50 protein-coding genes and 3 pseudogenes (1 of these 53 running past the window's edge) are annotated in these 56,379 nt (G+C 72.2%); 25 read left to right on the top strand and 28 right to left on the bottom strand.

What is annotated here, in order from left to right; all coding sequences use genetic code 11:
- Positions 1–394: 394 nt before the first annotated feature.
- Positions 395–1,846, bottom strand: a complete 1,452-nt coding sequence (locus tag ACWC94_RS28980; protein ID WP_450800129.1) for a purine-cytosine permease family protein — start codon at positions 1,844–1,846, stop codon at positions 395–397.
- Positions 1,847–2,055: 209 nt separating this feature from the next.
- Positions 2,056–2,841: an AraC family transcriptional regulator gene (locus ACWC94_RS28975; protein ID WP_450800128.1), complete on the bottom strand. Its 786-nt coding sequence runs from the start codon at positions 2,839–2,841 to the stop codon at positions 2,056–2,058.
- A gap of 84 nt (positions 2,842–2,925) precedes the next feature.
- On the opposite strand from ACWC94_RS28975, the gene ACWC94_RS28970 reads away from it, so the two are divergent.
- Positions 2,926–3,816, top strand: a complete 891-nt coding sequence (locus tag ACWC94_RS28970) for a TSUP family transporter (protein ID WP_450800127.1) — start codon at positions 2,926–2,928, stop codon at positions 3,814–3,816.
- 57 nt (positions 3,817–3,873) lie between these two features.
- On the opposite strand, the gene ACWC94_RS28965 is transcribed toward ACWC94_RS28970, so the two are convergent.
- The 4 genes from ACWC94_RS28965 to argG form a co-directional block, all read right to left on the bottom strand.
- Complete coding sequence (locus ACWC94_RS28965) at positions 3,874–4,950, bottom strand: fatty acid desaturase family protein (protein ID WP_450800126.1); 1,077 nt, start codon at positions 4,948–4,950, stop codon at positions 3,874–3,876.
- A 161-nt stretch (positions 4,951–5,111) separates the two neighbouring features.
- Positions 5,112–6,110 (bottom strand): type I glyceraldehyde-3-phosphate dehydrogenase, encoded by a 999-nt coding sequence (gene gap / locus ACWC94_RS28960; RefSeq protein WP_450800125.1) that lies wholly within the window; start codon positions 6,108–6,110, stop codon positions 5,112–5,114.
- Positions 6,111–6,269: 159 nt separating this feature from the next.
- Positions 6,270–7,226, bottom strand: a complete 957-nt coding sequence (locus tag ACWC94_RS28955; protein ID WP_450800124.1) for a GlxA family transcriptional regulator — start codon at positions 7,224–7,226, stop codon at positions 6,270–6,272.
- Positions 7,227–7,338: 112 nt separating this feature from the next.
- Entirely contained in the window at positions 7,339–8,787 is a 1,449-nt protein-coding gene (argG, locus tag ACWC94_RS28950; RefSeq protein WP_450800122.1) for an argininosuccinate synthase, read from the bottom strand.
- Positions 8,788–9,331: 544 nt separating this feature from the next.
- Between argG and ACWC94_RS28945 the strand changes: the two are divergent.
- A pseudogene (locus ACWC94_RS28945) lies at positions 9,332–9,451 on the top strand (YciI family protein); the annotation flags it as partial.
- Between the two features lie 19 nt (positions 9,452–9,470).
- On the opposite strand, the pseudogene ACWC94_RS28940 reads toward ACWC94_RS28945, so the two are convergent.
- Positions 9,471–9,635: pseudogene (locus tag ACWC94_RS28940) on the bottom strand (YciI family protein); the annotation flags it as partial.
- A gap of 122 nt (positions 9,636–9,757) precedes the next feature.
- Between ACWC94_RS28940 and ACWC94_RS28935 the strand changes: the two are divergent.
- Positions 9,758–10,426, top strand: a complete 669-nt coding sequence (locus tag ACWC94_RS28935; RefSeq protein WP_450800120.1) for an O-methyltransferase — start codon at positions 9,758–9,760, stop codon at positions 10,424–10,426.
- A 195-nt stretch (positions 10,427–10,621) separates the two neighbouring features.
- Here ACWC94_RS28935 and ACWC94_RS28930 read toward each other — a convergent pair whose 3' ends face one another.
- Together ACWC94_RS28930 and ACWC94_RS28925 are read right to left on the bottom strand one after the other, a co-directional pair.
- Entirely contained in the window at positions 10,622–12,280 is a 1,659-nt protein-coding gene (locus tag ACWC94_RS28930) for a penicillin-binding transpeptidase domain-containing protein (RefSeq protein ID WP_450800118.1), read from the bottom strand.
- A 113-nt stretch (positions 12,281–12,393) separates the two neighbouring features.
- The gene (locus ACWC94_RS28925) at positions 12,394–12,981 is read right to left on the bottom strand and encodes a TetR/AcrR family transcriptional regulator (RefSeq protein WP_450800117.1); all 588 of its coding nucleotides are present in this window, start codon (positions 12,979–12,981) and stop codon (positions 12,394–12,396) included.
- Positions 12,982–13,064: 83 nt separating this feature from the next.
- Here ACWC94_RS28925 and ACWC94_RS28920 point away from each other — a divergent pair, with 83 nt between their 5' ends.
- Positions 13,065–13,988, top strand: coding sequence for an SDR family oxidoreductase (locus tag ACWC94_RS28920; protein WP_450800159.1), 924 nt, complete (start codon positions 13,065–13,067; stop codon positions 13,986–13,988).
- Positions 13,989–14,532: 544 nt separating this feature from the next.
- Here the strand turns inward: ACWC94_RS28920 and ACWC94_RS28915 are convergent.
- Positions 14,533–15,255 carry a TioE family transcriptional regulator gene (locus ACWC94_RS28915; protein WP_450800116.1) on the bottom strand — a complete coding sequence of 241 codons (723 nt, stop codon included), beginning with the start codon at positions 15,253–15,255 and terminating at the stop codon, positions 14,533–14,535.
- A 102-nt stretch (positions 15,256–15,357) separates the two neighbouring features.
- Between ACWC94_RS28915 and ACWC94_RS28910 the strand changes: the two genes are divergently transcribed.
- Both ACWC94_RS28910 and ACWC94_RS28905 read left to right on the top strand, forming a co-directional pair.
- Positions 15,358–16,515: an erythromycin esterase family protein gene (locus ACWC94_RS28910; RefSeq protein WP_450800115.1), complete on the top strand. Its 1,158-nt coding sequence runs from the start codon at positions 15,358–15,360 to the stop codon at positions 16,513–16,515.
- Positions 16,516–16,814: 299 nt separating this feature from the next.
- Entirely contained in the window at positions 16,815–17,213 is a 399-nt protein-coding gene (locus tag ACWC94_RS28905) for an ACT domain-containing protein (RefSeq protein WP_450800114.1), read from the top strand.
- A 97-nt stretch (positions 17,214–17,310) separates the two neighbouring features.
- Here ACWC94_RS28905 and ACWC94_RS28900 read toward each other — a convergent pair whose 3' ends face one another.
- The gene (locus ACWC94_RS28900) at positions 17,311–17,844 is read right to left on the bottom strand and encodes an N-acetyltransferase family protein (protein ID WP_450800113.1); all 534 of its coding nucleotides are present in this window, start codon (positions 17,842–17,844) and stop codon (positions 17,311–17,313) included.
- An 823-nt stretch (positions 17,845–18,667) separates the two neighbouring features.
- Here ACWC94_RS28900 and ACWC94_RS28895 point away from each other — a divergent pair.
- A complete protein-coding gene (locus tag ACWC94_RS28895; RefSeq protein WP_450800112.1) occupies positions 18,668–19,354 on the top strand; it encodes a hypothetical protein in 687 nt (228 codons plus the stop codon).
- Between the two features lie 207 nt (positions 19,355–19,561).
- On the opposite strand, the gene ACWC94_RS28890 is transcribed toward ACWC94_RS28895, so the two are convergent.
- Positions 19,562–20,518, bottom strand: a complete 957-nt coding sequence (locus ACWC94_RS28890; RefSeq protein WP_450800111.1) for a hypothetical protein — start codon at positions 20,516–20,518, stop codon at positions 19,562–19,564.
- A 51-nt stretch (positions 20,519–20,569) separates the two neighbouring features.
- Positions 20,570–21,814 (bottom strand): MFS transporter, encoded by a 1,245-nt coding sequence (locus ACWC94_RS28885; protein ID WP_450800158.1) that lies wholly within the window; start codon positions 21,812–21,814, stop codon positions 20,570–20,572.
- A 56-nt stretch (positions 21,815–21,870) separates the two neighbouring features.
- Here ACWC94_RS28885 and ACWC94_RS28880 point away from each other — a divergent pair, with 56 nt between their 5' ends.
- Positions 21,871–22,467, top strand: coding sequence for a CGNR zinc finger domain-containing protein (locus tag ACWC94_RS28880; RefSeq protein ID WP_450800110.1), 597 nt, complete (start codon positions 21,871–21,873; stop codon positions 22,465–22,467).
- A 461-nt stretch (positions 22,468–22,928) separates the two neighbouring features.
- Complete coding sequence (locus ACWC94_RS28875; RefSeq protein ID WP_450800109.1) at positions 22,929–23,900, top strand: alpha/beta hydrolase; 972 nt, start codon at positions 22,929–22,931, stop codon at positions 23,898–23,900.
- A gap of 25 nt (positions 23,901–23,925) precedes the next feature.
- Here ACWC94_RS28875 and ACWC94_RS28870 read toward each other — a convergent pair whose 3' ends face one another.
- A complete protein-coding gene (locus tag ACWC94_RS28870; RefSeq protein WP_450800157.1) occupies positions 23,926–25,233 on the bottom strand; it encodes a hypothetical protein in 1,308 nt (435 codons plus the stop codon).
- A 194-nt stretch (positions 25,234–25,427) separates the two neighbouring features.
- On the opposite strand from ACWC94_RS28870, the gene ACWC94_RS28865 reads away from it, so the two are divergent.
- The gene (locus tag ACWC94_RS28865; RefSeq protein ID WP_450800108.1) at positions 25,428–26,177 is read left to right on the top strand and encodes an SDR family oxidoreductase; all 750 of its coding nucleotides are present in this window, start codon (positions 25,428–25,430) and stop codon (positions 26,175–26,177) included.
- Positions 26,178–26,208: 31 nt separating this feature from the next.
- Here ACWC94_RS28865 and ACWC94_RS28860 read toward each other — a convergent pair whose 3' ends face one another.
- Positions 26,209–27,270 (bottom strand): YihY/virulence factor BrkB family protein, encoded by a 1,062-nt coding sequence (locus ACWC94_RS28860; RefSeq protein WP_450800107.1) that lies wholly within the window; start codon positions 27,268–27,270, stop codon positions 26,209–26,211.
- A gap of 104 nt (positions 27,271–27,374) precedes the next feature.
- Between ACWC94_RS28860 and ACWC94_RS28855 the strand changes: the two genes are divergently transcribed.
- The 5 genes from ACWC94_RS28855 (at position 27,375) to ACWC94_RS28835 (ending at position 30,714) form a co-directional block, all read left to right on the top strand.
- Complete coding sequence (locus tag ACWC94_RS28855) at positions 27,375–27,983, top strand: YdeI/OmpD-associated family protein (protein WP_450800106.1); 609 nt, start codon at positions 27,375–27,377, stop codon at positions 27,981–27,983.
- Positions 27,984–28,560: 577 nt separating this feature from the next.
- A complete protein-coding gene (locus tag ACWC94_RS28850; protein ID WP_450800105.1) occupies positions 28,561–28,719 on the top strand; it encodes a hypothetical protein in 159 nt (52 codons plus the stop codon).
- A gap of 279 nt (positions 28,720–28,998) precedes the next feature.
- On the top strand, positions 28,999–29,190 hold the full coding sequence (locus ACWC94_RS28845) for a hypothetical protein (RefSeq protein ID WP_450800104.1): 192 nt from the start codon (positions 28,999–29,001) through the stop codon (positions 29,188–29,190).
- Between the two features lie 19 nt (positions 29,191–29,209).
- Positions 29,210–29,674: a MerR family transcriptional regulator gene (locus tag ACWC94_RS28840; RefSeq protein WP_450800103.1), complete on the top strand. Its 465-nt coding sequence runs from the start codon at positions 29,210–29,212 to the stop codon at positions 29,672–29,674.
- 8 nt (positions 29,675–29,682) lie between these two features.
- Positions 29,683–30,714 (top strand): aldo/keto reductase, encoded by a 1,032-nt coding sequence (locus ACWC94_RS28835; protein ID WP_450800101.1) that lies wholly within the window; start codon positions 29,683–29,685, stop codon positions 30,712–30,714.
- Between the two features lie 10 nt (positions 30,715–30,724).
- Here the strand turns inward: ACWC94_RS28835 and ACWC94_RS28830 are convergent, their stop codons facing one another.
- On the bottom strand, positions 30,725–30,802 hold the full coding sequence (locus ACWC94_RS28830; protein ID WP_373305753.1) for a 50S ribosomal protein bL37: 78 nt from the start codon (positions 30,800–30,802) through the stop codon (positions 30,725–30,727).
- Between the two features lie 153 nt (positions 30,803–30,955).
- Here ACWC94_RS28830 and ACWC94_RS28825 point away from each other — a divergent pair, with 153 nt between their 5' ends.
- On the top strand, positions 30,956–31,429 hold the full coding sequence (locus ACWC94_RS28825) for a GreA/GreB family elongation factor (protein ID WP_450800100.1): 474 nt from the start codon (positions 30,956–30,958) through the stop codon (positions 31,427–31,429).
- Here the strand turns inward: ACWC94_RS28825 and ACWC94_RS28820 are convergent.
- Positions 31,426–32,616, bottom strand: a pseudogene (locus ACWC94_RS28820) (AAA family ATPase); the annotation flags it as partial. The gene ACWC94_RS28825 and the pseudogene ACWC94_RS28820 overlap by 4 nt on opposite strands.
- 78 nt (positions 32,617–32,694) lie before the next feature.
- Here ACWC94_RS28820 and ACWC94_RS28815 point away from each other — a divergent pair.
- Positions 32,695–33,066: a thioesterase family protein gene (locus ACWC94_RS28815; RefSeq protein ID WP_450800099.1), complete on the top strand. Its 372-nt coding sequence runs from the start codon at positions 32,695–32,697 to the stop codon at positions 33,064–33,066.
- An 18-nt stretch (positions 33,067–33,084) separates the two neighbouring features.
- Here the strand turns inward: ACWC94_RS28815 and ACWC94_RS28810 are convergent, their stop codons facing one another.
- The 3 genes from ACWC94_RS28810 to ACWC94_RS28800 all read right to left on the bottom strand — a co-directional run bounded on the left by ACWC94_RS28810 (position 33,085) and on the right by ACWC94_RS28800 (position 36,105).
- Positions 33,085–33,462: an NUDIX domain-containing protein gene (locus ACWC94_RS28810; protein ID WP_450800098.1), complete on the bottom strand. Its 378-nt coding sequence runs from the start codon at positions 33,460–33,462 to the stop codon at positions 33,085–33,087.
- 102 nt (positions 33,463–33,564) lie between these two features.
- The gene (locus ACWC94_RS28805; RefSeq protein ID WP_450800097.1) at positions 33,565–34,446 is read right to left on the bottom strand and encodes a YegS/Rv2252/BmrU family lipid kinase; all 882 of its coding nucleotides are present in this window, start codon (positions 34,444–34,446) and stop codon (positions 33,565–33,567) included.
- A 66-nt stretch (positions 34,447–34,512) separates the two neighbouring features.
- Complete coding sequence (locus ACWC94_RS28800; protein ID WP_450800096.1) at positions 34,513–36,105, bottom strand: FAD-binding oxidoreductase; 1,593 nt, start codon at positions 36,103–36,105, stop codon at positions 34,513–34,515.
- 136 nt (positions 36,106–36,241) lie between these two features.
- Here ACWC94_RS28800 and ACWC94_RS28795 point away from each other — a divergent pair, with 136 nt between their 5' ends.
- Positions 36,242–36,841, top strand: a complete 600-nt coding sequence (locus ACWC94_RS28795; RefSeq protein WP_450800095.1) for a TetR/AcrR family transcriptional regulator — start codon at positions 36,242–36,244, stop codon at positions 36,839–36,841.
- Positions 36,838–38,421 (top strand): glycerol-3-phosphate dehydrogenase/oxidase, encoded by a 1,584-nt coding sequence (locus tag ACWC94_RS28790; RefSeq protein ID WP_450800094.1) that lies wholly within the window; start codon positions 36,838–36,840, stop codon positions 38,419–38,421. The genes ACWC94_RS28795 and ACWC94_RS28790 overlap by 4 nt, the downstream gene beginning before the upstream one ends.
- Positions 38,422–38,482: 61 nt before the next feature.
- Here ACWC94_RS28790 and ACWC94_RS28785 read toward each other — a convergent pair whose 3' ends face one another.
- Positions 38,483–39,934: a WGR domain-containing protein gene (locus tag ACWC94_RS28785; RefSeq protein WP_450800092.1), complete on the bottom strand. Its 1,452-nt coding sequence runs from the start codon at positions 39,932–39,934 to the stop codon at positions 38,483–38,485.
- A 133-nt stretch (positions 39,935–40,067) separates the two neighbouring features.
- Positions 40,068–40,718: a TetR/AcrR family transcriptional regulator gene (locus tag ACWC94_RS28780; RefSeq protein ID WP_450800090.1), complete on the bottom strand. Its 651-nt coding sequence runs from the start codon at positions 40,716–40,718 to the stop codon at positions 40,068–40,070.
- A gap of 161 nt (positions 40,719–40,879) precedes the next feature.
- Between ACWC94_RS28780 and ACWC94_RS28775 the strand changes: the two genes are divergently transcribed.
- On the top strand, positions 40,880–41,665 hold the full coding sequence (locus ACWC94_RS28775) for an SDR family NAD(P)-dependent oxidoreductase (protein WP_450800088.1): 786 nt from the start codon (positions 40,880–40,882) through the stop codon (positions 41,663–41,665).
- Positions 41,666–41,741: 76 nt separating this feature from the next.
- Here the strand turns inward: ACWC94_RS28775 and ACWC94_RS28770 are convergent, their stop codons facing one another.
- The 6 genes from ACWC94_RS28770 to ACWC94_RS28745 all read right to left on the bottom strand — a co-directional run bounded on the left by ACWC94_RS28770 (position 41,742) and on the right by ACWC94_RS28745 (position 49,914).
- Positions 41,742–43,346: an ABC-F family ATP-binding cassette domain-containing protein gene (locus tag ACWC94_RS28770; protein ID WP_450800087.1), complete on the bottom strand. Its 1,605-nt coding sequence runs from the start codon at positions 43,344–43,346 to the stop codon at positions 41,742–41,744.
- A 235-nt stretch (positions 43,347–43,581) separates the two neighbouring features.
- On the bottom strand, positions 43,582–45,171 hold the full coding sequence (locus tag ACWC94_RS28765) for a multicopper oxidase family protein (protein ID WP_450800086.1): 1,590 nt from the start codon (positions 45,169–45,171) through the stop codon (positions 43,582–43,584).
- A 428-nt stretch (positions 45,172–45,599) separates the two neighbouring features.
- Positions 45,600–46,571 (bottom strand): threo-3-hydroxy-L-aspartate ammonia-lyase, encoded by a 972-nt coding sequence (locus ACWC94_RS28760; RefSeq protein WP_450800085.1) that lies wholly within the window; start codon positions 46,569–46,571, stop codon positions 45,600–45,602.
- A 157-nt stretch (positions 46,572–46,728) separates the two neighbouring features.
- Positions 46,729–47,715 (bottom strand): aldo/keto reductase, encoded by a 987-nt coding sequence (locus tag ACWC94_RS28755; RefSeq protein WP_450800084.1) that lies wholly within the window; start codon positions 47,713–47,715, stop codon positions 46,729–46,731.
- Positions 47,716–48,238: 523 nt separating this feature from the next.
- Positions 48,239–48,979 carry a VOC family protein gene (locus ACWC94_RS28750; RefSeq protein WP_450800083.1) on the bottom strand — a complete coding sequence of 247 codons (741 nt, stop codon included), beginning with the start codon at positions 48,977–48,979 and terminating at the stop codon, positions 48,239–48,241.
- 230 nt (positions 48,980–49,209) lie between these two features.
- Positions 49,210–49,914 (bottom strand): SDR family oxidoreductase, encoded by a 705-nt coding sequence (locus tag ACWC94_RS28745; RefSeq protein ID WP_450800082.1) that lies wholly within the window; start codon positions 49,912–49,914, stop codon positions 49,210–49,212.
- A 165-nt stretch (positions 49,915–50,079) separates the two neighbouring features.
- Between ACWC94_RS28745 and ACWC94_RS28740 the strand changes: the two genes are divergently transcribed.
- The 5 genes from ACWC94_RS28740 to ACWC94_RS28720 all read left to right on the top strand — a co-directional run.
- Positions 50,080–51,261 (top strand): 4Fe-4S binding protein, encoded by a 1,182-nt coding sequence (locus ACWC94_RS28740; RefSeq protein WP_450800081.1) that lies wholly within the window; start codon positions 50,080–50,082, stop codon positions 51,259–51,261.
- A 611-nt stretch (positions 51,262–51,872) separates the two neighbouring features.
- Entirely contained in the window at positions 51,873–52,670 is a 798-nt protein-coding gene (locus ACWC94_RS28735) for an SAM-dependent methyltransferase (protein WP_450800080.1), read from the top strand.
- A 349-nt stretch (positions 52,671–53,019) separates the two neighbouring features.
- Positions 53,020–54,468 carry a uracil-xanthine permease family protein gene (locus tag ACWC94_RS28730; RefSeq protein ID WP_450800078.1) on the top strand — a complete coding sequence of 483 codons (1,449 nt, stop codon included), beginning with the start codon at positions 53,020–53,022 and terminating at the stop codon, positions 54,466–54,468.
- Complete coding sequence (locus tag ACWC94_RS28725; protein WP_450800077.1) at positions 54,465–55,991, top strand: amidohydrolase family protein; 1,527 nt, start codon at positions 54,465–54,467, stop codon at positions 55,989–55,991. Before ACWC94_RS28730 ends, ACWC94_RS28725 begins: the two co-directional genes overlap by 4 nt.
- Positions 55,988–56,379, top strand: the 5' portion of a protein-coding gene (locus ACWC94_RS28720; RefSeq protein WP_450800076.1) for a sulfite exporter TauE/SafE family protein. The gene runs 319 nt beyond the window's last position; 392 of the gene's 711 nt are visible here — the first part of the coding sequence; its start codon is at positions 55,988–55,990; its stop codon lies off the right edge, out of view. Before ACWC94_RS28725 ends, ACWC94_RS28720 begins: the two co-directional genes overlap by 4 nt.

The following is a 56,379-nucleotide window of genomic DNA, read 5'->3' as shown; positions in this document are numbered from 1 at the left end:
GCGTGGGCCATGGCGGTCTCGCCGGTGGCGACGCCGCCGGGCCCGCCCTGGGTGAGGCCGGCGGCGAGGACGCGGGCCACGGCCTCGGGCTCCACCGCCCGAGGGTGGCATGCCTCTCGACGATCCCCCCGTGATCCGCTCACGCCCCGCAAGGCGGTGCCGGCGATCGCCGCGACGGCCCGCGGAGGCACCCCCCGGGGGACGAAGACCCGCGCCTCGGCGGATGCGGGCGTCTGGGCGCACCGGCTACGGCAGCGCCGGAAGGGAGGAGGGGTCGTCGATCACGGGAAGAGGACCCGCCGGTCTCCTACGATCGGTCCGGCGAATGTTTCCGACGGCTGATCGCCGGAGCAGCCGACTGTTCGCCAGGTAGTCGACGGCGCGGAGCACGTGGTCAGGGCTCGCGGTGTTCGTGTGCCGCCTGTTCCAGCGCCTCCGCCTCGGCCTGGGCAATGCGCGTCTCGGCGGCCACGTCGATCGAGCGGGTCAGCCACCAGTACAGCAGCGCGGAGACCGGAAGGCCGATGAACAGCGAGATGTCGGCGCCGCCCAGCGCCTTGGCGGCCGGGCCGACGTAGAGGGTGCCGACGGAGAAGAAGGGGATCATGACGGCGAACCCGACCAGGTAGGAGATGATGCCGTGCCAGCCCCACCGGCCGTAGATGCCGTGCGGGTTGAAGATCTCGGCGATGGCGTAGTGCCCGCGGCGTACGACGTAGTAGTCCATCAGGTTCACGGCGGTCCACGGGATGAACAGGTAGAGCACCAGCAGCAGGAAGTTGTTGAAGTTCGCGAGGAAGTTGGCGGTCGCGGCCAGTGCTCCGACGAGGGAGAGCGCCGCGGTCAGGCCCAGGGTGAGCAGTCGTACGGCCAGCGTCGGCCGGACCCGTTTGAACGAGTCGATGCCGCTGATGAGGGTCAGCGAACCGCCGTACATGTTCAGCGCGGTGACGGACACCAGGCCCAGGGCGGAGAACAGCAGCACGATCGCGCCGAAGCCGTCGAACACCTTGTCGCCGGCCGCGTTGATCGAGGTGATGGTGTCGAAGTTCGCGCCCGCCCAGGCGGCCAGCAGCGACCCGAGGACCATCAGCCAGATGCCGCCGAGCGCGGAGCCGAAGTACGTCCAGTAGAAGGTCTTGCGGACCGTCACATCGGGCGGGAGATAGCGCGAGTAGTCGGAGACGTAGATGGCCCAGCTGATCTGGTAGCCGGCGACCACGCCGAACTGGGCGAGGAACGGGGTCCATTTGAAGGCGCCGAGGTCGAAGGAGCCCGCCGGATAGTGCAGGGTGACGAGGACCCCGACCGTGAAGATGCCGAAGATGACCAGGAAGGTGTACGTCAGGAACCGCTCGGCCTTGTGGATGACGTCGTAGCCGACCAGCGCGATGACGAGCGCGACCACGGTGACCACGACCACCCACAGTTTGACGCCGCCGTGCAGGGTGGTGTGCAGGGAGTCCGCGGCGAGGATGCTGTTGAAGACGTTGAACCCCGCGTACTGCACATAGGCGAAGAGCCACACCAGGAGGGCGCCGACGTAACCGAACTGGGGGCGCGACTGGATCATCTGCGGCAGGCCGAGCTGGGGTCCCTGTGCCGAGTGGAAGGCCATGAAGAAGGTGCCGATGACGGTGCCGGCGACGATGGCCAGCAGGGACCAGATCAGGTTGCCGCCCTCGGTGATGCTGATCAGCCCCACGGCCAGCGTCGCGATCTGGGCGTTGGACATGAACCACAGCGGGCCCAGGTGCCAGAGCTTGCCGTGCCGCTCGTCCAGGGGGACGTAGTCGATGGACCGGACCTCGAGGCCGGACACCCTTGGCTCAGCTGATGTGCTCATGACGCCTCCCGGCGGTCCGTCTGCCTCTGGGAGACATTGTTCTCCGCCGGGGACGGCGTGACGAGCGGTGCGTGCGGAGATATCGGGAGCGGAGGGGGGTGATGAGGTGCGGGCGGCGCGCCCCGACGCCGGACTGGTCACGCAGAGCGAGTGACACAACACGCTCCACTTACGCACCCGGGTGGTCGTGCGCGCCGAACGTTCTCCTGTCAGTGCCCGCCCCCCACGTCGACCGTGCTCGCGGTGAAACGGGACGGAGGCATGCCGAAAGCGCGGGTGAAGGCGGCGGTCAGCGCGGCGGGAGAGGCGTAGCCGAGGCGGCCGGAGACCTCGGTGACCGAGGCCGTACGCAGCAGCGGCACGGCGGCGAGCAGCCGTGCGCGGGTGCGCCAGACCGCCGGACTCTCGCCGGTCTCGGCGCGGAAACGCCGGGTGAAGGCACGTTCGCTCAGGGCGGTCCGCGCGGCCCATACCGTGTTGGTGACGCCGGCGTCCGGGGCGGCCAGATACTCCCGGCAGATCATTGCGAGGTCGGCGGCGGCGGGGATCGCCACGTGGAACGGGAGCGGGGTGCGCGCGGCGATCTCGTGCAGGAGGAGTGCCACGACGCAGCCTTCCCGGCCGGATAGATCGTAGTCGGCCTCGAACTCGAAGGCGGCCAGGAGGAGTTCGCGCAGCAGCGGCGGCACGTCCACGACCGTGCAGGTGGCCGGCCACCAGGGCACGGCGTCCGGCTCGATGTAGAGGCTGCGGGTGCTCACCTCCAGCATGCGGACCCGGTGCCGGGTGGTGGCCGGGATCAGCACCGCCCGCTCCGGCGGAACGGTCCAGGTGCCCTCGGGAGTGTCGACGACCATCACGCCCGTCGCGCCGTACAGGAACTGCGCGCGCCGGTGCTGGTGCCAGTCGAGGACATGGCCGGACGGGTAGTCGGTGCCGAGGGGCAGGACGGCCCGGTCCAGATGGTCGAGGTCGTCCAGGGAGACGTTCTTCACGCGGCCACTGTAGGGGCCGAGTCTCGAAGGAACCGTGCCGGGCATCGCATGCGGGACACCCGTCTCGGCTGGTGAGGTGGCCCTGTGAACGACTTGGCGCTTCTTGGCATCGGACTTCTCACCGGGGTCACGACGGTCCTGTTCGGGTTCGGCGGAGGCTTCGTCGCGGTCCCGGTGGTGGTGTGGGCGGACACGGCGCTCGGCGCGGACGCGATACGGGTGGCGACCGCAACGTCGGCCCTGGTGATGCTGGTGAACGCGGGGTTCGCCACCGCCGTCACGCCCCGGCGCGTCCTGTCCGCCCTGCGCGGCAGCGGCACGCTGCTGCTTCTGCTGGCGGTCGGGGCCGCGGCCGGTGCGCTCGCCACCCGCCACGCCCCGGCCGGCCAGGCCCACTGGGGCTTCGTCGCGTACATCGCTCTCACCATCGTCGACCTGCTCCTGCGCCCCGGCTTCGTGCGGCGGCGCGGACCGGCCGAGGAGAGCGGCGCGAGTCAGCCGGGGCAGACCCGCGAGGCTCAGGCCCCAGGAGAGGTGGGGCGAGCCCGCGCGGCTCGGACGGGGGTGATCCGCGAGGTGCCCCGGTCCCTGCCGGCCGTCCTCGGCGCGCCGATCGGCGCGGTGGCGGCCTTCCTCGGCGTGGGCGGCAGCGTCATGACGGTCCCCGCCCTACGACGCGCCGGACACCCGATGCGGGTGGCGACCGCACTGGCCAACCCCCTCACCCTCGCCATCGCCCTCCCCGCCACCGCGTTCTCACTGACCGGCACGGACACCGTCGCCGTCACCGGAGACACACCTCCGCACCTGGTCGGTCTCGTCGATCTCCGCGCCGCCGGGGCGCTGCTCGTCGGTGCCCTGCCCGTCATCGCGGTGCTGCGGCGCCGGCCGCCCCGGATCCCGGACCGTGCCCATGCCTGGGCGTACCTCGCGCTGCTCGGTGTCGTGGAGCTCGCGATGCTGCTCGCGGGCTGAGGCGGGCCCCCGGCGGACGACGGGCCGTCGGCGGATGTCCGGGCTCAGGGGCTGCCGTCAGGATGCCTTGCGCTGCCGCCTGATCGGTTCTCCCACTCGGTGCATGTGTGTCAGGGCCTCGCGGTAGGACCGGATCAGGCCGGTCTCGTGGTACGGCACGCCGATCTCCGCGCAGTACGCGCGGACGACGACCTGGGCCCGCCGCAGATGGGGTGTGGGCATGCTCGGGAACAGGTGGTGCTCGATCTGGTAGTTGAGCCCGCCGAGCATCACATCGGTGAACCGGCCGCCGCGTACGTTGCGGGAGGTGAGGACCTGGCGGCGCAGGAAGTCGGGCCGTTCGTCACCGCTGAACGTGGGCATGCCCTTGTGGTTCGGTGCGAAGGTGCAGCCGAGGTAGACACCGAAGAGGCACTGGTGCACGGCGAGGAACGCCACCGCCTTGCCGGGCGGGAGCACCAGGAAGAGGGCGGAGACGTACGCGACGAGGTGCAGGAAGAGCAGACCGCCTTCCAGCAGCCGGTGCTTCATGGCCGGCGAGCGCAGCGCGCGCACACTCGCGACGTGCAGGTTGAAGCCCTCCAGGGTCAGCAGCGGGAAGAACAGCCACGCCTGGTGGCCGCCGATGAGACGGGCCAGACCACGGCTGCCGCGGGCCTGGGCGGTGGACCACACGAGGATGTCCGGGGCGACATCGGGGTCGAGTTCCTCGTGGTTGGGGTTGGCGTGGTGGCGGGTGTGCTTGTTCATCCACCAGCCGTAGCTCATGCCGATCCCGAGATTGCCGAAGAGCCGGCCCCATGTCTCACTCGGCCGGCCGCGCCGGAACACCTGCCGGTGCGCCAGGTCATGGGCCACCAGGGCGACTTGGCCGAACAGGAACGCCAGGAAGGCCGCCACCGCCAGCTGCCACCAGGTGTCGCCGAGCGCGAGGAAGGTTCCCCAGCCCGCCACCGTCAGCGCGATCACCAGACCGAGCCGTGCCGTGTAGTAACCGGGTCGCCGCTTCAGCAGACCCGCCTCGGCGATACGCCGGGACAGCCGGGCGAAGTCGCTGCCGGCTGCGGATCCGGACGGACGGGAACGGGCGGCCGGCACCTCGGCAGCGACGGAGGCGTGAGGGGAAAACGTCATGCCGTCGAGTCTCTGCACGCCCGTTCACCCAAAACAGCCAGCCAGTCACCGGACCGGATGGGGGGCTTTCCCTACGACACCCGGGGTGTTGCCACTACTTCAAGCCGCTGACCTCGGCGTTCTCGGGCTCCGGGGTTCCGGTCGACGTGTGGCGTCCGTGGTCAGCGCGCGGCGAGGAGTTCGAGGGTGTCGATCACGCGGTGGGAGAAGCCCCATTCGTTGTCGTACCAGGCGACCACCTTGACGTGACGGCCGTCGACGCGGGTGAGGGCGGAGTCGAAGATCGAGGAAGCCGGATTGCCGGTGATGTCGGAGGACACGAGCGGGTCGTCCGAGTACTCCAGGATGCCGGCGAGTGCGCCCTGGGCCGCGGTGCGGTAGGCGGCCAGCACGTCGTCGCGGGTCACCTCGCGTGCGACGGTCGTGTTGAGTTCGACGATCGAGCCCACCGGAACGGGCACCCGGATGGAGTCGCCCGACAGCTTGCCGTCGAGGTTCGGCAGCACGAGACCGATCGCCTTCGCCGCGCCCGTCGTGGTCGGCACGATGTTGACGGCGGCTGCGCGGGCCCGGCGGGCGTCCCGGTGCGGACCGTCCTGCAGGTTCTGCTCCTGCGTGTAGGCGTGCACGGTCGTCATGAACCCGTGCTCGATCCCGGCGAGTTCGTCCAGCACGGCGGCCAGCGGGGCGAGCGCGTTGGTGGTGCAGGAGGCGTTCGAGACGATCGTGTGCAGGGCCGGGTCGTACGCGTCGGTGTTGACCCCGTACGCGAGCGTGACGTCGGCTCCCTCGGACGGCGCGCTCACGAGCACCTTGCGCGCCCCGGCGTCGAGGTGGGCGCGGGCGGCCTTCGCCGATGTGAAGCGGCCGGTCGCCTCGAGGACGATGTCCACACCGAGTTCGGCCCACGGCAACTGCGCGGGCTCGCGCTCGGCGAGGACGGTGATGCGACGGCCGTCGACGACGAGGGCGTTCCCGTCGACGGTCACGGGGCGGCCGAGCCGGCCGGCTGTGGTGTCGTAGGCGAGCAGCCGTGCGAGGGTGGCGGGTTCCGTGAGGTCGTTGACGGCGACGACCTCCAGGGTGCTGCCGCGTTCGAGCAGTGCGCGCAGCACATTGCGTCCGATACGACCGAAACCATTGATGGCGATGCGAGTCATGAGTGGTGTCCCTTGGGTTCCTGCGGGCCTGCGCCGGCGTCTGACGGTTCCTTCGGCGCGCCACCAGCGTCGCGTGCCGCCGGCGCTCATGACCATGTCGCGAGCGCCATGGTTCGCAAGGATCGCGCCAGCCGCCGGCCACCGCGCCGGTCGCCTCGGCTACTCGCCCTGCGTGAAGGTCCGCCGGTACTCGCTCGGGGTGGTGCCGAGGATCCGCTGGAAGTGCGTCCGCAGATTCGTACCGGTGCCGAGGCCGACGTCGGCGGCGATCTGCTCGATGCTGCGCTCCGAACGCTCGAGCAGTTCGCGGGCCAGGTCGACGCGGGCGCGCATCACCCACTGCATCGGCGTGTACCCGGTGTCCTCGACGAAGCGCCGGGAGAGCGTGCGCGGTGAGACCGCGGCGTGCCGGGCGAGCACCGTGAGGGTGAGGTGCTCACCGAGGCGGTGCAGGGCCCATTCGCGGGTCGCGGCGAACCGCTCGCCGAGCGGCTCGGGCACACTGCGCGGCACGTACTGGGCCTGGCCTCCGCTGCGGTAGGGGGCGGCGACCAGGCGCCGCGCCGCGTGGTTCGACACGGCGATGCCGAGGTCCGTGCGCAGGATGTGCAGGCACAGGTCGATGCCGGAGGCGGCGCCCGCCGACGTCAGCACCCGGCCCTCGTCGACGAAGAGGACGTTCTCGTCGACCCGGACGAGCGGGTGCTTCGCCGCGAGGGCCCGCGCGTAATGCCAGTGCGTCGTCGCGCGCCTGCCGTCGAGCAGGCCCGTGGCCGCGAGCGCGAAGGCCCCCGTCGAGATGGCGGCGAGCCGCGTGCCCCGCGCGTGGGCGGCGAGCAGCGCGTCGACGACGGACCGCGGCGGGTCCTCACGGTCGGGAAACCGGTACCCGGGGATGAACACGATGTCCGCCCACGCGAGGGCGTCCAGGCCGTGGGCGACGTGGTACGACAGCCCGTCGCCGCCCGCCACCAGCCCGGGCGCCGCCCCGCACACCCGCACCTCGTACGGCATGCTGGCCCGCGTCGTGAAGACCTGCGCGGGAATCCCGACGTCGAGCGGCTTCGCGCCTTCGAGGACGAGGACGGCGACGCGTTGCAGACGGGGGGACGGCACGGGACACAGGGTACGAGAGTGGGCCGGGCCCCTGTCGTCGTACGACGACGGGCCCCGCCGGTGGGGAACCGACGGGGCCCGCCGTCCAAGGGCGGGTGACCGGTTGGCGGGGTCAGTCCGTGCCGGACTCCATCGCGGCACGGTCCAGGACGGCGTCCTCCTCCGAGACCTCCCCGCGGGAGGCGATCGCCTCGGCGCCGCCCTGGGGCATGGCGCCGATCAGACCGGTGGAGGCCGCCTGGGCCGCGCCGATCAGGGCCGGGTGCTCGGTGCCGACCATGCCGAGGCCCGCGTACTGCTCCAGCCGCGCGCGGGAGTCCGCGATGTCGAGGTTGCGCATGGTCAGCTGGCCGATCCGGTCCGACGGACCGAACGCGGAGTCCTCGGTCCGCTCCATGGACAGCTTGTCCGGGTGGTAGCTGAACGCGGGGCCCGTGGTGTCGAGGATCGAGTAGTCCTCACCGCGCCGCAGCCGCAGCGTCACCTCGCCGGTGACCGCCGCGCCGACCCAGCGCTGCAGCGCCTCCCGGATCATCAGCGCCTGCGGGTCCAGCCAGCGGCCCTCGTACATGAGGCGGCCGAGCTTGCGGCCCTCGTTGTGGTACTGGGCGAGGGTGTCCTCGTTGTGGATCGCGTTGACCAGCCGCTCGTACGCCGCGTGCAGCAGCGCCATGCCGGGCGCCTCGTAGATGCCACGGCTCTTGGCCTCGATGATCCGGTTCTCGATCTGGTCCGACATGCCGAGGCCGTGCCGGCCGCCGATGGCGTTGGCCTCCATGACCAGCTCGACCGGCGAGGCGAACTCCTTGCCGTTGATCGTCACCGGACGGCCCTGGTCGAAGCCGACCGTCACGTCCTCGGGGGCGATCTCGACCGAGGGGTCCCAGAACCGCACACCCATGATCGGCTCGACCGTCTCGATGCCGGTGTCCAGGTGCTCCAGGGTCTTGGCCTCGTGTGTGGCGCCCCAGATGTTGGCGTCGGTCGAGTACGCCTTCTCCGTGCTGTCGCGGTACGGCAGTCCGTGCGCGAGCAGCCACTCGGACATCTCCTTGCGGCCGCCCAGCTCGGTCACGAAGTCGGAGTCCAGCCACGGCTTGTAGATGCGCAGGTGGGGGTTGGCGAGCAGGCCGTAGCGGTAGAACCGCTCGATGTCGTTGCCCTTGAAGGTGGAGCCGTCGCCCCAGATCTGTACGTCGTCCTCGAGCATCGCCCGGACCAGGAGGGTCCCGGTGACGGCGCGGCCGAGGGGGGTGGTGTTGAAGTAGGCACGGCCGCCCGAGCGGATGTGGAACGCGCCGCAGGCGAGCGCGGCCAGCCCCTCCTCGACCAGGGCCGCGCGGCAGTCGACCAGGCGCGCGATCTCCGCACCGTAGGTCGTCGCGCGGCCGGGCACCGAGGCGATGTCGGGCTCGTCGTACTGGCCGATGTCGGCGGTGTAGGTGCACGGGACGGCACCTTTGTCGCGCATCCACGCGACGGCGACCGAGGTGTCGAGGCCGCCGGAGAAGGCGATACCGACGCGCTCGCCGACCGGAAGGGAAGTGAGGACCTTGGACATAGGAAGAGTATGCATCATTCCGTATGCCCATGCATAGCCCGGACCCCCGGACCGGGCCCTTCGTCACCAAAGAGGGGAAGTTCCGCGAGCAGGGGCGGCGGGGCGCAGCGCGCCGGGCGGCGAGCGCGGCGATGCCGTCGGGGCCGACGCCGGGACGGACACGGCTGGCCGGCCGGGATCGGCGGAGCAACGTGGGCAGCACCCGACGGAACCGCGGCACGGGCCCTCTCAGTGCAGCAGGAAGCCGAAGAGCGGGTGGGCGGGCGCGGACCGTTTCGGCCATCCCACCGGCCGGACCCCGGAAGTGTCCGGCGACGCCCCGGCGCCGGCCCTGCCGGTCGCCGCGCCCGGGAACGCGAGGCCGCCGCGCTGAGCCCGGTGATCGCTGACGTCCACAGTCGGCGACCGGCCGGCGCCGCCGGTACTCCGACGTCGAGGACCTCCGGGTCGTCCACGCCGGGCTGCGCACGCGTGCGGACTCGCTCGGCGACGCCGCCGCCGCCACACTGCGCGCCCGCGTGTCGCACCGGCCCTGGAGCTATCGCCGGGCCAGGACGAGCTGACCGCGTACGGGCCGCTGCTGTCCGACGACGGCGCCGCCCGGCTCGGCACGGCCGCGCTGGTGCGGGCACCGGACGCGGACACGGCACGAGCCCTCTTGACGGCGCTACCGCGAGGTCGGCGTCGGAGGCGAAGTCCCTGGCGGCCGCGGAGTCCGGCAGGTCGACGATGTGCACACTGCCGGTGGGCGTCTCCCCGTCCTCCGTCAGGGTGGGCCCGCGGGTGATCATTTCCTTGGCGCACTGGTCCCTGTAGGCCCAGTGCCGTTCGAGCAGTTCGTCTCCCAGGACACCCCCTCACCACAGGCAGCGCCTCAACTGCTTTGGCTCAGGAAATCCATTGGCAGGCGGCCCGAGCCCTCTAGTACGTTCCCTTTCGGAACTTAGTGAGTACCGAAAGGGAACCCATGGTGTCTCAGCAGACGTGGACCGCCGTCGACGACTACTTCAACGGCCTGCTCGTGAAGGAGGACGACGCCCTGCTCGCGGCTGCCGAGAACAGCGACACAGCCGGGCTCCCGGCGATACAAGTGGCTCCCAACCAGGGCAAGTTGCTGAACCTGCTCGCCAGGCTCCAGGGCGCTCGCCGGATCCTGGAGATCGGCACCCTCGGCGGCTACAGCACCATCTGGCTCGCGCGCGCCCTGCCGGAGGACGGCCGCCTGGTCACACTGGAGAGCGATCCGGACTACGCCGCCGTCGCCGCCGCCAACATCGCCCGCGCCGGGCTGGAGCACGTCGTCGACATCCGCGTCGGCAAGGCCCAGGACACGCTGCCCCGGCTCGCGGCCGACGACGCGGGCCCGTTCGACCTGGTCTTCATCGACGCGGACAAGCCCTCCAACCCGGAGTACCTGGAGTGGTCCCTGAAGCTGACCCGGCCGGGCAGTGTCATCGTCGGCGACAACGTCGTCCGCGACGGCGCCGTCACCGACGCGGGCAGCGACGACCCCCGCGTCCAGGGCGTCCGCCGCTTCACCCAACTCATCGCGGAACACCCCCGGTTGACCGCCACCACACTCCAGACGGTCGGTTCCAAGGGCTACGACGGCTTCACCCTCGCCCTCGTCACGGAGTGAAGGGACAGGGGGTGCGGGGTGCGGGGTGAAGGGTGAGGGGTGAGGGGTGAAAGGTGAGGGCTGAGGCCGAGGACTGAGGTGTGACCGAAGTCCGGTGCCCACCGCCCGAGTCGGCGGGCCCGTACGCACGCTCATCGGCGCGCGCACGGGCCAGAACCCAGCCCTGGATCGGCCCTCGCGCGGGCGACGCCCCCGTCAGCTGCCGGTCAGCAGCCGCCGGACCACGTATCCGGCGGAGTCCACCCCGGAGCTGCCGCCTTCGACCAAGGCCGCGACCGAGATGCGGGAGTCGTACGCGGTGAGCCAGCCGTTGGTGTGGTCCCCCTCCTCCGCGGTGCCGGTCTTGGCGCCGACCCCCACCAGTCCGCCCAGTCGCGGAGCCGCCGTACCGCTGGTGGCCACATCGCGCATCATCGACTGCAGATAGCCTGCCGTGCGGGCGGAGATGGGCCGGGGCGCGGGCTCCTGGTGCTGGCCCGGCAGGATGACCGGCTGCTCGAAGCCGGTGTTGCGGACGGTGGCCGCCACGGATGCCATGAACAGGGGCGTGGCGGTGACCTTGCCCTGGCCGATGAACTGGGCCGCCTGGTCGCCGCCCTGGACGTCCGCCGGGATGCTCGGGTCCGTGGTGGCGACACCGCCGCCGATGGACCAGCTGCCCATGCCGAAGACGTTCACGGCCTCGTCGTGCAGGGCGGAGGCGTCGCCGTCGTGCACGAGGTGGTGGAAACCGTCCTTGATGAAGGAGGTGTTGCAGGACACGGTGAACGCCTGCGCGAGGGAGGCGCCCGGGTTGGGCCGCACGCCGGAGTCGTTGTGGAAGAGCTGGCTGTTGGCCGTCAGGGAGTCCGTGCAGGGTGCGGAACTGTTCGGCGTGAGGCCTGCCTTGTCGAAGAGGGCCGCCGACGTGATGATCTTCATCGTGGAGCCCGGGGACTTGATGCCGTTGATGGCGATGTCGCCGTCGTCGCCCGTGTGCGCGAGCGCGAGGATGTGACCGTTGCGCCAGTCGAGCGCCACGGTCCCGGCAGGCTTCTGCTGAAGGTGGGGGTCCTTCACGGCGCGCTCGGCCACCGCCTGGAGGCCGGCGTCGATGGTGGTCCTGACGATCGCCGGCCGGCCCTTGGTGAAGACCTTCAGCGTCTTGACACCCGCGCCGCCGCCGTCGACCACGGCCACGCCCGTTCCCGGAGTGCCCCCCGTGGACTTCGCCTTCTTGCCGATCGTCGCCACGACGTCCCGCAGCGACGCGAAGCGGGACAGGTCGGTCTTCCCGTCGCTCGCGACGACCTTCGCGCCGGTCGAGCCGGCAGGCAGCTTGCCCGCGGTCAGCGACTGCCCCTCCCCCAGGCCCGGATAGAGAACCGAGTTGTTCCAGTGGACCGCCAGCTGGCCGTTCGTGCTCTGGCGCACGGCGACCGCGCTCGGATAGCTCCAGGTACCGCCCGCGACCTCGGCGGTGACGTCGAAGGTGACCTTGGTGGCTCCCCGCGTCACGGAGGAGGGTCCCGCGGACAGGATGTGTTCGAACGACAGCTTCTTCAGGTGCAGGCCGTCGGCGTAGTCCCGCAGCGCCTGCGAGGCGGTGTCCGGTCCGTCGGTGTCGCTTGCCGCGCCGTCCAGGTGCCGCTGGGCCCAGCTGTCCAGGAACGCGCGGGTCAGCTTCTCCGCCTCCGCCCCCGACGGAGGCGTACTCGACACCGCCGAGGGGTCGAAGCCGCGCGCTTCCTTGGTCGTGTCGTCACCCGCTGAACCGGAGGTCAGACCATGCACGATGTTGTAGGTACCGATTCCCCCGAGGGCGAGCAGCGCGGTGCATGTACCGGCCAGGCCGATCTTCACAGCTCTGTTCATGGAGGGGATCGTATGTATGTTCCATGAAAGCGTGTGCCGATAGTGGGGAGATCGTTACCGGAACGTCAAGTTGGGGGTGACCCGTTCCTCCGCGGCCCGTCCCGCCAAGGACATCACCCTTGCCCTGCGGTCGCCCGGGCGCCCGAGGTCACCGCCTTGAGTTCGGTCAGCGACTCCCGGATCAGCTGCCGCATCGGGCGTTCCTCGGCCGGTGCGATCCAGCGTTCGAAGGCGACCTTGAAGACGGCGACCGCCGCCTCGGCGGCGAGACTCGCGGTCGGCTCCGCGACGCCGCGACCGCGCAGGGTGCCGGTGAGCGCCGCCGCCAACGAGGCGAGCTTGATCAGTTCGCGTTCCTGGAGTTCCGCGTTCGCCGTGATCACGGCATGCCGCCGGCGGGCGAACTCGCGCCGGTCGGCGAACATCTCCGCGACGGCGTCCAGCCCGACCGCCAGCGCGTCGAGCGGCGTCGCGGACCCGGGAGCACCGGCCACCTCCCGGACGAACAGGTCCTCCAGCTCACCGGCGCCGGCGAACAGCACCTCGCGCTTGTCGGCGTAGTGCCGGAAGAAGGTCCGCTCGGTGAGCCCGGCGCTCTTGGCGATCTCCGCCACGGTGGTCTGTTCGTACCCGCGCTCGGCGTAGAGCGCCAGTGCGGCCTTCGCCAGGCGTCCGCGCGCGTCCGGCTCCCATCTCCCCATACGGAGATCTTACGTGATGACAGGGACTGACATCAGGTGTAGCGTCTATGACAGTCACTGACATCGAGTGGTGGGGGTCTCCCATGCGCATCTTCGTCACCGGCGCTTCCGGCTGGATCGGATCCGCCGTCGTACCCGAACTCGTCGAGGCGGGGCACCAGGTCGCCGCGCTCGCCCGGTCCGACGCCTCCGCCGCCGCGCTCGGCGCGGCGGGCGTCGAGGTCGTCCGCGGCACCGTCGACGACCTCGACGTCCTGCGGGACGCGGCCGCCGCGTCGGACGGGGTGATCCACCTCGCCTTCAAGCACGACATCGCCTTCAGCGGCGACTTCCAGGGCGCCGCCGAGGCGGACCGCCGCGCCGTCGACACCTTCGGCGAAGCGCTCGCCGGGACTGGCCGGCCCTTCGTCCTCGCCTCCGGCGTGGCCGGCCTCGCCCCCGGACGAGTGGCGACCGAGCGGGACATGCCCACGTTCGACGGCTCGCCGGTCTCGATCCGGGCCGTCACCGCGCAGGAGGTGCTCGGGTTCGCCTCGCGTGGCATCCGCTCGTCCGTGGTGCGGCTCTCGCCGACCTGTCACGGCGAGGGGGACAACGGTTTCATGGCCATGCTGGTCGCCCTTGCCCGCGAAAAGGGCGTCTCCGCCTACATCGGCGACGGTGCGAACCGCTGGCCGGCCGTGCACCGTCTCGACGCCGCGCGTCTCTTCCGCCTGGCGGTCGAACGGGCCCCGGCCGGATCGGTGTTGCACGGTGCCGCGGAGGAAGGCGTCACGATCCGTGCCGTCGCCGAGGTGATCGGCCGGCACCTCGACGTACCGGTGACCTCCGTGCCCCCCGAGGCCGCGGCCGGACACTTCACCTGGCTGGCAGGCTTCCTCGGCCTCGACGCCCCGATGTCGAGCACCCTGACCCGCGAGCTGCTGGACTGGGAGCCGGCGCAGCCGGTCCTCCTCGAAGACCTCGGCAAGGGGCACTACTTCGAGGCCCCTGCCGCCGGCGCCTGAGAGGGCCTTCGGCTGACAGCCCAGGAGATGCGGACACCCTCGGCCGGTCCGTCGCCGGGGCGGGACGACGAGGCGTCACGGCTGAGGAGGGAGCGCACCACGACTGAGGACGGGCACGCCCCGACCGAGATAACCGGGGTACGGGCACGCCCCGAGCGAGGACGGGCACGCCCCGACTGAGGTACGGGCACGCCACGGCAGGAGGCGGCGGCTCCACGACAGAAGGCGGGAGGCCGCCACGGCAGAAGGTGACGGCTCTACGAACAGACTGCGGGAGCCGCCCCCTGGAAGGCTGCGGCTCCGCGTCCGGACCGGGGCGATCGCCCATCGCCCGGCTCGGCGCCGCGGCCGTAGACGCCGATCGCCCCGCCCCCCGAGCTCTGCGACGGCTGCCGGGCCTTCCCCCCGGGCAGGAACCCCCGGCAGGAACCCCCCTCGGCCCGGTGTCCGTCGGGCCGAGGGGGAACGCCTGGTGCAGGGTGGCCGCGGGGCTGTAGACGCGATGCGACGGGCGGAGCCGGGAGCGTGGTGGGCAAGGGTGGAGTTACCCGTTCCCGCTGTCGAGGTGGGCCAGGTAGGCGCTGAGACGTGTGGCGGCGTGCAGCATGGCGAGGCCCTGGGCGGTGAGTTTTCGTTGCCAGGTGTCCAGGGAGGCGGCCAGCGCTTCCGTGCCACCGGCCGTACGGATCTGCTGGACCACGGTGGCGATGTGGTCGAGGAGATGACCCCCGCGCCGCAGGAGGTGTGCCAGCTCGGCGTCACGGATGTCGTCGGCGTGGAAGACGCGGTATCCGGTCGCCGGGTCCCGGGTGGGCGTGAGGATGCCGGCGCTTTCCCAGTTGCGCAAGGTCGCCGGGGTGACGTCGAGTTGGTGCGCGAGTTCACCCACGGTGCGGGTGACGGGACCCGCTGCGGAGTCCGGGGCAGCCGGGGACCTTGCTGTCAGGTGGTTCACCGCTGCGCGCACGGCTTCGAGGGTGTCCCGGTCACGGAGCAGCTGAGCGTGGCCGCGGTCGATGACCGTCAGGGCGTCGTCACGTTCGTCCCGGTGGACGGCGTTCATGATCTGGCCGGCGGCGGCGTACCCGTACGCCGGGACCAGCGAGAGGTAGGCGCGCAGGGCTGCCGCGTGCACCTCGGTGTAGATCCGGTAGCCGCTGGGCGTGCGCTCGGCGGGCGGGATGAACCCGTGCCGCTCGTAGTTGCGCACGGCCTGGGTCGAGATGCCGTGTTCGCGCGCGAGATCGGTCGGTCGCAAGGTGATCACCGGTTGAGACTTTACCCCAGCTCTCCCCTGCGAGGCAGCGCGATCCGAGCGCAACGGGTTCCCAAAGCCTCAACCGTTCTTTCAAAGATACGATTGAGGTCCATGAGTCAGGACATCCGAGACTTCGTGACCCCGGCATGCGACCTCTTGGCGCTCGGTGAGCCCACACACCAGGAACCGGCGTTCGGACGGGTCCGCAACGCACTGTTCGCCCAGCTGGCCGACCGTGGCTTCCGGTCGATCGCCCTCGAAACCGATCGCGTGGCGGCCCTCGCCGTGAACGACTACGTCCAGGAGGGAACCGGAAACCTCGACGCGGTCATGCGTGAAGGCTTCTCCCACGGCCTCGGGGACCAGGATCCCAACAGGCGGCTGGTCAGCTGGATGCGCGACCACAACCGGAACCGGCCGCCGGAAGAACGCCTGGCCTTCCACGGCTTCGACGCGCCGCTGGAGAACTTCAGCGCAGCCAGCCCCCGGACCTTTCTGGAACACGCCCGCGACTACCTGGGACTCGACCTCGACCTCGCGGCACTCACCGGCGACGACACACGGTGGAGCCGGCCGGAGGCGGTCCTGGACCACGCCATGTCACCCGGCGCCACGGCCGACGCGGAGCGACTGCGGTCGATCGCGGACGACATGCACCTCGCGCTCCACGGACGCGCCCCGGAACTGATCGCGGCCACGTCCCGCGAGGACTGGGTCAGGGCCAGAACACATCTCACGGCCGGCCTGGGCCTGCTGCGCTACCACAAGCAGTCGGCACAGCCCCTCGAACCGGGTTCCCGGGAACCCTGCCTGCTCGCCGCCCGCGACGCCCTCATGGCACAGAACCTCCTGGACATACGGGCCGTCGAGGAGGGACGGGGCGCGACGCTGGTCTTCACGCACAACTTCCACCTGCAGCGCAACGCGTGTGCCTGGCGCCCGGGGGGCCCGGGCGCGCAGTGGTCCGGTGCCGGTGCCATCGTGGCCGCTCTGCTGGGCGAGCGGTACGTCTGCGTCGCCGGCAGCCTGGGCCGCAGTGAGACGCTGGGGCTCCAGGACCCCGCTCCGGACACCCACGAGGGCCGCCTCCAGAGCCGTATCACCACCTGGGCCCTGGAACCGGCCACCGCGGACCCGTCCGCCCGCACCCGGACGGACACACACCCGAGGCAGGGCTACTTCCCCCTCGACCGGGCGACGCTGGGCGCGGTGGACGCGGTCCTGCACATCAGCGACGGCACGACCGCCGGCAGACCCGCACACCCCTGACGGGGCAGGAGGGCCCGAAGCCCACGCCGCCGGGCCGCACATGCGGCATGACGATGCTCATGCACACATTCCCGCCGAAAGGCGCATGCCGCGTGAACGGCCCGGCGCGCTGCGCGCTGACCGGTCCTCCCGTCCGACACGCCCGCTGCCGCGTTCCTGACCGTCCGCGCACCACGGCACTGCCGGGCGTCCCCGCGACCACCCGGACGGCGCCCGCCGTACCCGCGGCGAGCCGCGACGCCGTGACCGTGACGGCTCGCCTGCCCGGCGTGCGGCCGGTCGCCCCGTAGGCTGGGCCCGTGACCGGCGAGAATGATCTGCAGACACTGCTCAGAGGCATGCGTCCGGAGCTGAATCCGGGCCACTATGTCTTCACCATGGCCGAGGGGGGTGTCCCTTCCGGTGTCACCCCTGTGGTGACGGTCGCCGAACAGGAGGGCCTGACCCTCGTCGTTCCGCAGGCGGAGGCGGACGCGGCGGGGATGGCGTACGACTACGTGGCCGGATGGATCACCCTGCGGGTGCACTCCGCCCTGGCCGCGGTGGGACTGACCGCGGCCGTCTCCCGTGCCCTCGCCGACGCGGGCCTGAGCTGCAATGTGGTCGCCGGTTTCCACCACGACCACCTCTTCGTGCCCTACGACGACGCCGAGCGGGCCGTGGAGGTCCTCCAGCAGCTGTCCCACACCTCTGCCTGAGCCGCTGCGCCCCCGCCTCGCCGACCCGGCACGCATCGACGGTTCGGACCGCATGGCGGCACTCAGAGGTGCGGACCCGGACCGCTGACAACACTCGTCACTTCACCACGGGCATGATCAACGTCTGCACGAAGTCGACGGCGCCTTCTCGCTGGTAGAAGCGCACGGCGTCCTCGTTGCCCGCGATGACCGAGATCTTCATGACCTGGATGCCGCACTGGGCAAGATGCTCGCGCGCCGCGCCGAGGAGTGCCTGCCCCACGCCGGCGCCACGAGCCTCGTCATCGACCACGAGGGTCTCCAGCACGCCGGCCTGGTCTCCCCACTGCCACGAGCCGGCACCGTCGACGACGCGCACGACCGCGTAACCGAGCGGACGATCCACGTCCCGCGCGACCAGCACCCTGGTGAGCGGCTCCCGCATCCACCTGAGGTACTGCCCGCGCCGCAGCCGCCATGAGTCCGCGGGGGAGCGAAGAGCCCCCAGACCCGCCAGATGTCCCGCCTTGCGGCTGTGATGGTCGAGCAACTGCCTCCAGAGGAACTCCAAGCGGTCGACATCAGGAGACGCCAGAACATCGATCACGGGATTCACACCGGGCAGCGTAACCAGCGACACCCGCTCGGACACAACCGACGACCAGGTCGGCCGTCCGAGCCGAGCCCGCGGACGAGCATCCGGCGACCCTGCTGCCGCGGAGCACGTCCGGACGGATCCGGGTGGCCTCCCGGTCTCACCGCCCGAGACGATCCGGATCCGCCCGGAGCACCATCGTCCCAACGGCCCTGGGAGAAGGGTGCGGTGGCACGGAAGCGCTCAGTCGTGGCCGCGCCCGCTCCGATCGCCTCCAGCGCCGCGAGGTACCGCACGCCCGGATCGACTCCGGCGCTGTGCGCGAGGAGGTCCCTCCGCTCCAGGTCCTGTGGCACGGCGGGCCCGGTACCGCGCAGCTCCGGCCCGATCAGCTTCCGGTGCACGGACAGCCGCCCGAGCCGCCCCGGTACCTCGACTGCCGCGGTCCGCCGGACAGGCACACCACGGTGTGCCGTCCCCCGGACGCACAGCAGCCCGTTCTCGCCCGCGGATTCGCTGAGTTGCGGCTGCACGGACCCGCGACGCCTGACCCGTGACCCGCCGAGCCCGGTCTCTCCCCACGTCCTGACCGAACTCCGTATCCCACACGAAGGGCGTCTGCGCCACACTCTGTTGCTGCGCGACGGCTGGCGGGACCCGCCGGCCTTCAGCATCCTCGGGGAGGAATGGCACACCTCGCGCAACGCACAGGATTCACTCAGTAGAAACAGGTTGGCCCACCCGTATCATCCATGTGTCGGGACACCCCCCGCAGGTAACCTCCCCGCTCTGCCGGGGAACCCGCAGTACAACTCCCGCTCCCCGCTTGCCGCGACCGGAGGCAAAGGAGCGCACCCCACTCACACCGTCGGAGCGTCAGATGCCTGAGCCCACCACCCCCGTCACCGAGTTGACCTCGCAGTACGTCAGCCAGGTGACCAACGACCTCGAGCGCAACGTCAAGGAACAGGAGCGCATCTCCGCCGAAATCGTGGCGCTGCAGGAACAGTTGACGGCCCTGCAGCATGATCACACCATCCTGACGAGCATGCAGCAGGCGCTCGGCGTGACCTCGGTGGGCGCACCCACCACCACCGACGGCGCCGTGGTGCCCGGTCCGCGGCAGCAGACCACCGCCACGTCCGGCACACGCCGGACGCCGAAGAAGGCGACGGCGGAGCAGTCCGCGTCCGGGAAGGAACAGCCCGAGCCCAAGAAGCGGTCCGCCAAGAAGCCTGCGGTGACCAAGCCCGTGGCGTCCAAGCCCGCGGCGAAGAAGGCGGCCGCCGCTCAGACGGCTCAGCCCACGCTCGTCGAGCTCGTCCGCCGTCATCTGGCGGACCAGCAGGAGCCGCGCTCCGCCGCGGAGGTCACCGAGGCACTCGAGAAGGCACATCCCGGACGGGCGATCCAGACCAAGGTCATCCGCACCACTCTGGAGAACCTCGTGGCCCGCAACAGCGCCCAGCGCACCAAGCAGGGCTCGTCCGTCTTCTACACCCTTCCCGCCGGTTCCGAGCCGACGGCGGCGAACGCGGAGGAGCCCCAGCCCGACGCTGCCGAGTGACCGTGTTCCCCCCGCCCCGTCCTGACCGTACCTGAGCGCCGTCGGGGTGCCTCGGCCCTCAGCCCGCTCGGGACGGGTTCCGGTCGGCACCGGAGGGTGTCGCCGAGTCGCGGGACGGGGCCGGCCCGGCACGGCCGTACTCCTCGCGCCCCGCCTCGAGCCGGTTGAACCGGCGCAGCGCCGCATATGGTCGCCGCTGCCTGTGACTCACTGGCCGGCGCCGGCCCGCTGCCGCGTCTGGTCGAACTCGTTCACGGGGTCGCCCGTGGTCTGCCAGGGCCATACGGTGACAACGCCGCCGATCGCCTCGAAGAGGGAGCGCGCCTCGGCGCGCCGGTCCGCGGCCATCAGCGCGTACGCGAGGAGGTTGAGGTCGGCCAGCGCCTTGGCGTGGCGGAGGAACCCGGGCTGGCCCCATGTGTGTGCCACGCGGTCGAGGGCCTGCGCGGCCATCGCCTGGGACCAGTGGTTGCGCGCGACCAGTGCCTCGAACCCGCCGCGGTCGAGAATGGAGTGGTACTGGAGGACCTGGGCGGTGAGTTCGGTCGCGACGCACGGCGCGTTGGCGGGCATGCGGGCGCCCAGGCTGTCCACGAACTCCAGTACCTGGATACGCGACCCCGCCTCCTGTGGGCTGAGATAGGCCAGCATGCTCAGATAGGCCTCGCGGTTCCAGCGATCGCGTGCGAGCACCTCGTTCCACACCCCGAAGACCTGGGACTGCTCCCGGCGCTCCAGACGTGCCACCGCGAGCAGAGCCACCCAGGGCGTGGGGTCGTCCGGAGTGAGTTCGGCAGCCCGCAGACAGGCATCGACGGTGCCGGCGGGGTCTTCCAGGCGCCCCTGGGCGCGGGCCTGCGCCACCTGGGTCCAGGCGTGCAGGACGAGCGCGTTCGCGTTGTGCGGCTCCCGCGTGACCCAGGACCGGGGCAGATGGGATCCGGCGAGGTAGCCCGCCAGGACGTCCATGCGGTGCGCCCGGCGGTCCCAGTCCCCCGGGTCCTGCTCCAGGAGCCGGGACATCTGCGCCACACACAGCTCGGTGGTCCCGAAGGTGCCGGTCCTGGTGGTCGCCACGAGAGACTTCAGCAGCTTGCCCAGCTCCTGGTCGTCGAGCTCCGGAGCGAGGCGGGCCCTTCTGCGGCGACTTGAAAGAAATGCCATGGCCGGAGGCTAGGGCGAATCGGTGAGGATACAAGGGCTGGGCCGAGATCGTTATGGTTTACACGTATCATCCGACATCTGTCCGGGCGACGGTCGTGTTGCCGGTATTCCGGGTGCCGGACAGGAGGCGGGTGACCGCGATCCGGCGGCGCCCGGCGGCACGGCCCGGAACACCAGCGCCGCCGCGGCCGCCACGCCCGCCGCCATTGCCAGGGTGCCGGGGAGGGACCAGGCCGCGAGCGGGCCGGCGATCGCCGCGCCCGATGCGAACCCGGTGGTCTTCAGGCTGGCACCGGTGGTGAAGATCTGGCTGCGCAGACGGTCCGGAGCCTCCCGGTGGCGTACCGCGAACAAGGCGGTGAGCTGCGGTCCTTCGCCGATCCCGGCCAGCAGCAGGGCCGGGACGAGCGCGGCGGGGCGGGCCGTTGCCGCCAGGGCGAGCGCGCCGGCCTGGACCAGGGCGCCGGCCCAGACGATCGAGTCGGGGGCCATCGCCCGGGGGAACCGGGCCAGTACGGCGTTGGCCGCCAGAGCCGAGACGGCCGCGCAGGACAGCAGCAGCGCGCCTCGGCCCGCTCCGCCGAGAACACGTTTGCCCAGCAGCGGGACGCAGGCCGTCAGCATGCCCTGGGCCACGCAGCACAGGACCGAGACCAGGGTCGCCCGTGCCAGCCGGCGCTTCTTGACGATCACCCGCATTCCGGCGGCCAGGTCGCCGGCCAGCGGGCCCCGCTCCCCTTCCCGCACCCGCGCCGGACGCCCCGGCAGGGTCCACGCGGCGGGCGCCGCCGAGCCGATGAGTGCCGCCGAGACCACGACGGCCGTCGACGCCCCCAGGGCCTCGGCCACGCCACCGGCAAGACCCGGACCGGCCAGGCTCGCCATGCCGAAGGTCATGGCGTCGAGGGCGTTGGCGCGTGGCAGCCGGTCACCCGCCGCCACGCGCGGCAGCTGGCCCGTCCAGCCGCCCGACAGCGCGGGGCCCAGCGATCCGGTCAGTACGGCGATCACGACGGTGACCGTGAACGGAAGCCGGCCGAGCCCCACGAGGATCGCCACGAGCCCGGCCGCGTACAGAGTGAGCGCCACGGCGAGCAGCCGTCCCGGCCGCTGCTGCCGGTCGAGTGCCGCCCCGAGCACCGGGCCCCCTGCTGCCGCCGCGACCGTGATGCCCGCGAGCAGTGCCGACGCCTCGGAGACCGACCCGGCGACGGCGAATCCCGCCAGCATCAGAGCCGGTCCCGACATCTCGTCCCCGGTTCGGGCCACCCCTGCCCCCACGCAGTAGGAGGCCATCGCGTAACGCCGTTTCACTCGGACGACGTTACGGAGGTAACTCAAAACCTCGCAATATGCGTTACATTGCGCTGGTGTCCTCCCGCAACGTCGCCGACGGTGACTGGTCCACCCGGCACTCCGTCCTGACCATGGCGCGCCGCACCGCCGCCCTCGTCAACGCCCTCGCCGGGGACCGCCCCGATCCCGGCGACGTGGCGGAGGTGCTGCGCGCGTACGGCGAGAGGGGCCCCGTCGACCTGACGGCCCGTGAGGTCGAGCGGATGCGGGACGCCGCCGACCGGCTGCGGGAGGTCTTCGCCGCCGAGCACGCCGACGACGCGGCCGTCACCCTCAACCGTCTGCTGCGCGGACACACCGGTCCCCTCCGTCTGACCTCCCACGGGGGCGGCACGCCCTGGCATCCCCACCTCGACCATGACGACGACGCCCCCTGGGACGAGTGGTTCCTCGCCTCGTCCTGCCTGGCCCTGACCGTTCTCGTGTGGGACCGCCAGCTCCCGCCCGGCAGGACCTGCGCGTCCGGCGCCTGCCGGAACGTCTTCGTCACCCAGGGGCCGGGCCCCGAACGCCGCTACTGCTCCCGGCGCTGCGCGACCCGCGAGCGGGTCGCGGCCCACCGGCGGGCCCGCTCCGCGCCCTCCCCCGGGTGACCGGAGGGCCGGCCGCGCGGGCCGGTTCCTCACGGAAAGCGCGCGGGTGAGCCACGCCATCGAGCCGCGGCCGTCCGTGGAAGCGTGGTCACGCTGGAAACCGGGCTGCCCCAGGACCCGGAGCGACGGCGCGTCCAGGTCCCCGCCGTCGCCCACCACCGGGTCCGCCCGGTCGCGACAGCCACGTCGAGCACGGCGCAGGCCGCCCCGGTCGCACGGCCCTGCCCCCGCGTACGACGGAACAACGCGTGGACCGCCGCGGGATCAGCCGAGGAGTCTCGTGGTGGAGCGGCATCGGCGCATGGCAGTGGTCATGCCGGCACCGTCAGGGCGGCCTGGCACCGAGCGCACCGGTCCACGGCCGCCGGGCTCACCGCATGCGGAACGGGGCGAAACCGGACAAGGTGGTTACACCGGCGGTGCGGCCGATCTTCCAGTGCCCGTGTTTGCGAGGAGATTCGATGTCCGATGCCGTAGCGCCGGTCCAGCCGGTCCTGGAACCCGCGGCAGCCGAGTTCGCCGAGGCGACCGCCAACCCGCCCTACCTCTTCGAGCTGCCGCCCGCGGAAGGCCGTACGGCGCTCGACGAGGTGCAGTCCGGCGCCATCGACAAGCCCGTCGTCGACGAGGAGTGGATCACCGTGTCCGGCGGCCCGACGGGCAGCGTCCAGGCACGGATCGTCAAGCCCCCGGGAGCGGACGGGACCCTCCCCGTGATCCTTTACATCCACGGCGCGGGCTGGGTGTTCGGCAACGCCCACACGCATGACCGCCTGGTGCGTGAACTCGCCGTCGGCGCGGACGCCGCGGTGGTGTTCCCGGAATACGACCTCTCCCCCGAGGCCCGCTACCCGGTCGCCATCGAGCAGAACTACGCCGTCGCGCGGTGGGTCGTGGAGCAGGGCGCCACCAAGAACCTGGAGGGCTCGCGGCTGGCCGTGGCCGGCGACTCCGTGGGCGGGAACATGACCGCCGCGCTCACCTTGATGGCCAAGGAGCGGGGCGGACCCGCGCTGGTGCAGCAGGTGCTGTTCTACCCGGTGACGGACGCGAACTTCGACACGTCCTCCTACCACCAGTTCGCCACCGGCTCCTACCTGCGCCGCGACGGCATGCAGTGGTTCTGGGACCAGTACACGACCGACGAGGCCGAGCGCGCGCAGATCACCGCCTCCCCACTGCGCGCCACCACCGAACAGCTGGCCGGACTGCCGCCGGCGCTGGTCGTCACCGCCGAGGCCGACGTCCTGCGCGACGAGGGCGAGGCCTACGCCAACAAGCTCCGGAAGGCCGGCGTCCCGGTCACCGCCGTGCGCTTCCAGGGCATCATCCACGACTTCGTGATGCTCAACGCCCTGCGGGAGACCCACGCGGCCGAGGCCGCGATCGACCTGGCCGTCCGCACCCTGCGGTCGGCTCTGCACACCACCTGAGGTCTGTCCGGCGGCGCGGTCCACGCTACGGGCGGTTGCCGTCGCACAGCGACCACACGTCCCGCAGCAGGGCCGGGAAGTCCTCGCCATACGTGACGACGGCCGCGTACACCGCGTCGAGAGCCGCCCGGAGCGGGTCGGGTCCGGCGGCGGCGAGGAGCGCGGGTATGGCCATGTGCGGCTGGGAGAAGCGCAGGGAGGGGTCCGGCTCGCCCATGGTGACGCGTACGGTGTACTTCGCCGCTTCGGCGGGCGGGGCCGTCGGCGGCTCGGGCGGCTCCGGCGCCGGTGTCCAGTCGGCCGCGGGCCCCACGATCAGCGCGGTCGGATCAGCCACGGCAACCGGCGAGGACACCTCGTCCCCGACGCACGGCGCGTCGAAGGGCGGACGCTCGGGTGGCACGGCCCGGCCGACGGTCCTGTCCGGGACCCGTGGGTCGGTGTCGAGGGCCCGCCACACCTGGGCCTCGTCGTCGAGCGGCGGCGGCAGCGGGCGACCCTCGGTGACGGCGGTGAGTCCGGCGGCGATCCAGTCCAGCTCCGCGAGAGCCGCCGCCTCGCACGCACGGCGCGCGGCCAGCAGGGCCACCGCGCGCTGTGCGGCAGGGCCGGCGGCGTCGATGGTGTGCACGAGCGCCGCGTCGAAGGCGAGCAGGCCGCGCACGTTGCCGGCGACGTCGCTCAGTTCCCGGCTCGGTGACCGCCCGCCCCACTCCCAGCGTTCGTAGGCCAGTTTGTGTTCTCTTTCCGCCTTTTCCCGCGCGAGGCGGGCCTGGCGTTCGGCCTCGGCGCGTTCGGCCGGGGTGGGCGGGGGTGGCAGGGTGCGGGCGTAGTCGTGCCAGTACGCCGCCATGCCCGAGGTCTGCTTCACGAGAGTGTCCGGGGTGGGCGGGGCGGGCCAGAACTGCAGGAGGTAGCGGTCGAGTGGCGGCTCGCCGTCCAGGCGGGTCTCCTCGTGCTGTGCCGCGTCCATGCCGTGGGCGCAGTAGCGGACCCGGTAGTCGGTCTCGTCCAGGCCCAGGTCCCAGGAGCCCTCGCCGCCCCACAGCACGAGCTCGGTGCTGTCCGAGGCGGGGCGGAAGGACACCTCCACGACGTCCTCCCAGCTCGGGTCCAACGGCGGTGCGTGGTCGTGCACTTCGACGGTGAAGCCGACGTCGCCCGTGTGCAGTCCGGTCGTCAGCCACAGGGTTCCGGGGATCGCCGCGCCGCACAGCCCGGAGGACTGGCCGGCGAACGCCTCGGCGAGACCCGGGCCGTGACTGTCCGGATCGCTCTCGACGTAGAGCTGACCGTAGTGGACGTGGACTTCTCCCTCGACCGGCCTGCGCATCATGACCCCCATCGCCTCCGGAAACGCGCCGTGCTCCGCACCCTACGACCCGGCACTGACAACGCCCGGTCCGCGCCCCTCACGGCGGTCACGGCGACCAGGCTCTCGCTCCCCGGTACCGGCCTCGGTGTGACCACGGGGTCGAGGTCCGTTCACCGCCAGCCTTCCGCACGCCCCGCCGGTGAGATGGAGGCATGACTTCACAGGCAGCTCTGAACGGCAAGAAGGCCCTGGTCACCGGCGGCAGCCGGGGCATCGGCGCGGCGACGGCACTGCGCCTGGCGCAGGAGGGCGCGGACGTGGCCGTGACCTTTGTACAGGGGAAGGAGGCGGCTGAGGACCTGGTACGGGAGGTCCAGGCGCTGGGGCGACGGGCCGTGGCCCTGCGCGCCGACGCCGCGGACGCGGAGGAGGCGGCGGGCGCGGTGGGCCGCGCGGCCGAGGCACTCGGGGGACTGGACGTCCTCGTGAACAACGCGGCCGTCGGACTGATGCAGCCGCTGGAGAGCATGTCGCTCGCCGACGTGGACCGTCTGATCGCCGTGAACGTGCGCGGGGTGTTCCTGGCCGCCCAGGCCGCCGCCGCGCTGATGGCACCCGGGGGACGCATCATCACCCTCGGCAGTTGCCTCACCCAGCACACGCCGGGCCCCGGTGCCACGCTGTACGCGATGAGCAAGTCGGCGGTCGTCGGGCTGACGAAGGCGCTGGCCCGTGAGCTGGGCGGGCGCGGGATCACGGCCAACGTCGTGCATCCGGGGCCGACCGACACCGACATGAACCCCGCGGACGGGCCGTTCGCCTCCGGCCAGGCCGCCATGACCGCCCTCGGCCGCTTCGGCACGGCCGAGGAGGTGGCGTCGGCGGTGGCCTACCTGGCCGGGCCGGAGACGGTGTACGTGACGGGCGCGGAACTCTCGGTGGACGGCGGGTACGCGGCGTGAGGGAGAGGGGCCGGGGGGCGGCGCGCCGGGGTCATGTCCTGTGCAGCCGGCGTACGTCCTCCTGGTCCCACTTCCTGGTGTCGCGAGGCTGGGTGTAGGGCTCGGCCCGGGGCGGATGGCCGCCGGCGACGGCCCGTTGCCGCGCCGTCTCCGCGTCGAACTCAAGGCCCAGCAGGATCGCCAGGTTGGTGATCCACAGCCAGACCAGGAAGACGATGACGCCGGCCATGGTGCCGTAGGTCTGGTTGTAGGAGGCGAAGTTGCCGACGTAGAAGGCGAATCCGGCGGAGGCGATCATCCAGATCGCCAGCGCCAGGACGCTGCCGGGGGTGATCCACTTGAAGCCCTTGACCCGGGCGTTCGGCGTCGCCCAGTACAAGATCGCGATCATCACGGTGACCAGCAGGACCAGTACCGGCCATTTCGCGATCGACCACACCGTCAGTGCCATGTCGCCGACTCCCAGGGTCCGGCCGGCGTTGCGGGCCAGTCCGCCGGTGAAGACGACGATCAGGGCGCTGGCCACGGCGAGGAGCATGAGGACGAGCGTGACGCCGATCCGTACCGGCAGGATCTTCCACACCGGGCGGCCCTCCGGCATGTCGTAGACGGCGTTGGCGGCGCGGATGAAGGCGGCCACATAGCCGGATGCCGACCACACCGCGAGTACGAGGCCGACGACGGCCATCACGGAGCCGGTGCCGGCGTTGTTCTGCAGCTGCTCCACGGCCCGGGTGACGATGTCCCGGGCGGAACCGGGCGCGAGGTGCCTGAGGTCGGCCAGCACCTTGTCGGTGACCGACCTGCCGGCGACGGCCAGCAGCGACACCAGGACCAGCAGTGCCGGGAACAGGGCGAGAACGCCGTAGTACGTCAGGGCGGCGGCCCGGTCGGTCAGCTCGTCGTCCTGGAACTCGCGCAGGGAGCCCTTGAGCACGGCGCCCCAGGCCCGCTTGGGGAGCTTCGCCGGGGTGTCGGGGGCGGCCTGCTCGACCTGCCGGCCGGGCCCGGCCTCCTCCGGTGCCGGGACGCCGGGCGCCTGAGTCGTGTCGCCGCCGTGGTGGTGACGCCGGGGAAGATGCAGCTTCGCCATGCCGGTCGGGTAACCCGGCGGCGCGGACTCAAGCCCGGGGGCCCGCCGGAATCGGCCGTGGTGCCCGATTGACCGCACCACCGCGGTGGGTTTGGATGTGACGCATGTCGGGTGCGGCGCAGACGGGTGGGGCAGGGAACACGGCCGATCAGGTCCTCGCCTTCGCCTCGCAGGAGGCGTGGGAGCAGTGGCTGGAGGAGCATCACGCCGACGTGCGGGGTGTCTGGCTGAAGATCCCGAAGAAGGACTGCGGGATCCCCGGCGTCGACTACGCGGGAGCACTCGAGTCGGCCCTCTGCTTCGGCTGGATCGACGGGCAGAAGAAGACGCTGGACGAGCGGCACTGGCTGCAGCGCTTCACCCCGCGCCGCCGGGGCAGCAAGTGGTCGCGGGTGAACCGGCAGAAGGCCACCGAACTCGCGGAGCAGGGCCGGATGCGACCGGCCGGCCTGCGGGAGATGGAGGAGGCCAGGGCGGACGGCCGTTGGGAGGCAGCGTACGCCAGCCAGGGCGCGGCCACGGTGCCCGACGACCTGCGGGCCGCTCTGGAGGCCGCCGGTCCGCAGGCGCGGGACTTCTTCGCCGCACTCGACAGCCGCAACCGGTACGCGATCCTCTACCGGATCCAGGACGCCAAGAGGCCGCAGACCCGGGCGGCGCGCATCGAGAAGTTCGTCGCCATGCTCGCCGCGCAGCAGAAGATCCACCCCTGAACCGCCGCCGTCGGACTCTCCGGCCGGCGGAGCTCAGGCCCGTCCGGGCTGCGGCTTTCGGCGCCGCTTCGGGAGCAGGCCCAGGCCCGCTCCGAGCGAGACGACCCCCAATGCCCACCGCCGCCAGGAGGCCCTGGGCACCGGCGACGGCCCCGTTGAAGAGGAACAGGAACCACAGCACCGGCCGCGACGCGCGGAAGGACCTGATCGGTTCCTTCCGCGCGATCCGGGAGCCCGCCACGAGCATGAGGGCTGTTCCGCCAGGTGGCCAGGTTCTTCGCCGTGCCCTCGAGGACGGCGCAGGAGGCCGGGCGAGCGGGGCCGTCCGCGGTCCCGGCACGCCCGCGGACCTGCGCTGGATGACCGCCTCGTACCTCTACGGCGCCCTGGTGTTCCTCACGCTGCCGCTGTGGCCGGTGGGGCTGGTCGTCGGCGGGGTGCGGTACGGGCTGCCGCGCCGGACCCCGCTGGTCCTTCGTCCGGCTCGCCGATCTGGAGGCGCGCTGGTCACAGGGCCCTGCTCAAGCCCGGCCCCAGGCGCTGCCGGCCGCCCGGGTCGAGCGTCTGGCCGCCACACGTGCCGACTGACGCCATCACCGCCCACGAGGCCGAACCGCGCCGTATCGAACGCGATCTCCGTGACGGCGCCCAGGCCCGTCTGGTGGCTCTCTCCCTGCGCCTCGGGCTCGCCCTGCGCGCCCACGACCCGCCCACGGCCATGCCCAGGAGGCGCTGACCGAGCTGCGGCACCTGGTGCGCGGCATCCACCCGCCGATCCTCCCCGACCCGGGTCTGGTCGGTGCCGTACAGGCGTGGGCGGCGAGGTGGGCTCCCCTCGCCCGGGCGGGGAGCGGGACAGGCGTCGATGTGACGGTGCGTGTCGAAGGCGGTCCGGAAGCGGGGCCACGGCCGCCGGCGGCGATCGAGGCCGCGGTGTACTTCGCCGTCGCCGAGGCCCTGAACCAACGCGGTCAGGGCACGGCGGCTGCCGTAGGGCCACCGTCGGCTGGAGCGTGTGCGCGCCGGACTGCGGGCCGTGATCAGCGACGACGGACACGGCGGTGCCGACGAGAAGGGCGGCTCGGGTCTGCTCGGCATCCGCCGCCGGGTCGCCGTGCCGGACGGCGAGATGACCTTGACCAGTCCGGCCGCGGGGCCGACCGTGACCGAGGTGATCACCGAGGGCACTTGCTTGAAGCGCACTTGAACGATCTAGCGTGGTCCGCATGACGGTGATCGACAGCACCCCCGTGACGTCCTCGCCCGTGGACACCTGTGCCTCCACGGAGCCGGTGCGGCCCCGGCCCGATGGCCAGGACCGCTATACGATCAGCGAGGTGGCGGCCTTGACGGGGCTGCGCCCGCACACTCTGCGCTGGTACGAGCAGATCGGCCTGATGCCGCGGGTGGAGCGGTCGCACGCGGGTCAACGCCGGTTCGACAACCGGGATCTGGAGTGGCTCGCCTGTGTGACCAAGCTCCGGCTGACCGGGATGCCCGTCGCCGAGATGGTGCGCTACGCCGAGCTGGTCCGCCAGGGAGCGGAGACCTTCGGGGAACGGCGGCGGATGCTGGAGCGGACCCGGCGCGAAGTCCTGGCACGTATCGCCGAGTTGCACGACACCCTCACCCTGCTGGACGACAAGATCGACTTTTACGGGGGCGCCCGCCGGGCGTCGGAAGGGGCCTGAGCGCCACCATGGACAACACCATCGAGCAGATCCGCAAGGTCGAGCTGGGCACGGGCGGCCCCCTCGTCGGCGTCCAGGGCTTCGGCGCCATGGGCATCAGCGCCGCCTACGGGCAGACGGACGACGCCGCGGCCCGCGACACCCTGGAGGCCACCGTCGAGGCGGGTGTCACCCTCATCGACACCGCCGACATGTACGGCGTCGGCGCCAACGAGGAGTTCCTGGCGCCGTTCGTGGCCGCGCACCGCGACGAGATCACCCTGGCCACCAAGTTCGGCATCGAGTACCGCGCGGACGACCCGGACTACCGTGCCATCCGCAACGACCCCGGGTACGTCAAGAAGGCCGTCGAGGCGAGTCTGCGCCGTCTGGACGTCGAGGTCATCGACCTCTATTACATGCACCGCCGCGACCCCGCGGTCCCGCTCGCCGAGTCGGTCGGCGCCATGGCCGAGCTGGTGCGCGAGGGCAAGGTCAAGCACCTCGGCCTGAGCGAGGTCACCGGAGCCGAACTGCGCGAGGCGCACGCCGTCCACCCCATCGCCGCGGTGCAGACGGAGTGGTCGCTGTTCAGCCGGGACGTGGAGCACAGTGTGGTGGGCGCGGCCGCCGAGCTCGGGGTCGCCTTCGTGCCGTACTCGCCGCTCGGCCGGGGCTTTCTGACCGGGTCCTTCTCCGACGCCGGCAAGGAACTGGCCGGCAGCGACTTCCGGCAGCTGCTGCCGCGGTTCACCGGCGACAACGCCAGGGCCAACACCGCTCTCCTCGCGCCCCTGCACAAGATCGCGACCGACCGTGGCGCGACCACGGCACAGATCGCCCTGGCCTGGGTGCAGCAGCGGGCGGAGGTACACGGTCTGACCGTGGTGCCGATCCCCGGAACCCGTAGGCGCAGCCGCCTGCTCGAGAACGCCGGGGCCACCGCAATCACGCTGAGCGCCGAGGAGTTGGCCGTACTGGAGCCGATCGCGGGCCGGGTGGCGGGCGACCGCTACGCGGACATGTCCCTCACCTCGGCGGCCAGGGAGTCACGGGCATAGGGCCGGCGCGTCAGCACTGGGGCCGTTTCCCGTGATTGGCGGCGTGGCCGCGCCGCGACTTCTTCTTACGGCGTCGCTTCGAGGACATGGGGACCTCCTGAGGGAGAGACACACGATACGGACGGACTATCCATAAATACGCTATATCCGCACTGATCACCTCTCCACTCACCACCCCCGTTGATACGATGCGAAAAATGCCCGACTCGTGAATATCCTCCCCTGGACCAGAGGAGCCGGAATGGCCGGTGACCCGAAGCCGATCAGTGCCACGGCCCGTCGCGCGCTGGAGCAGGAACTGGCCGATCTGCGCGACGAGCGCCGGCTCGTCGCCGGATCGCTGCACGACAGCACCGATGTGGGTGACCAGGCCGATCAGGCCGACGAGTTGCGGCGCGCCGATCAGCTCGACCGTCTGGACCGCCGTATCGAGGACATCAGCGACCGGCTGCGCGAAGCGGACGTGGCCGGGCCTCCCCCTACGGATGAGGTCGGTGTGGGCAGCACGGTCACCGTCCGCTTCCCGGACGGCTCGCAGGAGACCCTCCAGATCGGTGAGGTGGCCGAGGCCTTCGACCAGAACCTGGTCACGTCGGACAGCCCGCTCGGCCGTGCGCTGCTCGGGTGCCGCGCCGGTGACTCGGTGCGCTTCGACACACCGGACGGCCCGTCGAGCGCGGTGGTCGTGTCGATCGGGGACGGTCAGCCCCTCTAGGCGGCAGGCTCGCCGGAGCCGCTGCCCTTGCGCACCATGCAGTGCAGTGAGTCGTGTTGTACGTCGGCGACGATGGTGTCGCCGGGCCCCGCCTGGCCGCTGAGCAGGAGGGTGGCGATGCGGTTGTCGAGTTCCGCCTGGATCGTGCGGTGCAGCGGCCGGGCGCCGAACTCCGGCTGGTGGCCGTGGGCGATGAGCAGCTTCTTCGCCGCCTCGGTCACCTCCAGTGCCATGCCCTGGGCGTGGACGCGGCGCTTGCTCTGGTCCAGCAGGTGGTCCACGATCTTCCCCAGGGCGTCCTCGGTCAGCCCGTGGAAGATGATGATGTCGTCGATCCGGTTGAGGAACTCCGGCAGGAACCTCCCCCGCAGATCCTCCATCAACGCGTCCTTCAGCTGGGACACATCACCCTTGCGGTCCAGGATCCGGTGCGCGCCGATGTGGGACGTCATGATGACGACGCAGTGCCGGAAGTCGACGGTGCGGCCCTGGGCGTCGGTCAGCCGGCCGTCGTCCAGGATCTGCAAGAGCGTGTTGAAGACGTCCGGGTGCGCCCGTTCCACCTCGTCGAACAGCACCGCACTGTACGGCCGGCGGCGCACCTTCTCCGTCAGCTGGCCCGCCTCCTCGTATCCCACGCATCCAGGCGGGGCGCCGACGAGCCTGGCGACCGTGTGCTTCTCCTGGAACTCGCTCATGTCGAAGCGGATCATCCGGTCCTCGTCGCCGAACAGCAGCGCGGCCAGGGTCTTGGCGAGTTCGGTCCTGCCCACGCCCGTGGGTCCGAGGAAGAGGAAGGATCCCACCGGCCGGTTCGGATCCCCCGTGCCTGCGCGGTTGCGGCGCACCACCTGGGACACGGCCGTGACCGCCTCGTCCTGGCCGACGATCCGGGCGTGCATCTCCTCCTCGAGCCCGAGCAGTTTCTCCTTCTCGCTCGCCGTCAGCCGCGAGACCGGGATCCCCGTGCGGCGCGAGACGACGTCGGCGATGTCCGCGGCCGTGACCGAGACGACCCCCTCACGGCGTTCCTCGATGCCGGCGAGTTCGCCCTCCACCTCGGCGATCTCCCGCTTCAGCTCCGACGCCTTCTCGAAGTCCTCGCCCGAGACGACCTGTTCGAGTTCACGGCGGAGTCCGGCGACGCGGTCCTCGCGGCTCACGATCTCCGTGGAGCGCTCGCCGGTCGCGCCGGCGCCGACGCCCTCACTCAAACGCGCCGTGCACGGCACCGCGAACGGAAGACACCCCGGTAGCGTGGGGGCATGCGTCACGAGGTGACCGATGCCGACACCGCGGTGGCCGTGGGCAGCGGTGATGTGCCCGTACTCGCCACCCCGCGGCTGATCGCATGGCTGGAAGCGGCCACCGTGCGGGCCGCCGCCCCGTTGACCGGGGCCGGTCAGACCCCCGTCGGGACCCAGGTGCGGATCCGGCATCTGCGGGCCTCACCCGTCGGGGGTCGGGTCGAGGTGAGCGCCGAGACCGTCGCCACCGGTGCGGACGGACGGCTCACGTTCGCGGTGCGGGCCGTCGACGCCTCGGGGCGGCTCGTCGCGACGGGCGAGATCGACCGGGCGATCGTCGACCGGGAGGGGTTCCTGGCCCGGGTGCCGGATCCCGCGGCGGATCGCTGACCGCGGGCCCGGCAGGGCTCATACGGGCGTGTGTCCTTGGAGGTACGCGCGTACGGCTGCCGGGAGGACGGCGTCGGCAGCCTCGGGGATCGGCGCCCAGCGCACGTGCTCCGGCGCGAGGGCGGCTCCGTCGGACGGGGACTCGCTCAGCAGCTGGCACACCACCGCGGACGCGCCGTCCGCCGGGGCCGTGTCGTGCGGGGCCAGGGACTCGGTGCCGTCGACGAGGTAGCCGGTGAGTTCGTAGACGACGCGCGCCGCGGTGGCCTCGGCCGGCTCGGCCGGCTGCGGAGTGCCCGACGGCAGCGTCCATGCGTCGCCTTCCGCCACCAGCAGCAGCCGTCCGTCGTACAGGACGACCGCCTGCACCACGCCCTCGGCAGGCTCCAGACTCATGACCGACCACCCTTCCCCCGGCGCCCCCGGCCGTGTTCCCCTCCCCTACCCAAGGCCGGACCGTCCTGCACCGACGCCGTGTCACCTCCGCCGAGAGGATGGTCAGTACAGCACCGGCAGGTCCCCGGGACGTACCCGCACCGTCACCGGGAGGGTGGCGTCGACCTCGCCGTCGGCGCCGTAGGGGACGGGCCGGTCCGCCTCGATGCGCAGTTCCCTGCCGCGCAGGACACGCACTTCGGGCCGGTGGATGTGGGCGCCCGTCCTCAGCTCGTTCATGAGGGCGAAGAACAGCCTGCGCGGTGCCTCGCGGATCATCACCACGTCCAGCAGTCCGTCGTCGACGCGCGCGTCGGGGGCGATGAGCCGCCCGGAGCCGTAGTAGGGGGAGTTGGCGGCGACGACCGTGTAGCCGCGGTGGGTGTGCTCCTCGCCGTCGACGGTGACGCGGTAGTCGGCCGCCCGCCAGGTGGTGACGGCGCGCAGGCCGCCGGCGTAGTAGGAGGCGGCGCCGCGCAGCAGCCGGGCGTGGTTGGCGTGCCGGTTGGCCACGGCGTCCACGCCGGCGTAGACGCTGCCCAGGACCACGGTGCCCTTGTGGACGGCCGACTCCACCTCGATGGTGTCGACGGGCCGGGGCTCGGCGTGCAGCAGGATCTCGGCGAGTGCGGCGGGGTCGGCGGGCAGCTTCAGGGCGCGGGCGAAGTCGTTGCCGCGTCCCGCGGGTACCAGGCCCAGGACGGTTCCGGTGCCGCTCAGCGCGCCGCCGATGCCGCCGGCGATCCCGTCGCCGCCGACGGCCAGCACGATCCGGCCGCGCTCGCCGGCGCGGCGGGCGATGTCCTGGGCGTGGGCGAGGCTGTGGCTGTACTCCGTCTCCAGCTCGGCTCCTGCCTCGCGCAGCAGCCGGGCCAGGTGCAGCAGGGTCGCCGCTCCGGTGGAGCCGCCCGCGGTGGGGTTGACGACGGCGGTGAACTGTCGCATCGGTGTGCCTCCGAAGCAGGCGGATCTGATGGGTCGGCCGGACTGGTGGACGAGTCGTATCAGGGGTCAGTCGGTGGGGAGCAGGACGCCGGGGTTGAGCAGGCCCTCGGGGTCCAGGCGGCGCTTCACGGCGCGCAGGGCCGAGATGCCGAGCGGTCCCGCCTCGCGGACGTACCAGTCGCGGTGGTCGGTGCCGACCCCGTGGTGGTGGGAAATGGTGCCGCCGGCGGCCAGTACGGCTTCGTTGGCGGCGTGCTTGACGGGCGTCCAGTGGGCCACCGGGTCCTCGCCCTGGGCGCTGACGACCGTGAAGTAGAGGGAGGCGCCGTTCTCGTAGACGTGGGAGATGTGGCACATGACCAGGGGCGGGGTGCCGGCCTCGGTCAGGGTGTCGGTGAGCGCGGTGCGTACGGCCGTGTAGAGGTCGGGGATGCGGGACCAGAAGGCCGCGGTCTCCAGGGTTTCGGCGAAGGCGCCGACGTCGAGGAGGGCGTCGCGGAGGTACGGCGCCGAGTACCGGCCGTGGGCCCAGCGTTCGCCCGGTTCCGCGCCGACGAGGGTGCCGCCGCAGGCGGTGAGGACGGCCGCCGCCCGTTCCCGGCGCAGCGCGGTGTCCTCGGCCGTGCCCTCGTAGCCGGTGATGGCCAGGCAGCCGGCCGCGGCCTGCGCCAGGTCGCCGCCGATGGCGTCGGGCTGGGCCAGGCCGATGAGGGTCTCGGTCTCGTCGGACAGCCGCAGCACGGTGGGCCGGGGCCCGTCCTGGGCGAGCCTGCGCAGTGCGGCGGCACCTTCCTCGAACGAGGCGAACCGCCAGCCCTCGTAGATCCGCTCCTGCGGCAGCGGGCGGATGCGTACGGTGACGGAGGTGATGACGCCGAAGGCACCCTCCGAGCCCAGGATCAGCTGGCGCAGGTCGGGGCCGGCGGCGGAGCGTGGGGCGCGGCCCGTCTCGAGGGTGCCCTCGGGCGTAGCGAGGGTCAGGCCGAGGACCATCTCGTCGAAGCGGCCGTAGCCGGCGGAGGCCTGTCCGCTGGAGCGGGCCGCGGCGAAGCCGCCGATGGTGGCCCATTCGAAGGACTGCGGGAAGTGGCCGAGCGTGAAGCCGTGTTCGGCGAGCAGGGCTTCCGCCTCGGGGGCGCGCAGACCGGGCTGGAGGACGGCGGTGCGCGAGACGGGGTCCAGGTCGAGCAGGCCGTTCATGCGGCGCAGGTCCAGGGCGATGAACGCGGTGCGCTGGGGGGCGAGTCCGCCGACGACGGAGGTGCCGCCGCCGAAGGGGACGACGGCGAGACCGTGCGCGGCGCAGGCGCGCAGGACGGCGAGGACCTCGTCGTGGCAGGCGGGCAGGACCACGGCCTGAGGGACGTCCGAGAAGTCCCCGGTGCGGATGCGCAGCAGGTCGGGCGTGGACTTGCCGCGGGTGTGGCGGATGCGGCTCTCCTTGTCGGTGCGGACGTGGTCACCGCCGCCGACGGCCTCGGCGAGGGCCTTGACCGCGGCCGGGGCGGCCGTGGTGCCGGGCAGACGGATGTCCTCGAGGGAGAGGGCGGGGGTGGTGCGGGGCTTGACGCCGAGCAGGTCGCGCAGCAGTCCGGTCACCGAGTCGGGCAGCGGTGCCGCCTTGGCCGGGTCGCCCCAGCCGTTCCACAGCATGTCCATTGAACGGTCGTCCTCACAGGTCGGTGTGCTCGGTACTGGGTGTGCTCGGTGTGCTCGGTACGCGCGACGGCCGGCGGCCGTTCCCGGGGCTGACGGCGGCTGCTCCGCCCGACCCCGGCGCGTTACACTGTGACACATGACGCCTATTCGTCACAACGGCTCGGACAACGATCATGTGCTCGACGCGGTGCGCGACTGCGTGCTGGCCGTCGGCGTCCGCCGCACCACCCTCGCCGACGTGGCCCGCCGCGCCGGCGTGTCACGGATGACGCTGTACCGGCGCTGGCCGGATCTGCGGACCCTGGTCGGCGATCTGATGACCCGCGAGTGGATCGACGTGGCCACCCGGGCGATCCCCGAGCCCGCGGGCGGCACGGACACACGCACCCGGATCGTGGACGGACTGGTGGCCGGGGTCGAGGCCTTCCGGGCGCACCCGCTCTTCCTCAAGATCGTCGACGTCGACCCGGAACTGCTGCTGCCGTATGTGCTCGACCGGCGCGGAGCGAGCCAGGAGGCACTGCTGGCCCTGCTGGCCGACGCGGTGCGAGCGGGCCACGCGGACGGGTCGGTACGCCCCGGCCATGTCGAACGGCAGTCCCGCGCCCTGCTGTTGACGGTGCAGTCCTTCACCCTGTCCCTGCGAACGATGACCGACGAGGACGATCCGGAGCTCGACTCCACCGCTTTCCTCGCCGAGTTGCGCACCCTCCTGGAGAGGACCCTCACGCCATGAGCCACACCAGGTCCCACGCGGGCTCGTCCCTCAGCGCCCACCGCCGCAGGCGGGAGCTGGCCGAGGCCGCGGACGGCAGGATCGCCGACGTCCTGGTCGTCGGTCTCGGCGCCACGGGTGCCGGAGCCGCACTGGACGCGGCGGCACGCGGGCTGGACGTCGTCGCGGTCGACGCACACGACCTCGCCTTCGGCACCTCCCGCTGGAGTTCGAAGCTCATCCACGGCGGGCTGCGCTACCTGGCCTCGGCACAGTTCGACGTCGCGCACGAGAGCGCGGTCGAACGCGGGGTGCTGATGACCAGGACCGCCCCGCACCTGGTGGCCGCCCAGCCGTTCGTCCTGCCGCTGACCCCGCTGGTGTCCAGGGCCCAGGCCTCGCTGGCCTGGGCCGGGTTCCGGGCCGGGGACATGCTCCGGCTGGCCGCCCGGACCCCGCGCCAGGTGCTGCCCGCGCCGCGCCGGCTGTCGGCGACGGAGGCACGGCACCTGGCGCCCTCGGTGCGCGCGGCCGGGCTGCGCGGCGGACTGCTGTCCTGGGACGGCAGGGTGACCGACGACGCCCGGCTGGTCACCGCCCTGGCCAGGACCGCCGCCGCGCACGGCACGCGGGTACTCACCCGGGTCAGGGTGCTGCAGCTGACCGGCACCGGCGCCCGGTTCCGCGACGAACTCACCGGTGAGGAGGGCGAGATCAGGGCCCGCGCGGTCATCAACGCGGCCGGGGTGTGGGCGGGCGGTCTCGTCGAGGGCATCCGGATCCGGCCCTCCCGCGGTACCCACCTGGTCCTGCGCTCGGAACGGCTCGGCGCCCTGCCGGCCGGCCTGCACGTCCCGATCCCCGGCGAGACCAACCGCTTCGTGCTGGTCCTGCCCCAGGGCGACGGCCGGGTGTACGTCGGCCTCACCGACGAGCCGGTCGAGGGCGGGATCCCGGACGTCCCGGAGGTGCCGGAGACGGACATCGGCTTCCTGCTGGACGTGCTCGGCTCGGTCCTGGACGCACCGGTGGCCCGGGAGGAGGTCGTCGGCGCCTTCGCCGGACTGCGCCCCTTGCTGGACCTGGCGGGGCACGACGGCCGCGACGGCACCCCCGCGCGCACCTCGGACATCTCCCGCCGGCACGCGGTGCTGACCTCGCCCGACGGTGTCACGACGATCGTCGGCGGCAAGCTCACCACCTACCGGCGGATGGCACAGGACGCCGTGGACGCCGCGACCGCCGCCCGGGGCCTCCCCGCCACCGCCTCCCCCACCGCCGCGCTGCCACTGGTCGGCGCCGCGGCACCCGCCCGGCTGCGCGCCCTGTCGGCACCCCGGCACCTGGTCCGCCGTTACGGCACCGAGGCCGAGGCCGTCCACGCCCTCGCGGCACAGGACCCCGCCCTGGCCGAGCCGGTCCTTCCGGGCCACCCGGTCACCCGCGCGGAACTGCTGTGGGCGGTCCTGCACGAGGGCGCGCTGGACGAGTCCGACCTCCTGGACCGCCGGACCCGCATCGGTCTGGTGCCGCAGGACCGCGCCGAGGTGCTCTCCGTGGCACGGGAGGTGCTGGCGGAGGCGGAGGCGGCGCGCCCCTGAACCACAGGGCCGCAGGCCGGGGCGCCGGCCTACCGGGTCGCTTCGCGGAAGGGGCGGGGCCTCACAGCAGGCGGCGGATGTCGCCGCGGACCCGGTAGAAGCCGCCCGCCGCCGGGTGCAGGGCGTCCACGACGTAGCGGACGCCCGGCTGGCGTATCGCGCGCGGGAACTGGACGTTCCAGGAGGGGTCGTAGCCCTCGGACAGCACGTGCACCCGAAGGCGGCCGCCCTCCCGCACGCACTCGACCACGACGGTTCCCGAGGGAGCCCGCTCGACGGTGGCCACCGCGGCCACAGCGGTGGCGGGGGCGTAGGTCGGCAGCGCGGCGGCGAGTTTGACGTCCCGTGCCACCGGCACCGTGCCCTGCTGGGCCGCGGTGATGGCCGTCTCGCTCGCGTCGACGCACACCAGTGAGCCGTCGGTGGTGACCAGGTACAGCCGCTCGTCGCGGTACTGCATCGACAGCGCCGAGCCGCCGCCCGTGCCGAGCTTCCACAGGCGCGTGCCGTCCCGGTCGAAGCAGTAGACGGACGACGCGGCGTCCCCGGCGAAGACGAACCGCCCACCCGGGGACGTGGCGCACGAGTACACCGCGCTGTCGCAGGCGTACGTCGCCTCGATCGCGCCGGTCGCCTTGGACAGCCGCTGGACCACGCGGTGCCCGGTACCCGCGTAGACGGCGTCGTCCTCCTGCCAGCCGAACAGCACGCTGCCGTTGGTGGCCGTGTGCCACAACTCGCCGCCTCCGTCGGGTGCGTAGGCGGTGACGCCCCTGTGGTGGCCGTGGTAGACGGCCTGGTCGTCGGCACGGACCATCCAGGCGTGTTCGCCCTGGCTGCGGCGGGCCCACTGGTGTTCGTCCTCGTGGTCGATGACGGTGAGCCGGCCGGCGCGGTCCGAGACGTTCAGGACGCCCTCGTGGATGTCCAGCCAGAAGATGTCGACGTCGGCGGCGATGTCGTAGGCGGCGAAGGGCAGTTTGGAGGAGAGGTCGTAGACCTTGCCGTCGTCGCAGCCCGCGTAGATCCAGAAGTCGTCGGCGACCAGGCACTTCACTCCGTCCGGCAGGCCGAACCGGGCCAGCACGGAGCCGTCGTGGTCCAGGGTGTAGACATCGCCCGCCTGATTGCCCACCCAGCAGTACTCGTCGTCGACATGGATGCCGAACGCGGCGGAGCCGGTGCGGAAGCGCCACAGCACGGGCGCCACCGCCCGCGCGGTGGACGGAGCCGAACTGACCTGGCGCCGCGTCACCGCGCGCGGAGCACGCTGCCCCTGGACGGCCGGGGCGTAGCCCTTGCGGACCTTCTCCCCCACCTTCTTCGCGGCGGCCGCCCTGGCCTTCTCGGCGGTCGCGAAGGTCGTGGTCTGGGTCTGTCCCGCGGCGCCGATCCGTCCGTACCGCACCGTCACCACCGAACCGTCGACGGTCACTTCGTAGAACTTGTGGGCGCCCCCGCCCTCCTGCGACAGCTCCAGATACGTCGTCGACACCGCGGACGCCGTGGTCATGGCAGACCCCTCCCCAGGACGGACCCGCGGCCGTTCCGGCAGGTCCTCACTGATCGAACCGTAAGGGCGACCACTGACAACGGCCCGCCGCCGGACCACCGTCCCCGCAGCCCGCCCAGCGGGCACCCGCCGGCTAACCCGCGCTGCCGCCCCGCCGCGTCAGCGCAGCCACTCCGCCGACCAGTTGACGCAGACAGTGGACCGCCAGGGCGGCCGGTGCGGACTCCCCCGTCACTCCTGCCTCCGTGCCGGCCCAGGTCTCCAGGGCGATCCGGATCGCGTCCGTGGCCGCCGCCGCGACGAGTCGCGCCTGCACCGCCTCGAGACGTCCGTCCGCGAGGCGGGCGACGACCGGGACGAGCCGTTCCTCCGACTCCTGGTTGACGCGGTACCACACCGCGCGCAGTGCGGGATCGTCGGCCGCCGCCCGCAGCAGCCCGCGGGTCCGCAGCAGCGCCCGGGCGCTCTCTTCGTCAGGTGCCGCCAACGACTGCTCCACCGCCGTCTCCAGCGCCCGGGACAGGTCCGCGCCCGGCTCCGCCGCCTCCAGCAGGGCCCGCCACCGGTCGGCCCCATCGGCGAGCAGCGGGCTCACCGCGTCCTGCTTCGAGCGGAAGTAGCGGTAGAAGGTCCGCAGCGCGACGCCCGCGTGCCGGGCGATCTCCTCGGCCGTGGTCGCCCGCGGTCCCCGCGTGGCGAACAGCTCCGCCGCCGCGTACGCGATCTCCAGCTGTGTGGCGGCCTTGCGGCGCTCGGTCAAGGAGGAGGGCGGCTTGGTGCTCACACCAGAAGAGTACGGCCCGAAGACAGCAGGTGGCACAGGATGCCCTGATGGCAGAATGTGCCACGTAGGCGTAACGTGCAGCTCGATAGGGCGCCGGCAGCCAGCCGATCCGGCGTCAGGAACGGCCCCGTCGCACACCGGCAGGGCGGGCAGGAGAAGACATGAACCGCTACGAAGGCCGCCGCGTGCTGATCACCGGGGGCGGCTCGGGCATCGGCCAGGCCACCGTGCTGCGCCTCCTCGCCGAGGGCGGCACGGTGGCGGCCGCGGACGTGAGCGAGCGGGGCCTGAAGGACACCGCCGAGAAGGCCGGTGCGCACGCGGAACGCCTCACCCCGCTCGTCATGGACGTCGCCGACGAGACCTCGGTGCGCGAAGGGGTCGCCGCCGCGGCCGCCGCGCTCGGCGGACTGGACGTGCTGGTCAACGCCGCCGGGATCCTGCGCTCCTCGCACACGCACGAGACGAGCCTTCCGGAGTTCACCCGCGTCCTGCAGGTCAACCTCGTCGGCACCTTTCTCGTCATCCGCGAGTCCATACCGCGGCTGCTGGCAGGCCGGGACGCGGCGGTCGTCAACTTCAGCTCCACCTCGGCCCAGTTCGCGCACCCGTACATGGCGGCGTACGCGGCGAGCAAGGGCGGCATCCAGTCGATGACGCACGCCCTCGCCGCCGAGTACGCCCAGCGGGGCATCCGGTTCACCGCCGTCCAGCCCGGCTCCATCTCCTCCGGGATGACCGACGGCAGTGGCGTCAGCGGGCAGAGCACCGGACCGGGGCTGCCCGAGGACGCCGACATGACCCTGTTCGCCAAGCTCTCCCCGGCGCTCGGGCGGGGTTTCGCCGGCCCCGAGACGGTGGCGTCGGTCGTCGCCATGCTCGCCTCGGCGGACGGGACGTTCATCACCGGCACGGAGATCCGCGTCGACGGCGGCACCCACTTCTGACCGCGTGACGTCCGTCGAGGGCCATGGGCCGCGGACCACGGACTGCGGACCGATGCGATGCGATGCGGGCCGCGGGCTAAGCGAGGGCGACCAGGGATCGGTAGTCCTCGCTCCACAGGTCGTCGTCCGCGTCCGGCAGGAGCAGGACGCGGTCGGGGCGGAGGGCGTCGAGGGCGCCCTCGTCGTGGGTGACCATCACGATCGCGCCGGGGTACGTGCCGACCGCGGCCAGGACCTCGTCGCGGGAGACCGGGTCGAGGTTGTTGGTCGGCTCGTCCAGCAGCAGGACGTTCGCCCCGGAGTGGACCAGTACGGCCAGTGCCAGCCGGGTCCGCTCGCCGCCCGACAGGACACCCGCGGGCTTGTCGGCGTCGTCACCGCTGAACAGGAACGCGCCCAGCACCCGCCGCGCCTCACCGGTGTCCAGGTGCGGTGCGGCCGCGCGCAGGTTCTCCAGCACCGTGCGCCCGGTGTCGAGTGTGTCGTGCTCCTGGGCGAAGTAGCCGAGGCGCAGTCCGTGCCCGCGCACCACGCGTCCGGCGTCCGGCTGTTCGGCACCGGCGAGGATCCGCAGCAGGGTGGTCTTGCCGGCGCCGTTGAGCCCGAGCACGACCATGCGGCTGCCCCGGTCCACCGACAGGTCCACCCCGTCCAGGACCCGGTGGCCGCCGTAGGACTTGGCCAGGCTGATCGCACCGAGCGGCGTCCGCCCGCACGGGGCGGGCTCGGGCAGCCGGATCCTCGCGGTCTTCTCGGCGCGCCGGGCCGGTTCCAGCCCGGCCAGCATCCGGTCGGCACGGCGGGCCATGCTCCTGGCCATGGTGGCGGTGGCGGACCGGGCCTTCATGCGGTCCGCCTGTGCGTGCAGGGCGGCGGCCTTGCGTTCGACGCCTGCCCGCTCCCTGGTACGGCGCCTCTCCTCCGTCTCGCGTCGCGTCGAGTACGTGGTCCAGCCGGTGTTGTGGACGTCGATCGTGGCCCGTGCGGAGTCCAGGTGGAAGACGCGGTTGACGACGTCGGCGAGCAGAGCGGTGTCGTGACTGACGACCACCAGACCGCCCTGACGGCCTTGCAGAAAGCCGCGCAGCCACCCGAGCGAGTCGGCGTCGAGGTGGTTGGTGGGCTCGTCCAGCAGCAGGGTGCCGTGGCTTCCGGCGAACAGGATGCGGGCGAGTTCCACGCGCCGCTTCTGTCCGCCGGACAGGGCGCCGAGCGGCTCGCCCATGGACCGTTCGGGCAGGCCGAGTCCGGCGGCCACCCGGGCGGCCTCGGCTTCGGCCGCGTAGCCACCACCCGCCTGGAAGGCGGCATCGGCACGGGCATAGGCGTTCATCGCCCGCTCCAGCGCCGCCGGACGGGCGGCGTCGGCCATCGCCGCCTCGGCCATGCGCAGTTCCCGCAGGGCGGTGTCGAGGCCGCGGGCGGACAGGATCCGGTCGGTGACCGTGACGGCGGGGTCGGCGGCACGGGAGTCCTGGGCGAGGAAGCCGACCGGACCGGTGTGCGTGATCGTGCCGGCGGCGGGCCGGGACCGTCCGGCGAGCGCGGTCATCAGGGTGGTCTTGCCGGCGCCGTTGCGGCCGACGAGGCCGATCCGGTCCCCGGGGGAGACGGTGAAGGAGACACCGGAAAGCAGCAGGCGCGCACCGGCGCGCAGCTCGACATCACGAGCGGTGATCATGGGTAACGCTCCGACATAGCAGGAGGACACACTTCTGGCGTGGAAGCGGGTCCTCAGCTAGGAGATGCGGGGCGTAGACATGCCGTCACGGTAACCGACGCACTCCGAGGAGCGCATCCGGTTTTCCGGGCCAGGTTCGGGTCCCGGCCCGTGCCCGGCGGGGCAAGGCGCTGCCCGCGCCGGGCACGAGAACGGATCCGTTACCGAGGGTGGACCAAGTGCCGGGACCAGCCGGTCACTTGAGGTATCCGAGGATGGTCATCATGCCGCTCTCCGAGTGGTACTGGTTGTGGCAGTGGAGCATCCACAGGCCCGGGTTGTCGGCGTCGAAGTCGACGACGAGTTTGCGGTGGGGCAGCACCAGCGCGGTGTCCTTGCGCGTCCCCACGCCGTCGAGGCCGGTGACCGCGAAGGTGTGGCCGTGCAGGTGCAGGGGGTGCCACATGTCGGTGGCGTTGATGAGGGTGAGCCGTACCCGTTCACCGGGGCGCACCGGGTGGCGCCTGCGGGGGTCGTAGGGCTGGTGGTCGAATGCCCAGTCGAACCTGCGCATGGTGCCGGTGAGTCTGATGCGCAGCTCACGGTCGGGGTCACGGTCCGCCAGCGCCACGGACTCGTCCGGTACGAGACGTCGCGCGGGTACGACCCTCCCGTCCAGCTCGTCCGGGCGGACGTTCCGCCCGGGGATGCTCCTGCCCCCGTCGGTGCGCAGCACGGCGAGCGCCTGGCCCTGCTTCCCCTCGGCGAGTGCGACCAGGGGGAACACGCCGTCCTCGGCGGTGATCAGGACGTCGTACCGCTCGGCCATGCCGATGAGGAGGGCGTCGGTCTCCTCGTGCTCCACGGGATAGCCGTCGGTGTGCGTCACTGTCATGGTGTGGCCGCCCAGCGCCACCCGGAAGGCCGTCTCGGAGCCCGCGTTGATGATGCGCAGCCGGACGCGGTCGCCCGGACGGCACCGGAACACCGGGGGGTTGGCCGGCAGCCGGCCGTTGACGAGGTAGTACGGGTAGGCCACGCTGCCGCCGGGGCTCTCGAGCATCCGGCTGTACGAGGTGCGCAGCATCCGGGAGGGACCGGTCGGCACGCCACCGCGTCCGGGGCCCATGGCCATGCCTGCGCGCCCCATGGACATGCCGGGTCCGGGCTGGAGCTGGTCGAGCACGCGGTCCGGGGTGGAGCCGTTCACGCCGTCCACCCAGTCGTCCAGGACGACGACCCACTCCTTGTCGTAGGAGAGGGGTTCCCTGGGGTCGTCGACGATGAGCGGGGCGTACAGCGCCCGGTCGGGCTGGACTCCGACATGGGAGTGGAGGAGATAGGTGCCCGGGTGGGAGACGGCGAAGCGGTAGGTGAAGTCGGCACCCGGGCGGATGGCGTTCTGTGTGACGGCGGGGACGCCGTCCATGTCGTTGCGCAGGCGCACTCCGTGCGCGTGGAGCGTGGTGGCGGCCGGCAGCCGGTTGGCGAGGGTGAGGTTCAGGACGTCACCGGCGGTGACGCGCACCACCCGGCCGGGCAGCGTGCCGTCGTACGCCCAGCTGCGGACGGTCCGCCCGCCCAGGTCCAACGTGGCCTGGCCGGCGGTGAACGCAAAGCTGCGCACGGGTCCGGAACCGCGTCTCCGCTCTGCGGCCAGGACCTCCGGACCCGACGGGTCGACATAGGTGCCGGGACTCGGCGGGCCGAAGGCGGACTCGCCGAGCGCGGTCCCCTCGGGGCCGCGGTCGGGGCGGAGAACGGAGTCGGGACGGGCAGGCAGGAATCCCGCGCCGGCGGCAGCGAGCGGGGCACGGAGCAAAGTACGCCGCGAAGGAGTGTGCATGGCTGTAATAAGACACAATTTGCGGCGTGATAGGGGGAAATGCGGCGTGTGTGTGGGTGATGTCGGACTCCGTGACCCAGTCGGCGGGCGGTGCCCCGGGCCGCGCCGCGGACGTCCGGCGGCTACGGCGCCTCCGGTTCCGGGGACGTCGCCGACCGGCAGGCGCCGACCGGTCGGCGGCGCGGCCCTGGGCGACGGTCATGGGCGGCGGTGCACCTCTCACGGCCGGTTGTTGAGCGGCCCGGCAGTTCAACGGCTCGGCTGTTCAACGGGGCGGCTGTTCAACGGCGCGGCCGATGAGCAGCGCGGCCGGTGAGCGGTCCGGCCGATGAGCAGCGCGGCCGGTGAGCGACGCGGCCGGTGAGTGGCCCGGCCGGTGAGCGGTCCCGCTGCTGCGCGGTCCGGCTCGTGTCCCGTGGTAAGGCCCTTCAGCCGCCGACGAGTTCGGTGAACCGGCGGGTGTCGATGTTGCCGCCGGAGGCGATGACGCCGATGCGGGGCGGGAGGTCGTCGACTCGGCCGGCCAGGAGTGCGGCCAGGCCGGTGGCGCCGCTGGGCTCCAGGACGATCTTCAGGCGTTCGAAGGCGAAGCGCATGGCGCTCACGATGTCCGCGTCGCTGACCAGGGCGATGGCGTCGACGAGGCGCCGGTTGATCTCGAAGGTGATCTCGCCCGGCGTGGGCAGGGCCTGACCGTCGGCGATGGTCCGGGGCACGGGCAGGGTGACACGGGTGCCGCACTCCAGGGAGCGCCTGGTGTCGTCCCCCTCTTCCGGCTCCACGCCGATGACCCGGACGCCGGGGTGCAGGGCCTTGGCGGCGGTGGCGCTTCCGGCGATCAGGCCGCCGCCCCCGACGGGTACGACCAGGGCGTCGAGCGGACCGGTCTCGTCGAGGAGTTCGAGCGCCGCGGTGCCCTGTCCGGCGATGACATCGGGGTGGTCGTAGGGCGGGATGAGGACGAGGCCGCGGTCCTCGGCCAGCGCCGTACCGAGCGCGGTGCGGTCCTGTGTGTAGCGGTCGTAGGTGACGATCTCGGCGCCGTATCCGGCGGTCGCCTCACGCTTGGAGCGCGGGGCGTCCTCGGGCATCAGGATGACCGCGCTGGTGCCGAGTTCGCGGGCGGCCAGGGCGGTGGCCTGGGCGTGGTTGCCGGAGGAGTAGGCGGCGATGCCCTTGGCCAGCTGTTCCGGGGAGAGCCGGGCGGCCGCGTTGTAGGCGCCGCGGATCTTGAAGGCGCCGGCGCGCTGGAAGTTCTCGCACTTGATGAACACCTCGGCGCCGACGAGGGCGTTCAGGGTGCGCGAGGTGAGGACGGGGGTGCGGTGGGCGACGCCTTCGATGCGCGCGGCGGCCGCACGGACATCGTCGAACGTTACGCGTGAAGCGGCGGCGGCCATGGCAGTCTCCTCGTCCCCGACCCAGCGGCCGCGCACCCGCACGCGACAGCTTGGACTAATTTTCTATTCCTGGACAGGGACTCTAGATACAGGTACGCCCGTCTGTCCAGGGAACGGTCAGACGGGCGTGGGGTGGCGGCGTGACGCGCGATCGGCCTCAGTGACCGCTGATCCCCCTGGTCGCGTACGGCTCCTCGAGTTCCCGTACCTCGTCGTCGGTGAGCCGGAGGTCGAGCGCGGCGAGCGCGTCCGGGATGTGATGGGCCTTGGTGGCACCGACGATGGGAGCGGTGATGCCCGGGCGGGACGCGACCCATGCCAGGGCCACCTGGGCGCGCGGGACACCACGGCGGGCGGCGATCGCGGCGACGGCGTCGACGATCCGCTTGTCGTCCGGCTGGTACAGGGTCCGGCCGAAGGCGTCCGTCTCACTGCGGACGCTGGAGGCGTCCCAGTCGCGGGTGAGGCGGCCGCGGGCGAGGGGGCTCCACGGGATCACACCGACGCCCTGGTCGGCGCAGAGCGGCAGCATCTCGCGTTCCTCCTCGCGGTAGAGGAGGTTGTAGTGGTTCTGCATGGACACGAACTTCGTCCAGCCGTGCCGCTCGGCGGTGTGCTGCAGCTTGGCGAACTGCCAGGCGTACATCGAACTCGCCCCGATGTAACGGGCCTTGCCGGCCCTGACCACGTCGTGCAGCGCCTCCATGGTCTCCTCGACGGGTGTGTCGGGGTCGAAGCGGTGGATCTGGTAGAGGTCGACGTAGTCCGTGCCGAGCCGGCGCAGGCTGTGGTCGATCTCGGTCATGATCGCCTTGCGGGACAGGCCCGACCGGTTGGGACGGTCACTGCGGGCGGCGCCGTTCTCCACCGCGAAGTAGACCTTGGTGGCGATCACGACGTCCTCACGCCGGGTCATCTCCCCGAGCGCCCTGCCGACGATCTCCTCGCTGGTGCCGGCGGAATAGCTGTTGGCCGTGTCGAAGAACGTGATCCCCGCGTCCAGGGCCTGGCGGATGAGCGGGCGGGCTGCGTCCTCGTCCAGGGTCCACGGGTGCGGCCCCCGGTCGGGAACGCCGTAGCTCATACAGCCCATGGCCAGCCGGGAGATCTCCAGACCGCTCGTGCCGAGCTTGACGTACTCCATGGTGCGACTCCCCTCGTCGGTGGGTCCCACCGAGTGCGCCACGACGCGGGGCCGGGGCACGGGCGGGACTTCTCCGTCTGCGTGATCATGATCGTATCGGGGTGGCTCCGACCGCCGCCGCGTCGATCCGGGCCACCCTTCCGCCGATCCGGGCCATGCCTTCCATCGGCCCGGGGCACACCGTCCAACAGCCCGGGGCACACCGCCCATCGACCCAGACCACGCCGTCCATCGACCCAGAGCACACAACCCATCGGCCCGAGCCACACCGCCCATCGGCCCGGGCCCGCTCGCCTCGACCCGGTCTGCCGCGTCACCGGTCCTGGTCGGGGCGACGAGTTCGGCGAAGGGGCCGTCCACGTGCACGAGGTCGTCGTGGCCGCCCCGGCTTCCTGGGGGTTCCTGGCTGTCGTGTGACGTCGTACCCACGGGAGCGGAACACCTGTCGGAGCTTCCGTAGGCAAGGGGGCATGGCCCATGAGCACACAACGCTCATGTGTCGGGGTGTCGCCAAGGCTCCGTGTCAGGACGGGGCGAGGACGCAGAACTCGTGGCCCTCCGGGTCCGTCAGGCACGTCCACGGGACGTCGCCCTGGCCGACATCGAGGTCGGTGGCGCCGAGGGCCCGCAGCCGGGCCACCTCCGCCGCCTTGTCGTCACCGGGGTACGGCAGCAGGTCGAGATGGACGCGGTCCGGCACGGTCTTCACGCCGGGCGTGCGGAGGAACTCGAGATACGGGCCGACACCCTTGGCGGAGCGGAACACCGCGTGATCGTCGGTCACCTCGCGCAGGGCCCAGTCCATCGCCTCGCCCCAGAACCGGGCCATGGCCCGCGGATCCACGCAGTCGACCACCACCGCGGCGATCGGCCCGGTGTCCCGGTAGGTCTCCCTGGGCTCCAGCACACAGAACTCGTTGCCCTCGGGGTCGGCGAGGACCGTCCACGGGACTTCGCCCTGGCCCACGTGGGCGGGCGTCGCACCGAGAGCCTCCAGACGCGCGACCAACTCCGCCTGATGGGCCGCGGAGGTGGTGGCGAGATCGAGGTGTACACGGTTCTTCGTCGTTGTCTTGGGTTCCGGGACGGGAACCACGTCGACGCAGACGAAGACCGGGTCCGGCCAGACGGGGCCGTCGGCGGGTCCGACGTAGGTGGTCACGCCGGGGCTGTAAGCACTCCAGCCGAGCGCCTCCGCCCAGAATCGGCCGACCGCCGAGCCGTCAAGAGCCTTTATGTTCACCTGGACAGGTCGCAGTGCCATGCCGGCGATCCTAAAGCGCCCGCTCGGCAACGACACCCGCAGATACCGTCGCCACGCTGCCAAGGGTCCCGCGGCGACGGCTCGCCGGAACACCGGCGCTGGTGACGGCCGTTACGTACGGGGACCTGGGACCGGTGAGGTTCTTGAACCGATGAGGTTCTGGGACCGATGAGTTTCTTGGGCCGATGAGGTTCTTGAACCGATGAGGTTCTTGGGCCGATGAGCTTTCGCTAGTCGGCGAGCTGCGGATAGAGCGCCGCCAGATCCCCGGAGAGCCCCGCCTTCACGCTTCTGGTGACGTCGTCCGCCAGCACCTCGTACGCCCCGGACTCGACTCCGTCCAGCGCCAGGGCGGCGATGTCGCCCGGAGTGGACTTGGGGGCGTCGATGTTCGTGGTCATGTCGGTGTCGATGTAGCCGACGTGCAGACCGGTGACGGCTATGCCGCGGGCACGCAGCTCCAGGCGCAGGGAGTTGGTCTGGGACCAGAGGGCGGCCTTGGTGGCGCTGTACGAGCCGGCGACGCCGAGCCAGGAGAGGACGGAGTGGACGTTGAGGAGGTGTCCGCCGCCGTTGCGCTCGATGACCGGGACGAAGGACCGGGTGACCAGCAGCGGACCATAGAAGTTGATCTCGAATTCGCGGCGTACGTCGTCGACGGGAGCGTCGAGGAAGGACCTCGCGCCGAGCGAGACGCCGGCATTGTTGACCAGGATCGTGACGTCCCGGGCCCGCGCCGCCGCGGCCTCGACCGAGGCGGGGTCGGTGACCTCCAGGGCGACGGGCTCGGCATCGGGGTGGGTGACGGCGCGCGGGTCGCGAGCCGTGGCGTACACCTTGGCGGCTCCGCGCGCGTACATCTCCTCCACCAGCGCCTTGCCCAGACCACGACTGCCGCCGGTGACCAGTACGACGGAGTCCTTGATCGAAGTCATGTGCGTCCTCCCTGGGTGGAAACCGATCGGTTTCCATTCACCGTAAACCGATCGGTTTCCGCATGCAAGCGCATCCGGACGACACCTGCCGAGGCACCCCTTGCCCACGCACACGACCGACCGGCATAGTGGGTTTGAAATTCCAACTTAGCTGGGAGGGGCGGGATGAGCGAGCAGGACACCACGGGGGAAACGGCAGGACACAGGCTGCCCGCCAAGCTGGCCACCCACCCGTCCGTGCGGGCCGTACTGGCCGCTCGGTCGTCCGGCGCCCGGGCCGCGCCGCCCCCGGCGATCGACGCGGCGTGGCTGCGCGCACTGTGCCTCCAGGCCGGCGCCGACGACGCGGCGGCGGTGAGCCTGGACCATCCCGGCCTCGCCGGAGAGCGCGAGCACGTACTGGCCGCGCTGCCGGGAACGCGCTCGCTGATCTCGCTGGTGGTCCGTATGAACCGCGACAACACGCGCTCCCCCGCGCGCAGCGTGGCCAACCAGGAGTTCCACCAGACCGACGAACAGGTCAACGCGGCGGCCCGTACGGTGGCCCGGGCGCTGGAGGACGCCGGCCATCGCGCGCTCAACCCGTCGGCCGGGTTTCCCCAGGAGATGGAGCGCTTTCCGGGCCGCATCTGGGTGGTGGCCCACAAGACGGTCGCCGTGGCCGCCGGCCTGGGAGTGATGGGGCTGCACCGCAACGTCATCCACCCCCGGTTCGGCAACTTCGTGCTGCTCGCCACGGTGCTCGTGGACGCTCCGGTCAGCGCATACGGGCAGGAGCTGGACTACAGCCCCTGTGTGGACTGCAAGTTGTGCGTGGCCGCCTGCCCGGTGGGCGCGATCGGCGGGGACGGCTCGTTCGACGCCCTGGCCTGCACGACCCACAACTACCGGGAGTTCATGAGCGGGTTCACCGACTGGGCGCAGACCGTGGCCGACAGCGAGGACGCCGCCGACTTCCGCTCCCGGGTCACCGATCCGGAGAACGCGTCGATGTGGCAGAGCCTCGCCTTCAAACCCAGCTACAAGTCCGGCTACTGCGTGGCCGTCTGTCCCGCCGGCGAGGACGTGCTCGGCCCCTACCTCGACGACCGCAGAACCTTCCTGAACACGGTCCTGCGTCCCCTCCAGGACAAGACCGAGACCCTGTACGTCCTGCCGGGATCACAGGCGCAGCGATATGCCGAACGCCGTTTCCCGCACAAGCCGACCAAGGAGGTCTCGGGCGGCTGGCGCGCTCCCGGGAAGCAGCGTCCGGACCCGCCCGAGGACCGAGCGCCGCGACATCGCTCTGCCGACGGCGGCCGTGCGGCCGACACCGGGACCGAGACCGGGGGCCCATCCGGCTGACGCCGGGACGGGGAACATCCGGCCGGATCCGGGCGGGGCGGCGTTTCGGACCGCAGCCGACGCGGGACGGCATGCACCGGGCCCGAGCCGGCAGGGGGGCGCACCCGCCTGTGCCGCGACCGGGGGCACATCCGACCTGAAGCGCGCTCAGGGACATGAGGCGTCAGAGCCGGGACCGCGCTGGGAAAGAAGGGGCGGGGAACGACCGAGCGCATGGATTTACCGTTCCCCGCCCCCGGTGCGTCGCCGCCTCGTCACGAACACGGGGGGACGACCCTGCGACCGGTCGGACGAAGCTTCGACTCCCCGATCTTGTTACCGACCCTCCGCCGCCGACCGCCCGCGGGCCAGCGGAGCCGGTCCGGCCGGGTGACGCCGGCGCACCGCACACCGGGGCCCTGGGCTGCCCCGTCCGAGCACCGGGACCTGCTTCCCCCGGCTCGTTCGCCGTCAGCGTCGCTCCCACCGCCGCCGCTGTTCGTGCCGCCCCGCCCCCGGAGAGGCGGCCCTGCAGCCGGGAACTACCGACGCCTACCCGGTAGTTGACATGGGAAGCTTTGGCCAGCCGTGTACGGGGCCGAGGCCGTGACGGTCGCCGAGAGGAGCACAGCGTGACACAGGACGGCGTCCAGGCCGTGCACATCGACACCAGCAAGCCGCATCCCGCGCGGATCTACGACTATCTCCTGGGCGGCAAGGACCACTACGAGGTGGACCAGCTGGCGGGCGACGAGCTCGCCGCCGCGGCACCCGAGGTGCGCATCGGCGTGCGGGCCAACCGCGCCTTTCTGCACCGCGCCGTCCGGTACGTCGTCGCCGGCGGTGTGCGGCAGATCCTGGACATCGGCACCGGCCTGCCCACCTCTCCGAACGTGCACGAGGTCGCCCAGGAGGTGGCCCCGGGCGTACGCGTCGCCTACGTCGACAACGACCCGATCGTCGCCGCACACGGCAACGCACTGCTCAGCCGCTCCGGTACGACCAGCATCGTCCTCGGCGACCTCCGTGACCCGCGGTCCGTGCTGGACCACCCCGACGTCCGCGAGGTCATCGACTTCGACCAGCCGGTCGCCGTACTCCTCGTGGCCGTCCTGCACTTCCTCACGGACGCGGAGCGCCCCGGCGAGGTCGTCGCCGCCCTGCGCGACGCACTGCCCGCCGGCAGCCACCTGGTCCTCTCGCACGCCACGGGCGACTTCGCCGACCGCACGGCCGCCCAGGCCGTCTACAACAAGGCGACGGCGACCCTGAACCTGCGCTCCCGAGCCCAGATCGAACGATTCTTCGCCGGCTTCGAGCTGGTCGAGCCGGGCCTCGCCCAGGTCCCGTTCTGGCGCCCGGACAGCACACCCCCGCCCCGCTCGGGCGAGATCGGCTTCTGGGGCGGCGTGGCCCGCAAGAGCGCCTGAGATCCGGGATCCGCCGGGACAGGCGCGCCGCCCGTACCGCCCCCACCTACCGCCCCCACCCTGCCACCCCCTGCCTGCCTGCACCTGCACCTGCACCTGCACCTGCACCTGCCACACCATGGCGTCGGTACCCCCGGCTTCGGGCGGGGCGCGCCGACGCCGCGTACCGTCCGCCCGACAACCCCTGACCGACCCCGCCAGCCGCCCGCCCTACCCGCCGCACCCCTTGACCGACCCCCTACCGACGGCTCCATACTGGCGGCCAAATCGATTTGGCCACATCGATTTGGCCGCCGTCCACGGCCGGATCGTCGAGGCCTGAGCCGAGCGAGCCGAACGGAGCCCGCGCGTGTCCAGTCCCGTACATCCCGTCGACCCCGTCCCCGTGCCTCCCGACGAGGCCGATGCCGTGCACCCCGTGGACGAGTCCCGCCCCCTCGGGCGGATCCTGCTCTTCGGTGTGCAGCACGTCCTCGTCATGGCGGCGACACCGATCTCCGCGATCTTCCTGATGAGCGCCACCCTCCGGCTCAGTCCGGGCACCACCGTCGATCTGCTTTCGGCGGCCCTGCTGCTGTCCGGGATCGGCTCGCTCGTGCAGTCCCTCGGCCCCTGGAAGTTCGGGCCCCGGCTGCCGTTCGTGATGCTGCCGGGCGGAGCGCCGCTGATCCTGTTCCTGTCGATCGCGCAGCAGCACGGGCTGCGCACGGCGACCGGCGCGGTACTCCTGACCGCCGCCTTCACCTTCCTGGTGCTGCCGCTGTTCGCGCGCCTGCTCAGATTCTTCCCGCCGCTGGTCATCGGCACGATGATCGTGATCGTCGGGGTCAACCTGGTGAAGGTCGGCGCGCTGCTGGTCACCGGGCAGCCCGGCACTCCGGGCTTCGCCGATCCGGCCCGCCTCGGGCTGGCCTTCGCCACCATCGCCCTGATCGTGGTCTTCACCCGGCTGCTGCGCGGCGTCCTGCGGCAGCTCGCCGTACTGCTCGGCCTCACGGCCGGCACGGCCCTCGCCTGCGCCCTCGGGCAGGTCCACCCGGGCTCCGCCCTGTCGGGCCAACTGGTGGGCGTGCCGAGGCCGTTTCCGTTCGGCGCACCCGTCTTCGACCTGCTCGCGGCGCTGCCGCTGCTGCTGTACAGCCTCGCGTCCATGGCGGAGGCGACCGGGCAGACCGTCATCAACGGGGAGGCGGTCGGCAAGGACGTCGACGTGCGGACCGACGTGCCGCGCACGGTCCGCGGGGACGCCCTGACCTCGCTGCTCGGCGGCTGCTTCGGGCTGCCGTTGATGGTGACCAGCGGGGAGAACATCGGCATCGTCCGGGTCACCGGCGTGCGCAGCCGGTATGTCACGGCCGCCGCGGGCGTCGTTCTCGTCGTCCTCGGCTGTGTGACCCCGGTCGCGCGGGCGATCAGCGTGATGCCGCCCGCGGTGGTCGGCGGCGCCGCGATGGCCGTCTTCGCGGTGATCACCGTCCTCGGTGTGCAGATGCTCGGCCGGGCCCGGCTCGAGGACCACACGGCCACGGTCACCTGCGCGGTCGCACTCGCCCTGGGGCTGCTGCCGATCCTGGTGCCCGGTGTGTACGCCGGATTCCCGTCCGGCGTACGGATCCTGCTGGAGAGCGGGGTCGCCGTGGGCGCCCTCGTCGCCGCCGTCCTCAACGTCGTCTTCCACCACCTGGGGCGGCACCCCGTGGACACCACCGGCACCGTGCCGGCCGAGGCGCCGGGTCCCGCCGCCCGTGTCCGACCTCGCGCCCAGCCCCTCCCCCTTTCGAACAACGGAGAAGCATGACCGACCTGACCCCCGACCGGCTCCGCCACGACGCGCTGCTGCTGGTCCCCGACGTGACACTCACCCCCGACGGCCCGCTGGAGCTGCAGGCGGTGGTCGTGCGGGACGGCGTGTTCGGCGACGTCGGCCCGGTCGAGCGGATCGTCCGTACCCACCCGTCGCTGACCCCCGTCCGGTTGCCCGGGCACGTGCTGATGCCGGGCTTCGTCGACGCCCATCACCATCTGACGCAGAGCTTCGGCGGTGCCCTGGCCTTCGGGGAGCCGTCGGAGATCTTCCGCCGGGTGTGGGTGCCGCTGGAACGCGCCCTGGACGAGGAGTCGGCGTACGTCGCCGCGAAACTGGCCGCGCTGGAGTCCCTCCGGGGCGGTTTCACGACGGTCGCCGAGTCGGGGACCCGGGCCGCGGTGGACGTGGACGTGGTGGCCTCGGCCGCACGCGACGCGGGCATCCGCTGCGTGCTGGGGCTGGTCTGCAACGACGCCTCGGACGGCACCGGCGACGACGCGGATCCGCGGGCCGTGCTCGCCACCGCCGAGCGGCACCTCGCGCGCTACGGCACCGACGACCTGGTCCATCCCTCGCTCGCCGTCTCCGTGCCGGAGGCCGCGACCGCACCCACGCTGGCGGCGACGGCGCGCCTCGCCGCCGACGCGGGCACCGTCGTACAGATCCATGTGAACGAACACCTCGTGGCCGTCGAACGCTCCCTGGTCCGGCACGGGCTGCGGCCCCTGGAGTACCTGCGCCATGTGGGCGCGCTGGGCCCGCAGTTGCTGGCCGCGCACGCGACGCTGCTCACCCCGGCCGAGGTCACGCTGCTCGCGGACAGCGGCGCGGCGGTGAGCTACAACCCGGTCGCCAGCGCGTGGAAGGGCAACGCCGTCGCCCCCGCGACCACCTTCGCCGAGCGCGGCATCCGGTTCGGCCTGGGCACCGACGGGACACGCGGGGACGGTTTCCGGCTCGCGGACGCCGCGGAGTTCGCTCAGCGGCTCACCTACGGCCTGGCCAGCGGCGACTCCTCCTGCGGCGCCGGCTGGACGTGGTGGGAACGGGCCACGGCGGGCGGCGCGGACGCGGTCGGGCTCGGCCGGCGCACGGGACGCGTCGCGCTCGGTGCCGCCGCTGACTTCCTCCTGGTGGACATCGGGGGGCCGGAGATGCAGCCGTCCTGGGACCTGCCGTGGGAGCTGGTCCGGCGCGGCAACCGGGACCAGCTCACCGCCGTGTTCGTCGCCGGCCGGCTGCGCCTGTGGCACGGCTGGCCGCCGGACTGGGACGGACCGGCACTGGTGCGACGGGCCGCCGAACTGGGCCCGCGCGTGGTACGGCGCGCCGGCGTGGCACGGGCCCACCCGACGTCGGTGACCGCACGGCAGCGGGCGGCGACGCCGGACGCCTCCGGGCCTCCCCGGCCGCGGACCACGCCCGCGGCCGGGGAGGCACCCACCGTCGCACCGCCCCATGGGCACCCGTACGGCTCCGTCCTCCCCGCGCCCTGTCCCGGTGGCCGGCGATGAGCGCCGGCACCCTGGCGGTACTGGCGTTGACCGTCGCGGCGGCGGCGTTCGTGCAGGGGACCAGCGGCCTCGGATTCGCGCTGATCGTCGCGCCGGTCGCGGGCCTCGTCGATCCGGCGCTGCTGCCGGTGTTCGTGCTGACCGCGATGATCCCGCTCAACCTGTACGTCGCCTGGCGCGAGCGGCACAGTCTCGATCTGCGCGGCGCCCGGTGGATCACGGCGGCGCGGCTGACGGCGACACCGGCGGGGCTGGCCCTGCTGTGGGCGATCCCGCGGGGTGCGCTCGGGGCCGTCGTCGGCGCGGCCACGGTACTGGCGGCCGTGGTGAGCCTCGTCGTGCCGTCGTTCGTGCCCGGGCGGGGAGCGTATGTGGGCGCCGGTGTCGT

This window comes from Streptomyces sp. NPDC001135, from assembly GCF_053598395.1.
This window is presented reverse-complemented; position numbering and strand designations above follow the sequence as displayed.

Coding starts and splice junctions, on each gene's coding strand:
- ACWC94_RS28920 (WP_450800159.1), top strand. CDS start 13,065: ATGCGCATCTTCGTCACCGGCGCTTCCGGCTGGATCGGATCCGCCGTC.
- ACWC94_RS28800 (WP_450800096.1), bottom strand. CDS start 36,105: ATGGACATGCTGTGGAACGGCTGGGGCGACCCGGCCAAGGCGGCACCG.
- ACWC94_RS28865 (WP_450800108.1), top strand. CDS start 25,428: ATGACTTCACAGGCAGCTCTGAACGGCAAGAAGGCCCTGGTCACCGGC.
- ACWC94_RS28785 (WP_450800092.1), bottom strand. CDS start 39,934: ATGACCACGGCGTCCGCGGTGTCGACGACGTATCTGGAGCTGTCGCAG.
- ACWC94_RS28965 (WP_450800126.1), bottom strand. CDS start 4,950: ATGACGTTTTCCCCTCACGCCTCCGTCGCTGCCGAGGTGCCGGCCGCC.
- ACWC94_RS28810 (WP_450800098.1), bottom strand. CDS start 33,462: ATGAGTCTGGAGCCTGCCGAGGGCGTGGTGCAGGCGGTCGTCCTGTAC.
- ACWC94_RS28725 (WP_450800077.1), top strand. CDS start 54,465: ATGACCGACCTGACCCCCGACCGGCTCCGCCACGACGCGCTGCTGCTG.
- ACWC94_RS28980 (WP_450800129.1), bottom strand. CDS start 1,846: ATGAGCACATCAGCTGAGCCAAGGGTGTCCGGCCTCGAGGTCCGGTCC.
- ACWC94_RS28840 (WP_450800103.1), top strand. CDS start 29,210: ATGACGGTGATCGACAGCACCCCCGTGACGTCCTCGCCCGTGGACACC.
- ACWC94_RS28930 (WP_450800118.1), bottom strand. CDS start 12,280: ATGAACAGAGCTGTGAAGATCGGCCTGGCCGGTACATGCACCGCGCTG.
- ACWC94_RS28745 (WP_450800082.1), bottom strand. CDS start 49,914: ATGACTTCGATCAAGGACTCCGTCGTACTGGTCACCGGCGGCAGTCGT.
- ACWC94_RS28765 (WP_450800086.1), bottom strand. CDS start 45,171: ATGCACACTCCTTCGCGGCGTACTTTGCTCCGTGCCCCGCTCGCTGCC.
- ACWC94_RS28870 (WP_450800157.1), bottom strand. CDS start 25,233: ATGCGCAGGCCGGTCGAGGGAGAAGTCCACGTCCACTACGGTCAGCTC.
- ACWC94_RS28815 (WP_450800099.1), top strand. CDS start 32,695: ATGCGTCACGAGGTGACCGATGCCGACACCGCGGTGGCCGTGGGCAGC.
- ACWC94_RS28750 (WP_450800083.1), bottom strand. CDS start 48,979: ATGGCACTGCGACCTGTCCAGGTGAACATAAAGGCTCTTGACGGCTCG.
- ACWC94_RS28770 (WP_450800087.1), bottom strand. CDS start 43,346: ATGATCACCGCTCGTGATGTCGAGCTGCGCGCCGGTGCGCGCCTGCTG.
- ACWC94_RS28885 (WP_450800158.1), bottom strand. CDS start 21,814: ATGGCCTCCTACTGCGTGGGGGCAGGGGTGGCCCGAACCGGGGACGAG.
- gap (WP_450800125.1), bottom strand. CDS start 6,110: ATGACTCGCATCGCCATCAATGGTTTCGGTCGTATCGGACGCAATGTG.
- ACWC94_RS28805 (WP_450800097.1), bottom strand. CDS start 34,446: ATGCGACAGTTCACCGCCGTCGTCAACCCCACCGCGGGCGGCTCCACC.
- ACWC94_RS28875 (WP_450800109.1), top strand. CDS start 22,929: ATGTCCGATGCCGTAGCGCCGGTCCAGCCGGTCCTGGAACCCGCGGCA.
- ACWC94_RS28830 (WP_373305753.1), bottom strand. CDS start 30,802: ATGTCCTCGAAGCGACGCCGTAAGAAGAAGTCGCGGCGCGGCCACGCC.
- ACWC94_RS28740 (WP_450800081.1), top strand. CDS start 50,080: ATGAGCGAGCAGGACACCACGGGGGAAACGGCAGGACACAGGCTGCCC.
- ACWC94_RS28760 (WP_450800085.1), bottom strand. CDS start 46,571: ATGGCCGCCGCCGCTTCACGCGTAACGTTCGACGATGTCCGTGCGGCC.
- ACWC94_RS28860 (WP_450800107.1), bottom strand. CDS start 27,270: ATGGCGAAGCTGCATCTTCCCCGGCGTCACCACCACGGCGGCGACACG.
- ACWC94_RS28835 (WP_450800101.1), top strand. CDS start 29,683: ATGGACAACACCATCGAGCAGATCCGCAAGGTCGAGCTGGGCACGGGC.
- ACWC94_RS28895 (WP_450800112.1), top strand. CDS start 18,668: ATGCCTGAGCCCACCACCCCCGTCACCGAGTTGACCTCGCAGTACGTC.
- ACWC94_RS28755 (WP_450800084.1), bottom strand. CDS start 47,715: ATGGAGTACGTCAAGCTCGGCACGAGCGGTCTGGAGATCTCCCGGCTG.
- ACWC94_RS28825 (WP_450800100.1), top strand. CDS start 30,956: ATGGCCGGTGACCCGAAGCCGATCAGTGCCACGGCCCGTCGCGCGCTG.
- ACWC94_RS28910 (WP_450800115.1), top strand. CDS start 15,358: ATGAGTCAGGACATCCGAGACTTCGTGACCCCGGCATGCGACCTCTTG.
- ACWC94_RS28855 (WP_450800106.1), top strand. CDS start 27,375: ATGTCGGGTGCGGCGCAGACGGGTGGGGCAGGGAACACGGCCGATCAG.
- argG (WP_450800122.1), bottom strand. CDS start 8,787: ATGTCCAAGGTCCTCACTTCCCTTCCGGTCGGCGAGCGCGTCGGTATC.
- ACWC94_RS28775 (WP_450800088.1), top strand. CDS start 40,880: ATGAACCGCTACGAAGGCCGCCGCGTGCTGATCACCGGGGGCGGCTCG.
- ACWC94_RS28795 (WP_450800095.1), top strand. CDS start 36,242: ATGACGCCTATTCGTCACAACGGCTCGGACAACGATCATGTGCTCGAC.
- ACWC94_RS28890 (WP_450800111.1), bottom strand. CDS start 20,518: ATGGCATTTCTTTCAAGTCGCCGCAGAAGGGCCCGCCTCGCTCCGGAG.
- ACWC94_RS28925 (WP_450800117.1), bottom strand. CDS start 12,981: ATGGGGAGATGGGAGCCGGACGCGCGCGGACGCCTGGCGAAGGCCGCA.
- ACWC94_RS28880 (WP_450800110.1), top strand. CDS start 21,871: ATGCGTTACATTGCGCTGGTGTCCTCCCGCAACGTCGCCGACGGTGAC.
- ACWC94_RS28790 (WP_450800094.1), top strand. CDS start 36,838: ATGAGCCACACCAGGTCCCACGCGGGCTCGTCCCTCAGCGCCCACCGC.